Here is a 57,671-nt window from a genome sequence, read left to right as displayed (position 1 = left end):
AAAAGCGGGTATGACCATGCACTGTGTCGGTGATAATACTACCGCCATGGGCTTTGACAATCTGCGCGACTAAAGATAGCCCGAGACCTGAACCTTTTTTCTCTTGTTGTAGCCGTACAAATGGACTGAAAATATCGGTGCGTTTGTCTTCAGGAATGCCTGTACCTTGGTCGATAACCGCAATACACACCTGATGAAATTCTGGCAGGTGCACAATGTCAGATTTTTTACGGGAAAAAATAGAGGATTTATTTTTTGGTTTGTTAGCCAGTTTGTTCGAAGTTGCTTCGCTATCTGCTGTGTCCGTTGCTGTGTTTGTTGCTAGAGGTATAGTGGTCGCGGATATCGTAGTATCAAAGGTGATGTCATTGCCGTTTTTAAGGGCACTGGTGGTATCTTTTATAGGGGCGGGCAACGCTATTTTATCTTTTTGAGCATCGATATGTTTTTGAGTATCGGTATCTTTTGTACTCTCTTGGATGGTTGGTAGAGCATCAATTGCCAGCTGATTACCCGCATCATCAATGGCGTACATCTGTACGGTCACAGGTGGGACGCCATGAAGATGGGCATTGTCGAGCAAATTACGCACCAGGTGGGTGAGAAGTTTGGCTTGTCCTTGGATGATAATATGACCACCCGTAAAGCTAGCTTGGGGGTAGTGCTGAATCTCGTTTTTAATTAACTCATATAAATCGACGTCTTCTACTTTTTCTATCGCATGACCGGCATCCATACGACTGACGAGCAAAATACTTTCCACCAAATCATTAAGACCCGTTAAATCACGGTTGATGGCATCAGCACGTTTTTGTACCTTATCTTGTATTGTTTTGTCAAACTGACTTGCCAGCATCGTCATCATTTCAACTTGTAGACGAATACGGGTAATTGGTGTGCGAATCTCATGCGAGGCATGGGCTAACAGCAGTTTATTGGCATTCATCAAGGTTTCGATACGTTCAGCGGTTTGGTTAAAACCGCGTGCCAAAATGGTAATTTCATCGTTGCCCACAGGCGTGACACGGGCAGAGAAATCGCCATCACCCAGTTGGGTGATTTGCCGACTTAGCTGATTGATACGCCATGTCATGGTGCGCGCAATCATCCATAACATGCCCGACATAATGAGCAGTAATAGCAAGGTGCCTGTCAGTAAATTAATCGCGGGCGAAATCGCACGGCGGTTACTAAGTTTTGATTGGTATAACAGCACATAACCTGATTGGCTATTGACTTGAATTTCGGTCGGGTGTTTTGGATCATCTCTAGGAAACAAGGATAAAAAAAATGGCGGGTTTGGCGGTAAGGTGGCAGGCAGCCCACGCATGATCATAATCGCTTCGCCACTTTTGCCATCGTATAGACCAAATTTGGCGTTGAGTGAATCGCTATAGATATTAAAACTACGGCGTACGAGGGCAAGTAGATAACGGGTTTCGAGATTTTTTTGTTGGTTCTGTGCCGTGCGCAGCTCAACTAGTAGCGGGTCTAGCTGCTGGGTGACTTGGCTGGCAATGACTTGGTGGCGGGTGTTGGCAGAAGTATCGTGTACCAAGTGGCTTAAAACTACCATTGCCCCAGCAAAAATGACCAATGCCAGCATAACGCTGGCAAATAACTTGCTAAATACACTATTAAATTTTATGCCGCTCAATCGCACACAGAATCCAAAAATCGTGGGTCATCACAGGCTATTATAATAGCTTTGCTAGCATAAATAACCAAGGATAATGACCTTTTGCGTGTTAAATTTGTCAAGCAATCTTACACTCTTACACTTGGTCAGTGGCAAACTGATAGCCGACACCACGCACTGTGATGATGCGTTTTGGCTGGCGAGGATTGTCTTCAATCAGCGCGCGCAGACGTGAAATATGCACATCAATGGCACGGTCGATGTTATCACTACTGTCATCGTTTGGCATCGCATGCCACAGCTGTTCACGGCTCAGTACTTTACCTGAGTGGGTAGCAAAGTAATGTAATAACTGAAACTGATGAGTAGTCAAACGCACCGGCTCATCATCAATCGTCACTTCATGGCTGTCTGGATAAACCTTTAAGCGACCAAATACTAAGTTATCTTCTTTTTGCTGGTGAAGCGGCAGGTCGTGACGGCGCATCACCGCACGGATACGCGCCAATAGTTCACGCGGTTCAAATGGTTTTGAGACATAATCATCCGCGCCCATCTCAAGACCCAACACACGGTCAGTGGTGTCACCCTTAGCAGTGAGCATGATAATCGCCGTTTGCGCCAGACGGCTATCTTTGTGCTGACGAATACGTTGACACACTTGCATGCCATCCATATCCGGCAACATCAAATCTAAAATCACCAAATCAATGGATTTTGCAGGGTTAAATAGCGTCTCTAGACCTTCTGTTGCGGTTGGCGCATGCTGAACCTCATAGTAGTTCATGCCCAAATATTCGCTAATCAACTCGGCTAAATCTGGATCATCCTCAATCAATAGTACGGTTTTAGTACCACTATTATTTTCTTCCATCACCAACTCCAAAAATTCTCTAAAATAAATCAGTTGTTATTATTGCTTTTGCTCATCAAAGCCAGGCTTCTATCATCAATCAAGAGATTATTATCATAAGCAAGAGATTATTATCATAAAGCAATAGACTGCCAATATGATAGTGTCTTACACAGATTTATAAAACTTCTTAGCTGCCAATCATACAGCTATCAATCACACAGCCCAATTAATGCATAGCCCAATTTAAAATTGTACTGGGCTACTCATTCTTAAGTTTCTTTACACTGTATAAAATTGTAATGAATTATTGCTTAAAGTGAGTCGTGGCGCTCTATTGCAAGGGTTTTTGCTTTCTTTTTAGCAAATAACCGAAAAAACCGCTGTTTGCCATCATCTAAATAGGTATAAATCACCGGCACCACAATCAAGGTCAATAAGGTTGAAGTAATCACCCCGCCAATAATAGCGTGTGCCATCGGTGCTTGCTGCTCCGACCCTTCACCGATGCCCAGTGCCAGCGGTATCATCCCCATCACCATGGCAGCGGTAGTCATCAAAATGGGGCGCAGGCGCGTTTGACCCGCGAGCATAATAGCTTCATTACGACTCAAACCGTTTGACAAAGATTCTTTAATAAAATCAATGAGCAAAATCGCATTTTTACACACCAATCCCATCAGCATGATAATACCGATGATAGAAAACATATTAAGACTAGAGCCGAATAAAAATAACGCAAAGAACACCCCAATTAGCGATAACGGCAGCGATGCCATAATCGCCACAGGGTATAAAAAGCTATTAAACTGTGACCCTAACAACATATAAATAAACACAATTGCCAGTCCAAGTGCGGTTGTTGCGTAGCCAATGGATTCGGCCATGTCCTTGTTAGAGCCTTGTACCGCAAAGCTGTAACCAGGTGGCAGTTTCATTTCGTTTTGGATTTTTGTGATATCCGCGCCGATATCACCTGCCGGTCTGCCGTCCGTGTTGGCTTGGACTACCACCTCACGAAATAGCGAACGCCGGTTGATTTGCGGTGCACCCAAGGTTTCACTAAAATTCGCCACTTGCGATAGCGGCACTAGTATTGGCTGACCATTTTGATCGGTACGGTTTGATGACAAGTACATGGATTGTAGTTGCGAGATGGTCTGGCGGTTGTCGTCATTTAAGCGCACGTTGACATCGATATTGTTGCCGTTGTCATCTTTAAAGGTGCTCACATTGTCACCGGCTAGCAGCGGTCGTAATGCTTGTCCGATTTGCCCAATCGAAAGACCGGCATCATTTGCTGCTTCTCGGTTAATGGTGACATTGACCATTGATTTTGGCTGTTTAAGTGTGCTTTCCAAATCTACCAAGCCATTGACGTTTGAGAGTTTTTGCATAAATTCATTGGATAAGCGTTGCAGCTCATTTAAATCATTGCCTTTGATGGATATCATAATCGGTTTAAGACCACCGCTGACTGCCATGGCAGCGGCTGCCACTGAGGTGACTTTAATACCGCCTACCTGCTGCAATTGCTCACGCATGGCACGGTTTAAGGCATCTAGTCCGCGCGTGCGCTCATCTTTAGGTACTAATGATACATTCACTTGTACCCGATTGTTACCGCTATAGGACATCGCATTAACCGTGGCATAAGTATTGGTAACCTCAGGAAAACTTTGTAATACCGCGTTGACTTGTGCTGCTTTTTGCTGGGTATAGTCAATATTGGCATTGACAGGCGTTTCAAATTTGACTTTGATTTCATTCATATCCGCTTGCGGGACAAACTCTTTGCCCACCAACCCCACGGCAAAAAACGCCGCAACCAGTGAGCCAATTGCAATAAGCACAGTTATCAAACGATGGCGTAAACTCCACGCAAGAATATGGCTGTATAGATTGGTCAACCGATCTAATAAGCGCTGAAACCCATCTAATAGCCAAGCAATCGGTCGCTTGCGAAATGAAACTCGTTCATTGACGCGGTCATGTTGGTGCACGGCATCTGGGTCTGGCCAAATCGAAGACAACATCGGGTCAAGTGTGAAGCTAACAAATAACGACAGCAACACAGCGGTAGAAACAGTCACACCAAACTGATAAAAAAAGCGTCCGATAATTCCGCCCATAAAAGCTACGGGTAAAAATACCGCCACAATCACCAGCGTCGTCGCTAGCACGGCAAGCCCGATTTCTTGGGTGCCATCAAGCGCCGCTTGGCGGTGATGTTTGCCCATACCCACATGGCGCACAATATTTTCCCGCACCACAATCGCATCATCAATCAGCAGTCCGATACATAATGCCAGCGCCAGTAGGGTCATCATGTTGATGGAAAAACCAAACGTCCAAATCGCCGCTAAAGTACCGAGCAGCGAAATGGGTAGCGTCAATCCTGTGATAATGGTCGAACGCCACGACCCTAAGAACAACCAAACAATAAACACCGCCAATATCGCTCCTTCAATCAAGGTGCGCACCACATTATTTAACGAGCCGCGAATACTTTTTGAGCTATCAGCCACCACCGTCATGGTGACACCTGGGGGTAGGGTCGATTGGATTTCTGCCAGACGCTGCTGGGTTTTATCAACCACATCAATCACATTGGCATCCGACATTTTGATAATATCCATTGCCACCGCAGGTTGACCATTTTGTAGCGACGCTGACTCAGCCTCGGCTTGCCCATCAATGACTTCGGCAACTTGCGATAAGTACACAGGCACGATAGCACCCGTACTTGAGCGATTTTGGGCGACAATGATTTGGTTAAACTCATTGGGTGTTTTGACCAACCCGTTGACTTGAATCACCATTTCTTGGTTTTGATTGTTGATGGTACCGACAGGTAATTCGACGTTCTCTGAGCGTAGTGCATTGCTAATTTGATTGACTGAGACTTTATAGGCATTCATTTGGGTGGGATTGAGCAGCACACGGATTTGACGCTGCCGACCCCCCAAGATATCAACACGACCCACCCCTGTGACTGTTTGTAGCTGTTTTTTGACCGTGTTGTCTAAGTAAGTGGATAACTCCCGAAGCGACATTTTGTCAGAGCGAAACGTGACGGACACCACAGGCGCATCGGCAGGATTGTACTGCGCAACGATAGGCGTGGTGACTTCATCCCGAAAGGTGGGGGTCACCAGTGCCAATTTATCACGCACGTTTTGCGCGGCAACATCAGACGGGATATTTAAATCAAACTGCACGATGACTTGTGACAGGCCTTGTTGGGTGACGGAGGTCACTTCTTTGACACCGGCGATGGTATTGACTTGGTCTTCAATTTTTTTGGTAATGTCGGTCTCGATGACTTCAGGCGAAGCACCACTATAAACGGTATTGACCACCACAAAAGGAAATTCAATATTAGGAAATTCCTCAACTTTCATGCGAAAAGTTGCTAATAGTCCAATGACCATCAGCGCGAGCATGATCATGGCGGCAAACACAGGATTGTTGATACTGACGCGGGTGAGCCACATAGCAAATTCCTAATACTAAAATTTTTAACAGTGAAATTTTTAACAATATAGAATGATTGAATGAAACACTATCAGTAAGCTATTTGAGCACGACTTTTTTACCCACATCATTGGCATTGAGATTTGCCACAATCACCGTGGTGTTAGGCTCGATGCCAGCAATTAAATACTGACTGGTATCGTCAAGGTGTTTGAGTACCTTAATAGGCTGTTTGGTAATCACATTGTCTTTACTGACCACCAAAATCGTGCCAGCTTCTAAGGTTGGGCTTGTGGCGGATGGGTCGCTAGGTTTATTGGCTGCGCCTTTTGCTTTAGATTCTAGAGCTTTAGATTCGAGCGCTTTTGACTCAAGCATTACCGCTGACATAGGCACCAATACCCCAACTTGTGCAACCCCATAATTAAGCTTGCCTGTGGCATACATGCCCGGTCGAAGTCCACGATTACGCTGAGAAGGCTTAACCGCGATATAAATGGTCAGCTGGCGAGTGGCGGCATCGACTTGGGGTGAAATGCGGCTAATTTGTCCAATGTACTGATTGGTTTGATTACTAATAGTAAAAGGCACTTGTTGACTGAGTTGTAGCTGTGTTTGTGCTTCGCTAGGGACATTGGCGGCAAACTCAAGTTTATTGGGGTCAATGATTTCCATCAAGGCTTGGTTTTGCGTGACTACCTGTCCGACATTGACGCTGCGGCTGCTGACAATCCCCGTGGTAGGCGCATAAATCGTGGTATCACCAAACATTTTTTGTGCACTACTTAATTGGGCTTGTTTGGCTTTGATGGATTCACGCTGGGCAATGCTGTCTGCCACACTACGCTCATACTCTATTTGTGAGACAAAGCCTTGCTCGAGCAAAATTTTGTTGCGCTCAGCAAGTTTATTGGCGACGATGGCCTGTGCTTGGGCGGCAGCAACATCGGCTTGCGCTTGAGCAAGTTGGTTTTTACTATCACTGATATCAAGTCGCACCAGTGGCTCACCTTTTGCCACCGTTTTACCCACATCAGCGAGCACTTGCTGCACTTGCGCATTCACCGTTGATTGCACCACTGTGTGGTCTGAAGGCTGCAGTGTCCCTGTCACGGTGACACTCGGTTCAAATCGGTCTGCTTTGGCGGTGATGACATCGGCCGCTAATAGCTGAATCTCGTTATTGGCGATTTGCGTGGTGGCTGACGCGGTGGTGATTTGGGTCTTTTGGGTTGACAACGGGCTTTTGCTATCGTTTTGCTGTTTTTGGCAACCGCTCAAACTCATAACAGCGCTAGCCATAGCTAGGCTTAATGGTAAAACTTTGGTGATAAACTTCGGTGTTATCATGAAAGAGATGTCCTCAGCGCAAACAATCAACTTAAAAAAATATAAAACGATGTAGAAATAGCCAGTGCAATAAACTTTTCTAAGCTTATCTCAAGATGTGTCACTATCTCATGGAATCCGTGTATATTAACATGGGTGTATGGGCAATCTACAAAGCAGTCAATAGATCAAACCTGAATCATCATAGGATGTTAAAAATGAACGGTAAGTGCATCGATTTAAGCATACTTTGCAGCAAAAAAGTATGGTAGTATTTTAAAAATATCACCATACAGTTGGTTTGTAACTATACTGTGTGAAATATTTGTTATATCTTATAAAAATTATTTACAATAGCTTTGTTTAATTGTCAAAAATTGTACCAGTTGCTTTTGAGGGTTGAGGCATCACTTGATAATTGCCCCAACATCAATGAATTAAAGTTTTGAGCAATCGCTATAGAACAATGGGTAGCAAAATCATAGCGAAACAACCATTAGGAAAATATTATGGATGCAAATTTTGAAGGCCTAAAAGTCATGATTATTGACGATTCAAAAACCATTCGTCGTACCGCAGAGACGTTACTTGCCAAAGCAGGCTGTGAGGTGACTACTGCCGTTGATGGCTTTGATGCGTTGGCAAAAATTGCGGATACCAACCCAGATTTGATTTTTGTCGATATCATGATGCCACGCCTCGACGGTTATCAGACTTGTTCACTAATCAAAAACAACGCAGATTTTGCTGCCACGCCCGTGATTATGCTGTCATCAAAAGATGGCTTGTTTGATAAAGCGCGGGGTCGTATCGTCGGCTCAGATGAGTACTTGACCAAACCATTTAGTAAAGAAGAGCTATTTGATACCATTGAACGTCATCGTCCTGCGTCTTAATGCGCTGGGTTGAAGCTAAACAACATGCCATTGCTTGCAACTGTTGTTAACCCCTAAAATCTGCAATCACTCGATATGACTGAAATATAAGCCCAGATTGCAACCTAGCTAGACGTAGATTTGGGATGCGTGTTTAGTTTAACCGTTGTGCTGTTGGGTTTTTATTCCCACCGACATACAAAACAGTAAAATATTAATGCAATCAATAATTAGGTAAAAGGGTAAGTGTATGGCCAAAATCTTAGTAGTTGATGATTCACCATCAGAAATGGCAAAATTTCGAGATATTTTGACTCGTCATCAGCACGAAGTCATTGAAGCGCATACAGGCGAGGATGGAATTCAAAAAGCCAATGAGTTTTTCCCCGATGTGATTTTGATGGATGTGGTCATGCCAGAGATGAACGGCTTCCAAGCAACCCGCAAACTTACCCGTGACCCAAAAACCAGTCATATCCCTGTCATCATCATCAGTACTAAAAATCAAGAAGCTGACCGCGTCTGGGGCAAGCGCCAAGGCGCACGGGATTATCTCAGCAAGCCGATTACAGAAGAAGCCTTAATCACTGTAATCTGCGCCGTGATGGAGTAGGTTTCGTGTCCTCAAACGGCTTTATCGAGCTTTTACGACTCGCTAACCGCGGTATCAAACGACAAAAAGGTACCCACTTTGACCAAAGAAATCAGTGGCTAGGGGTCGCGTTTTCGCTCGGTGGTCACCACTTGGTAGCCCCACTCGGTGATGTGGCTGAGGTACTATCTTTGCCTGCCTATACCTCGGTGCCTTTGTCAAAACCTTGGCTGCTAGGGATTGCCAATGTTCGGGGACGGTTATTACCGATTACCAATTTGTCAAACTTCTTAGGTTTACATCCATCAGGTTTAAATTACCAATCAGGCAATCAAAAGATTTTGGTGATTGATCAACCCAAGCTATTTAGTGGCTTACAAGTTGATGAGGTATTGGGTATCCAAACCTTTAGTCGTGGGCAATATCAGCCTATCGAGATGCCGAACGATTCGCCGCTCGCGCAGTATACGCATGGTCGTTTTAGACAAAACGAGCAGATTTGGTATGTGTTTATGCCAAGCTTATTGGCGCAAGACACGCGTTATTTAGAAGCAGCGTTATAACCTAATTTTCTAACTCATTAAAACAATTGAGGGTTTACCATATCATGGATACTAAAACTTCGACCCTAAGTACCAATACCAACTCCCCTGTCGCGATCGGGCCTGGCAAGAGTAATTATCGTTTGAATAGAGGGGGCTCAACCAACTGGATTATTTGGGCAAGTATTTGTGGTGGTGTTGCTAGTTTGGCATTTATTTATCGACTCTACCAATTGATGATTTTGGTACGTCAACAGAATAGTGTTGCCCATAATTTTTTGACGATTTGGTTGCCCTCTATTTTGATTGTATTAGGCGTAATTGGGGCGATTTACTTTTTGACCCGCCAGATTAGTGCCAAAACCCATCGCGAAATGGTAGAAGGTGAACGTGAAACGCTGCGTCAGCGTCATGAGATGGAGGTTGAATCTGAACGTGCCCGCAGAATCCAAGAAGAAAACGAACGTAACCAAATGGCGATTTTGCGTTTGCTTGATGAGTTAGGTGACTTAGCGGAAGGTGACTTGACCGTGAACGCAACGGTATCAGAAGACTTTACAGGTGCGATTGCAGACTCGGTCAACTTTGCAATTGACCAATTGCGTCAACTGGTTTCTGCGATTAACGTCACCGCAGAGCGAGTCGCTCGCGCCTCTGACCAAACCCAGGCAAAGGCAGTTGAACTAGCCCAAGCCTCTGAAAGCCAAGCGCAAGAGATTGCGGGAGCCTCTGCAGCGATTAATGAGATGGCGGTGTCTATTGACCAAGTATCTTCAAATGCCGCCGAATCTGCTGCGGTTGCGGACCGTTCGGTTGCGATTGCGTATAACGGGGCAGAAGTGGTACAACGTACCATCGATGGTATGAATACCATTCGTGACCAGATTCAAGAAACCTCAAAACGTATTAAGCGCCTCGGTGAATCATCGCAAGAGATTGGCGATATCGTTGGACTGATTAATGACATTGCTGACCAAACCAACATCCTGGCGTTGAATGCGGCGATTCAGGCATCGATGGCGGGTGAAGCAGGTCGTGGTTTTGCGGTTGTTGCTGACGAGGTACAGCGCCTAGCAGAACGTTCAGCCACAGCGACCAAACAGATTGAAACACTGGTTAAAACCATTCAGGCAGATACGAACGAAGCCGTGATGTCGATGGAATCAACCACGGCAGAAGTTGTACGCGGTGCGAAACTTGCAAAAGATGCGGGTGAGGCGCTTGAAGAAGTACAAACTGTATCGAACAACTTGGCATCATTGATTCAGAATATCTCAAATGCGGCGCGTCTGCAGGCGGCCTCAGCGGGTCATATTTCAAATACCATGAACATCATTCAAGATATTACCTCGCAAACCACATCAGGTACCATGGCGGCCGCTCGTTCAATCGGTCAGCTTAATGAAATGGCGGCAGCGCTGCAAGAATCAGTATCGGGCTTTAAATTGCCAGATGATGCTTTAGCACATGCTTAATGGGTAATGATTGATGGCTAATTAGGCTTAGTACTCAACAGTTAGAAAAGTAAGGGGTGGTTTTAACCACCTTTCTTTTTATGCGTGTTAGCTCTTATGTGTGTTAGATCAGGCGTTGTACGCTGTGGTTTTGATCACCAGCTTAAAGACGTTGGCAGGGATAAATTTTCGCTAATACCAACAATAAAATCGCAATTGAAGTTTTTTAGCAAAAATTTGGTAGATGCGCAGCAATCGATTCCTTTAGAGGCAGGTCAATGCCAACTGGTTGCCCGCAACAATGTGTTAATTGATGATTTTCGGCAATTTGAGTAGCGCGATATCGTGCGTTATTTGATTGCAAAACGGTTGTCCTAGATTGGCTCAAAGCGTTGGCAAATATCGCAGCGCGAATGGGTGAACATTATAACTTATAAAAGGTATCAACCTGAGTTGACGCCAGACAGCGGGTAAGTTATTTTAAGTGATATAAAAAATTAATAAACGACTGCGTTACAGTTACCTTAAAATTGATAAAAATCGTCATCGTTTTTGACAGTCGTTGTCCTAGGAATATGGTATGAGTAAACAACGTAATTTGATCGCCTTAGACTGGTTGATGCCTGTTTTAAAAGACGTATTTGGTGAGCTTAACCAGTTGCTACAACGACATGACGCGCAGCCAGCGTGGCAGTTAATCGGTCAACATTTGCACCAAATCACCGGTGCGCTCGCGCTTGCCAACCAGCCCGCCTTATCAAAACTGGCGAAAACGCTTGATAAAACCACTATCGCCATTCAGCAAGAGACTTTATCCCCGCAGTATTTTAATCAAATCAGCCATGCGGTGAGGTTGTTGCAATTTGACATTGAACAAGTACAAGCTAAACAGCAGATTCATACCGATTGGGTCAATGACCGAATCGCTTATTTTGAGCAGCTGCTTGGCATAGCATCAACTTATGAGCCCATCCAACCTGCTGCAGACAATACTTTATTATTTTTAAGCCAATTAGCCACGCCAGACATCAAACACCCATGGGACAGTGCCCAAGCCGATGAGTTACTCAAAGTTTGGCGTTATACCAGTTTGCAACTACTACAAAACGCGACCAACGACAGCAAACATTTAGATGCGCTGAGCAAAGTTGCTGGCTATTTGTCCCAGGCTTCCATCAATCCTGCCTGGCGTCAATTTTGGCAGTTGGTAGCGGTTTGGTGCAATAACTTAACCATCAATGAGCAGCCTGCGCCAACCGCTTATGCTTCGCTATTAAATAGTCTGTCATTGCTGCTGACGCATGATTTGACTCTCACCCCTGATATTACCGTGTCGCGTCTGGCAGTTGATGTGTTGTTAGCGCTCAATGCGTTAACCCATAAATCGCATGACGCTAAAGTCCTGCTATCAAGCTTGGATATCAATAGTAGTGACACGCTTGATAATTTATTTAGTCAAGTATTAGAAAAACTTGAAAAAATTATTTATCAAGTGCATGAGCCCCTCACCATTTTGCCGCTGCTTGAATCGGTCAAAAACAGTTTGGCAAATCGCGGTTGGGTGTTTTATGAAAACCAAATGGCGCAAATTATCGATGACGTGCGCTTGATGACGCAAGATACCTTTATGGCGTCATCACTCAGTTGGCAGGTAGAACGCCAGCTGCAAGATGTTCATAGCCAGTTGTTGTCAACGGTTGAAATCCTTGATAGCCAAATTGGCTTAAAGCATTTTGCCTATGCCAGCAATCCGCAAAATGAAGCGGTGCGCCAAACGCGCGTGCATATTGAACATATCAAACAGTCGTTTAATCAATATATCCAAACCCGTGATTTAAATAAATTAACTGTCAATGACGAATTGATTGCCACTATTCAAGTTTTTGGGGCATTAGGATTAACACGTCCCAAAGAATTGGTCGAGCAAATTCGCTTATTATTTAGCCGTATGCATAAAAATTCGGTACAGGTATTAAGCGCGGAAGCCAGTGATGCCATCGCCGACATGCTTGCCCGCTTTGAGCTATTTTTGGATTATTTATCCAACCAGTCTGTCAACGAAGAATTTTTGGATCAAACCCAAACTCAGCTTAACCGTGCCAATTTATTGCTTAATGGCTTAATCGAAATGCCATTAACCGCCGCCGAAGTGATAGCGCCAACCAAGCACTTTGGCAGTGATACGGTGATTTACGATGATGGAGGCGAATATATTGCCAGTGATATGAAAGCACCAACACAAGTGCTAGCTACGGCTTCAGAAGCGCCTATCAAGCAAACGGCTGTCACGCAAACGACTGGCGTGCAAGAATCGCAAGCGCTAGCGGCTGCGAGGCAAGCCCTCAAAGCTGATGATTACAGTATGGATGAAGATATCCGAGATATTTTCATTGAAGAGGCGCAAGAAGTCCTTGCTGAGTTGGGTGAGCAAATTCTGGTATGGGAAGTGGACACTCGTGAATTAGTCGCGCTCAAAGATATCCGCCGAGCTTTTCATACCTTAAAAGGCTCAGGTCGTATGGTGGGCGCTCATCAAATTGGTGAGATGTGCTGGGCAGTAGAAAACATGCTCAACCGTGTGCTAGATGGTACTTTAGCGGTTAGTGATGCGTTAGTGGGCTTTATCAAAGATACCCATCGCAAACTGCCGATATTGGTTGAAGATTTTCTGCAGCAGCGGGCGCCAAGTATCGACCCTGCGGTTACCGTGTTGCAAGCGACGAATCTATTACAGCAGCAGCCGATTAACACAGGTCTGCCAGAAACCAATGGCTTAGGTAGCTTTGTACCAGTCAGTGCTAGTGTGGCTAAAGACAGTGACAATGGGGCTCAAGGCAGTGAGGTTGCGAGTGACACTGCGCCATCAACCACAGCCTTACCTGAGGTAGTGGCTCGCGAATATGAGCAGCTAACGACGGTCACAGATGCGGTCAGCGATGCCGATATTCAAGAAATTTATATCGAAGAAGCCAATGAAGTGATTGAGACGATTGCCCCGCTTAACGCAGCTTGGCAAGCCAAGCCCGATGATTTTGATACCTTAAAAGAAATCCGCCGAGGCTTTCATACCTTAAAAGGCTCAGGTCGCATGGTTGGCGCCAATCAGCTAGGGGAGCTTGCTTGGTCGATTGAAAACATGCTCAATCGCGTGCTTGATCATACCATAGCGGTTGATGAGGGGGTTTCACACCTAGTTGCTGATGTCATTGACGCATTTGCTGGGCTCATCACGATTTTTGCCCAAAATCGTACAGACTATCCAGCGGTGATTAAACTGTGGCAAGCTGTCGCTAATAGCTATGCCAAAAAACATGGCGACAGCTTTAGCTACCCTCAAGTCTTGTCCGCCTTTATGGGGCAGGGGGCCGCCTCGCCGAGTGCGTCACACACAGATGCGGCACTCTCGTCTGGTCACGCCACCGCACAAACGCAAGCGCTACAGGATGTCAGTGGCATTAGTGACATCAGTAGTGAAATGGATGTCGCTGATGACGTATTTATTGAAGAAGCAGACGAGTTATTGGTCAATATTGATAACTTTATCACCCAGCATTTGGGTGAGCCTGCAACGCATGTGCCTGATGCCATATTACGCGCATTCCATACCCTGCGTGGTGGGGCAGCCCTGATTGAACTTAACAATGTCTATCACTTAAGCGCAGCGGTAGAAGAAGCACTGGGCGACTTATTACATAATGAAATGCCGCTGACGGCTCGCCAGTTATTGACCCTGCAAGAGGCCACAGATCTACTGCAAACCTACATTGATTACCATAAAATCCATCATGATGTGACGGTTATAGAAGATAACACTGACATTGTTGCCGACTTGGTTGAGCGGCTAACAGATGCCAATGCCGAATCTTATGAAAGCACAAAACTGACTGTCAAAGACCTGATAGCGCTTGAGATTGATGATTTACTCGATGCCGATCAGCAAGCACAGGCTAGGTTTGCTGGTGAGAGTGAACAAGTTATTGCCTATGCCCAGCAGCTTGAACAACAAGCGTCAAGGCTTGCGCAAGCGACTGAAGGTTTGAGCTATTTTATCATTCCAAGCACCTTACAGTTTGCCTATAAAAAACTCGCTGATTATCCGCAATTTGCCAAAAATGAAGCCATTTATAATGCCTTAATGGGCGTACACAATCAGCTCATCAATATGTTTGACGCCATTGCAGCAGGACTGCGCGTCAATATCAATGAAGAGGCGATTGAGACCTTAAGAAAATTATTGGCAAAAAATCAGTACCAAGCTGAGATGGATGCTATCGAGTACCAGCCAGTTGCTACCGACGATGAACTGTTGCAGATTTTCTTGGATGAAGTGCAAACCATTCAGCCCGACGTGCAAAATTACTACGACCAATGGCTCAATAACCTTAGCAATTTAGCGGTCACCAAAGAACTAGCTAATTATATGCACATGTTAAAAGGGGGTGCAGAGCTACTCGGGGTAACGAGTATTGCCGAGATGGCGCTACGTGGTGAGCAAGTGTATGATGCCATTGATAAAGGTATTTTAGCGAGTGATGCCGATACCGCTTCATTGGTGCAAAAGCTGCATGAAACCATTGCCTCGCAGCTCAAGCAAGTTCGACAATTTAGTCGCTCTTTTGAAGCCACAGATTTTGCCCAGCAAATTGATGAGGTTATCGCTGGTACAGTGCAAAGTCGAGACTTGGTATTTGCAGTGCCGATGATTGTTGAAGCCAATCCTGAAGAGTTGATGGAGCAAAAACAACTTGCCCAAGAGGATGATAGCGCGATTGCAAAAAATGACCCACTCTACATCGAAGAAATTATTAATAACTTTGAAGGGCGTCGTTTAGAGACTTGGAAAGGTCAAGAGCCTGACGAAGATATCTTAAAAATTTATCTTGAAGAAGCCAAAGAACTGATCGATAGCAGCAGCCAGCATCTACAAGAATTCCGTAGTAATAACAGTGATCTTGCAGCCTTACAAGCCTTGCAACGTGAATTGCACACCATCAAAGGTGGCGCAAGAATGGTCGGAGCTGAAGGGATTGCCACGTTGGCTCACGAAATGGAAACCATCTACGAAGAGCTAGGTAGCCGCCGCAAACCTGCGACGCGTATGATTGGCAACCTATTGGCGGTGTGTCATGACTGGTTAGCAAATGCGATTTATGTATTAGAGAATAAATTTAACCCACAAACGCCGGTGGCGTTGGTTGCTGCGCTGCAACAATTCTCGCGAAAACCTGATAGCTTAAAAGAAATCCCCAATGCTAACCTAGCCAGCCAAATTGAGCAAATTGATATCTATCGCAGTAGTCTCGGGCAAGACACGTTAGAAGTCAAACAGCGCGACCTAAGCGTCATGCCGCTGATGACAGGTAACTTTGAATCTGAGCAAGATCAATCGAGCCTTCATGCTGAGACGCTTAGAATTTCTGCAAGTGCTATGGAGCGCATGATTAACCTATCAGGTGAGTCCGCGATTAACCGCTCGCGAATCGAGATGGGTATATCAAGTCTATCAAACAATATCGAAGAGATGGGCGCAACCGTACAGCGTCTAGCAGATCAGCTGCGCCGTATGGAAACCGAGCTTGAGATTCAAATTTTGTCACAAATTGGTGATGAACATGCGTTAGAAAGTGACTTTGACCCGCTAGAGATGGACCAATATTCAGCGCTCAACCAACTGTCAAAATCGCTCTCGGAATCGGCATCGGACTTGTTAGACATCAAAACGACCATGCTCGATAAAACCCGTGAAACCGAAAACTTGCTACTGCAATTATCACGTACCCAGACTGATTTGCAAGAAGGGTTGATGGACTCACGTACTGTGCCATTCTCGCGTATCACGCCTCGTCTGCAACGGGTCGTCCGCCAAACAGCCACCGAGCTGGGCAAATCTGTTGAACTACGAATCCTAAACGATGAAGGTGAAATTGACCGTAATATCCTTGAGCGTATTACCTCGCCGCTTGAGCATATGCTACGTAACGCCGTTGACCATGGTATCGAAAAATCGCAAGAACGTATTGAAAGTGGTAAATCAAGAACAGGCTTAATCACGCTTGAAGTGCTGCGTGAAGGCGGTGAAATCGTAATCAACTTAACCGATGATGGACGCGGTATTAATGTCAATGCCGTACGCGAAAAAGCGATTGAGCAAGGCTTGATTTCTGCCAAAGATACCAGTCTAAAGACACTGGATATCATGCAATATATCTTTAACGCGGGTCTATCCACCGCCAAATCCGTATCACAAATCTCGGGTCGTGGTGTCGGTATGGACGTGGTACAAAGCGAAGTCAAGCAGCTGGGTGGTGTAGTAACCGTCGACTCTGAGCCTGGCAGAGGCTCACGCTTTACCATGCGTCTACCATTGACAGTTGCGGTGTCTGATGCCTTGATGGTGAGGGCAGGGGATAAATACTTTGCTGTACCATTGGTGCAAATTGAACGTGTGATGCGGGTCAATATCGATGCGATTGCTAACTTTTATACCACGAATGCCGATACTATCAATATCGATGGACAAGCCTATCGTTTGCGCTATCTTAATCAGATTTTGTACGGCAGTGACCCGGTGGATGCACTAGCGCACCAGTCAAGCAGTGTGCCAGTGATTATTATTCGTACTGACTTAGGTCAGCGCATGGCGCTACAAGTGGATATGATTGCAGGCTCTCGTATTGAAGTGGTCGTCAAACCGCTCGGTCGTCAGCTCTCCCATATCGATGGAATTTCTTCTGCCACCATCATGGGTGATGGCTCGGTCATGCTCATTCTTGACTTGGTGGCATTGATGCGTAATGTCAGCAACATTACCAAAGTCGAGCTGCAAAAAGCCAATAAAGCGGCCAAACGAGCGCACAAACCGCTGGTATTGATTGTGGATGACTCAGTAACCGTGCGCAAAGTCACCTCGCGCTTACTAGAACGTCACGGCTATGAGGCCCAAGTGGCAACAGATGGTATTGATGCGCTAGAAAAACTGCAAGAAATGCTACCTGAAGTCATTGTATTGGATATTGAGATGCCACGTATGGACGGCTTTGAAGTGGCCAACCATATTCGCCATAATTCACGGCTCCAGCATATCCCTATTGTCATGATTACATCGCGTACCGGTGAAAAACACCGTGAACGCGCGTTTGATATCGGGGTGAATGAATACATGGGTAAACCATTCCAAGAACAAATGCTGTTAGACACGTTAGCGCGCTTTACCCAACAAGCAAAAACTGACTAAGCCGACTGGCCAGGTAAAGGATACAATCATTCATGCTGTCAAAGTACCCACCGCTGCGATTTTTTATCGTTGCTGAGGAAAATCAGCAACGGCTCGCCTTTAGCGATACCATTCGTTCTTGGGGATTTGAAATCGTGGCATGCTTGGCAGCATCACAGCTGTTCGAAAAACATTTTCAGCAAAAAGTTGATGTGTGGCTAATCGATACCCCAGACGATTACGCAGTCATTCAAAATGTTGAAAAACAACAGAATGTCAATTTGACTAAGGTTGTGCTGCTGGGCTTTGTCACTGCGCCTTATATCAATGAAAGTCTGCTATATGCCAAATGGCAACGCCAACTCAAGCGAAAAATTGCCAACATGCTAGAACGTAGCGATTTGTTAGAGCCCTATGATGCTGCCAAGAGCGAAATCAAACCCTGGAAATATGTGGTGTTGCTCGCAGCCTCGATGGGCGGACCACTGGCGATTAAGGAATTTTTAGATAATTTGCCCGAAGATTTACCAGTGGCGCTGTTACTAGCGCAGCACTTTAACCAAAATACGCTAAACACCTTGCCAAGAATTTTAAATCGTCACAATGAGTGGCGCTGTGACATAGTGACCAATACCCAGCAATTATTGACAGGACGTTGTTTGATTTTACCGATTGAACACAGCGTGGTGTGTGATTCCAATGGACGGGTGATTTTGCAGCGTAAACCTTGGCAAGGCAGTTACAAACCGCCAATCAGTGACGTCATGCGTAACTGCAGTGAAGCGTTTGGCAATAATTTAATCACTATTGTGTTCTCTGGTATGGGCAATGATGGCAGTGATGTGGCAGCGACGGTCAAAAAAAATGGCAGCATTATTTGGGCGCAATCCCCTGACAGTAGCACCTGCGCGAGCCAGCCACAAAGCATGATTGAAAGCAACCAAGTCACTTTTGTTGGCACCCCTAAGCAGTTAGCTCAGCAGCTAATCGCCTTGTGTGGCTAATACGGCAGGCTAGCAGCGACCCCTAAACTTCTTATTAATCAGTAAATGAGCAGGCTATGGCAAACGATTTAAACCGTTATTTTAAGCAAGATGAGGATGTAGGCGTCCTAAGTATCACCACAGGTCAATTAACCATTGCTCGAATTCCTTCTAGCAGTTCGCCTGACTGGATTGTGCCGCAAGCTTTGATTTTGAGCATTGATAACTATGATGAGCGCATCTGGAATTATATTTGGCGCGGTCAAGAAGTGCCGGTGTATCACTTGTTGCCAAAAGATGATAAGCCCACCCACTTAGTGGTGTTAGAAAGCGTCACCGATATCCATCGGATTGCCTTGCAGATTCATGGCGAAGTGACTTTTCATTCTGTGCGTATTGCTGATCTCAAAGACGCTGATGACGCGACTTACCAAGCTGAATTAGCGACTCACTACCCTGACTTATTAGCCGCCTTAAACGCGCCAGATGATGAGGTCGTCGAGCGCTCACGCGCACCGAATTTGGCAGACTATAGCTTACAGCAGGACTATATTTTTCAGCCAGTCATGTTGGCAGGTGAGCTATGTGTGGTGCCAGATTTGGACAAGCTCTCGCATTTCTTGGTGGATTTAGATAGTTAGACGCAGTCCGCCTTTGTGCTATTTTGCCAACAGTCTGTTACTTTTATTTTGCCCAAACATTGCTAGAATAACCCAAAACAAATCATGATAAGGTAAAATTCATTATGGCATTATTTCCTGCAAATGAAGCGCCACAGCCGATTGCCCCACACGGTATCAACAAATGGTCGCTATCGTCACGTATTTTCCATTGGATTAGCGTGGTATTGTTGATTGCGACTTGGGCAATGATTGAGCTGAATGAAGATGCAACTGACTTTACCTATTTTGATTTGCATAAAGCGTTTGGACTCAGTGTGTTATTTTGGACAGTAGGTCGGATTATCAATCGTTTTGTCACCAAAGCACCTGCCGATGTGCCGATGCCAAAATGGCAAAATAAACTATCGCATTTAACGCATTTGGCACTGTACTTGATTTTACTTGCCATGCCTTTGGCGGGCTGGTTTTCTGTTATGTTTGATGGGGAAGGGGTGAGTATGTTTGGGCTGTTTGATATCCCAGCCTTTGTCAGTGAAAACAGTGATTTGTCAGGCACGTTAGAAAAAATTCATAAAAATCTGTTGTGGACGTTGCTGCTGGTGTTCACGGCCTTGCACATCATCGGCGCGCTGTATCACCAATTTATCCAAAAAGACCATTTAATTCGCCGTATGCGCTAAGTCAGCCCATAGTATAAAAAAGCCCATGTCATCATGGGCTTTTTAGTCACAATTTTTTAAATGCAGCCTAGATTAAGCGCAACATGAATTATTGGCGTGTACTATCAGGCAAGCTGATATTCATCTCCAGCACTTCCATGTTTGCTTCATTGTGATGTTGAATATTGACGTCATCAATGTTGACACCTGATACGTAGGTATTGACCACTGCCAAAATCTCACGTTTCATTTTTTCAATACGCTCTGGGGTTAACCGATTGTGCAAGCGGTTTTCGCTGGCAACGATGACCTTTAGGCGCTCTGCGGCAGTATTGGCACTGTTTGACTTTTGCTCACCGCCAAATAAATTACTCCAAAATCCCATAGCCTAACCTCCAAACCAGCGTTGTAGGAAACTTTTCTTCTTCACCTCGATATGGCGATAGGGACGTTCTTCCCCCAAGAAACGAGCGACCATGTCATCATAAGTTTGACCGGCTTTTGAATTTTGATCTAGCACCACAGGCACACCTTGGTTTGATGCCTCAAGTACGCTATTGCTTTCAGGAATCACGCCAAGTAGTGGCACTTTTAGGATGTCATTAGAGATGCTGTTGATATCCATCATCTCGCCGCGCTCAGCACGCTCAGCGTTGTAGCGGTTGATGACCAAGTGCTCACGTACCACGCCTGTACCTTCTTCAACTTTTTTAGTACGGCTTTGCAAAATACCGATGATACGGTCTGAGTCACGCACCGACGAGATTTCTGGGTTGGTCACGATGATGGCTTCATCGGCATGGTACATAGCTAGCTGGGCACCGCGCTCGATACCAGCGGGCGAGTCACACACGATGTAGTCAAATTGTTTGGCTAACTCATTAATGACTTCGGCGACTCCTTCATCTGTCAAGGCGTCTTTGTCGCGGGTTTGGCTGGCAGGTAAGATAAACAAATTATTGAGCTGTTTGTCTTTTACCAAAGCTTGTGACAGGCGCGCGTTCCCTGAGATAACATCAACAAAGTCATACACGATACGGTTTTCGCAGCCCATAATGAGGTCAAGATTTCTAAGACCCACGTCAAAGTCAATCACTACAGTTTTAAAGCCGCGAAGGGCTAGACCTGTAGCGAAAGAGGCGCTAGTGGTGGTTTTGCCTACCCCGCCTTTTCCTGAAGTTACAACAACGATTTTTGCCACTTTGGCATACTCCTATTCATAGCACGGTGTCAGTGAGGCTGTATTGGTTAATCATCAAGCCATACACACATTCACGCTAAACTGGTTTGAAAAATATGGATATAAATTAACGTAAATCGTTAAAAGTTAAGGCTTAAATTTTAGTTAGCCCAAATTTGGTTAATTGGACTAGTTTAGCATAAAAAACTTTTCGAAGTTAATCGAGAGATTGGCGATTTTTGCATAGATTATGGTATAAGTGGTTGTTTAGGTGATTGTTATTCCATCAATTCAAAGACCAAGCCTTGACCATCAAGGTAGCTGACTTGTACCGCTTTATCCAAATACTCAATGGGAATATTTTCTTTTAGGCAATAAGTGCCCGCAACTGACACCAGTGACGGGTTAAAACGTAAACAGAATATTTTAGCGTTGGTGTCGCCCGTCGCCCCTGCGACCAATCGCCCTTCGGCTTTTCCATACACGTGTAAGCTATAATCGGTAATCGCTTCCGCGCCGGCATTGATGCCTTTGGTCAAAATCACGTCACCGCCTACATGATTGATACTTTGACCGGAGCGCAGCATTTGAGTATGCACCAAATCGCCTTCAGGCTGCGATTGGTGATGCGGTGAGGCGACAAATTTTTCAGGTGCAGCTGCGGTCTCATTGATTGTGGTCTCATTGCTTGCGGTATTATTGGCTGCGATATCATTAGCGGTTTGATTTTGTCGCTCAGTCACTTGACTGTCGGATGCGGGTGATTGGGTAGGGGGCTGCGCCACGTGTTGAGAGGATGGGTTACTTTTTGTGCTGTCTGATTTTCGCTCTCTACCCGTCGCCACATTTTTTGGTGCTTTGCCGTCAATGCGCTGCCCATCTGCTGGAAAAATGGCAATGCGAAGCTCATTGGCTTGGGCGTCATTGGCGCCTGTGACCAACCCAATCGGCTGTAACCCTAGTGCCCATAAGCCGCCCCAAAGCTGCGCTAAATTTAACGGGTGATGACAGCTGACAATCACCGGTAAGTTGGACTGGCGTTGACGACCTAGCTTTTGTGCAATCTTTGTCAAAATTACTTTGATGTCATTGCCTTCAATATTTAGGCGGGTAAAGTTGAGGAGTCTGCCCGTAAGTTTCACGCTAGTGGCTACAGGGTCGGTGGGTAATGGGTTGGCTGGCTGCTGACTTTGCGGTGAACCCTGCTCGGATAGGTTAGGTAGACTTTGTAATTTTTGTGATGAACTATCTTGGGTCAAGTCAAGGGCAGCGGGCTGTGTCATGAAAAACCTTTTTATAATAACTTTTTATACATCAAAATCGATTCATACCGCATATTAGCAAGTATTATTTAAAACAACAACCATTCACTGCGCTATTTATTGTTTGGCAACCAAAGCTGTAGTAGGGCGATAAAAAAGGGTTGAATAGCGGCTATCGGCCAGCAAAATTGGTGGATTCAATCAGCGTATTTGGTGCTTCCATTGTTGAATGCGAACTTGGTTGGCAAGTGACGTCAAACTATCATCAATAATATCGCTAATTAATTTTTCTAGCGCAGGGCTAGTGACGTCAATTTGCACCAAGCTTTTGGCGATTTCTTCATACATCAGCGTGAGCGTTTGCGGCTTGGTAAGGTTGGTGGTCAAGCTTAATGTCAGATTTTCCCCAATGTGTTGCCCGATGCTGTGCATTTGGTTTTCTATCAGACTACCGGCAATCGGTATCAATCGTAATATGCGGTGCAGCTCGGGCGTATCGGTTAGCGCTTGCTGAATGGCGATGCCCACTTGTTCTGCCAATGGTTTGGCAAAGATGGCAGGGTGGGCGGGCGTGGATTGTAATAACGGTGTGGCTTCTTGCTGCAGCACTTCGACAATGACCTTTTGTATGTCATCCCGATGCTTGTCGATGATGTTTTTGACCAAATGCCCATCGGTGTTGCTTATTTCGGTGCGGATATTGTCAATCGCGGTTAAAATCACCCGATCAGAAATCTCTTCCATAATCATTTGGTAATAAAATTTGATTGTCGCAAGCCAACTGGCGGGCAAAACTTTGTAGCCCAGTTCATGCAGACGATAACCAATCACGCCAACGCGCAGCAGTCGTAATGCGCGCAGCTGCGGTGCACAGCCCAACACCTCATACCAATGCACGAATGGAAAGAAAAACCAGCGGTAATAGCGTTTTTGGGCGATGGCAATCAACCAGCGAACCAAAAGCTCGGCTATCAAAAAGATGGTAAATAGACCCCCAGCTACTTTGATTGGCTCGTGCCATCCTTGCTGATAAGTGATGATACTGTCAAAAAACCCTAGCCAATTTGCTATTTTTGCCATAAAGCTACTTAGCATCAAAGCGTCAAACCCCATGAGCAGCAAGTCCAACACGATGGCAACCATCATGATGGTATCGTAGGCTAACTGCCAACGACTGGGTTTGGCAGGGTGGGCAGCGAGCGGTTGGCTAATATTCGAGCTTGGCATTGGGTTGGGCTTTGGGTCTAAATTAGCAGTTGGCATAAAAAAGTGCTCAAAATGGGGTCAATACCGCAAAAAATGTGAGTGAGAACAAGGCAGGTAAGTCATGCCTTGCATGACTCTCCTTAGATTTTAATTAGCAATATAACTGGTGAGATTGCTAGGGATGACGGGTAAAATCATCGAGCATGGCTTGGATACGTTGGTCCTTTTGCTGCCACAAGCCATCAAGCCAACGGTACATATCTATTTTGGTTTGCTCATCCTGCTGGTATTTGCCATCCATGAGGCGCTGTAGCAAATCATCTGGCAATGCAATTTTTTGAATATCCACCCCGATGCGTTTGATATTACCTTTCCATAAATCCTGATAGGTAGGAACACCGTCAGGATACACAATCGTCATGTCGAGCACCGCGTCTAGATCATCACCCAACGCACCCAATGCAAGTGCAATGCCGCCCGCTTTGGGTTTTAGCAAATGTTGATACGGTGATTGTTGCAAGTCATGTTTTTTTTGGGTAAACCGCGTGCCTTCGATAAAGTTAAGTAAGGTAAAAGGCTTGTCGAGTAAGTTTTGACAAGCGCGTTTGGCTTCGATGATATCGCGGTCTTCTAGCGCTGGATTTTTAGCAATCGCTGTTTTCGAGTAGCGTTTCATCATCGGAAAGTCTAAAAAATAAAAGGCTTGCCCCACAATTGGGATATACAGTAGCTCGTATTTGGCAAAAAATCGCGTTAATGGCAGTCGGTTTTCACTGATATATTGAATGACAGTGGTGTCGACCCAAGATTGGTGATTGCTCAGCAAAATATATTTGCCATTAACCGATAAGTCATCAGGCAGATTGACGCGAAAATCAATATCGGGCAGGATATTTTCAATTAAGCGATTGTTGGTGTTGATCCAGTGATTGGCTATTTTTAACACGCATTTATCGGCCAATGGATGACCCGTTAATGTTTTTACTGCGCCCATCACCCAAAGTGGTAGACTAAACAGCACTGAATTGCCGGTAATGGTGCCTGCCGCCACCGCTAAGCTGGCGTTTTGCGCCAAAGGTAATGATGTTTTACGCAGTTTATTGAACGTGTTTTTGAGCAATGATGGTTTATCGTTATTTGTCATATCTGGCTCTGACTCCCACAAAGCTTCCTTGAAAAAGCTTATTTGAATGAGACATAAGAAAAAATACTTGGCTTCATTAATTTGGCTTCGTTAATTGTAAAAATAAGTGTTAGTTTAGCAAACGTCAAAAATGTTCACTAATAAATTTTTATACACTGGCAAGCACAAATCTTGCAGGTTTATTGGTGCTGTGCTATACACCCCAGTAAAGTTAATTGTCAAAAAATTTTTTTAAAAATTAACAAGTTATTGAATAAGCTATGGATAATAGATTGACTATGCAGCATAGTTTTCAACAAAATCACAAAGCATTTAATATATAAGAATAAATAATATAAATAATGAATACTTGAAAATATTTTGTAACAAATTATGCCATCCTACAACATCCTTAAGACAAATCATTACATATAACGAAAAAGTTTATTGCATAATGAGCTCAATCACAAAGCAACTGAGTGTTGTCAGGTTTATCTGGCAAATGAGATAAAAACAACAAGTTGGTGCGTGACAATTATAACTAAGTAATTATAACTAGAGGAATTCAAAGGAGATTACTCATGCGTACTAAATTATTAGCAGCTACTTTAGCATCAGGTGTTATCTTAACAGGTTGTGCAACAACGCCAACTGGTACGACAACAACAGGCATTACCGACAATAAAGCGCTTATGGGGGGTCTATTAGGGGCAGCCGCAGGCGCGGGTATTTCAAAAGCAACGGGCGGTGAAAAAACCGGTCGTGATGCGGCAATCGGTGGTGTACTAGGTGCAGGCGTGGGTTACTACATGCAGCAACAAGAAGCAAAACTTCGTGCAGAAACCGCAGGTTCTGGCGTGACGGTAACGCGTGACCCAGTGACTAATAACATTAACTTGTCTATCCCAGAAGCGATAACTTTCCGCGTTGGTGATTCTACTATTCTACCTAACTTCTATAATACGTTAGACAAAGTAGCTACCACACTACGTGACTATAACCAAACTAACATTCAAGTAAATGGTTACGCCTCAGTGGAAGGTGATGCAAATAGAAACCAAGAGTTATCACAACGCCGTGCATCAGCAGTCGCTAATTACTTAGTCAATCGTGGCATCTCTAGTAACCGTATCAGCGCTATTGGTCGCGGTGCGACAACACAATTTGGCTCAAGCTATGAACCAAACCGCCGTGTAGAGATGATTATCCTTGCACCGCAATCGGTTAACTAACCAGTCAGTTAACTAATCAAGTCAAGCTAGCTGATATTTTCATCCGCGAATTGATAAAAAAAGCACCTTTTATAAGGTGCTTTTTGTTTAAGGTGCTTTTTTGGTTCAAAAAATAACAAACGGACTATATCGGTGTTATAAAATACTCACCACAATATTATTGCCATTGTCTAAGGCGTCATTATAAAACGCCAATAACTCATCATACGAAGCCAGCAATTCTTTATCCAAGTTTTCCTTTTTGTCTTGCCAAATATTGGGTGGAAAAATAGCTTGCTCACGTAGTGACTTCATCGATACTTTTTCTAAGCGTTTTTTAAAGTTAATTTGTTCTAGTACATCAACGATTTCGACAATATGTGCCCACGGGATAAAAGCAATGAAATCGGCATCTTCATTGTCGCTAAAGGTTTCTACACCCACCACAAACTCGCTGACAGGCTCATCGGGTACAGGTTGGGTGGCGCTGTGTTTGGTTAACACAAAATGGATGATGTCCCACAGTTTGCCCAAATCTACCAATTGTGCTTGAGGCTGCTCACTCATACTTTCAAGTAACGCCGTTCGCGCTGTATCAGTGGCATTTTGCAGTTGCTCGAGCAGGGCGTTATCGACCATCAAATATTGTGCGATCATACAATTTCCTAGTTATAAAGTAGCGAGATATTGGCGTAGTGGGATATGACAGCTCTATCATTTTATGTTAAGACGAGGACCACAAGCGAAGATAGTATAACTCATACAGCAAGCGATTTTGACGATGTATTGACTTGAATTAAACCCACTCATTTAGCATACTGATTGGGCTGATTTATTTAACCGATTAGACCTACTGACATATTGATTAAGGACGCTAAAATTGCGGTATTAAAGAAAAATGATAACACACAATGAATGGTACCGATGATCCGACTTTGCTGGGTATTGAAGGCGACATCCGCTGTTTGACCAGATGTGCCAATGATGTAGGAAAAATATAAAAAATCCCAGTAGGCGGGGTCGTCATCGTTAGGAAAATCTAGCATTTCTGTGTTTTTTTCTTCTTTAAGCAAGAAATACTCGTGGGTGTAATGAATAGCAAACATGGTATGAATAAACAGCCAGGCCGTCAAAATCGTCATGGCGGTGAGCGCGATATGAAACAGCATCAAAGCGCCTTTGGCGTCCTTGCTCGCGCCCAACTCTACGACAATCGCTAGCATACTGACAATGGCTGTGACAAAAACCAAAATCAGCATTAACATCGTGCCTTCGTCTTCAGCATGGGCTTTATCCAAAATTGCATTTTGATCGGCTTTATACATCATCCGAAAAATAGCCAGTAAATAAACCCAAAGTCCGATATTCCAAGCCAGCAAAAATTGCGTCACAAACTTCAATTTATCATAGGCTACCGCCAACGTCCAATCTTTGGGCAATAGGCCAACCAGCGTCGATAACCCAAAATACACCACCACCATGGTGGCAAACCCTAACAGTAGACGAGGGCGGCTTTGAAAAAAACGATAGATGTAACCGATCATGGCTGTTTTCTCATAGCGGTTTCCTTACGGTTGTCTGCTCACGGCTGTTCACTCAGGGCTGTCTGTGTCGGCTTGTTGGGTGCTTTGCGTGGGTTGATGTAGGCGGTAACACGCGAGGTTTTTTGCGCGATTGTGGCGTTATCGTTGCCGCGGATAAAGGTTGGACACCCAGTCGCTTTAAATCGGCAGGTGATAAATGTATTTGTGTGGATGCGCCAACCTCTAAATTTCCCAAACTAAAGCCACTTGATGCCATGCGAATCAGCCGTAAACAGGGCAGTCCCACATGGGCCGCCATGCGACGTACTTGACGATTTTTACCTTCAAAAATAGTAATGGCGAGCCACGTGGTGACTTTGCGTTTGGCAATCTTGTCCGGCGCTTGCCAAATATGCTCGGCAATTTGTGTTTCGCTTAGCCGTACAACTTCGGCAGGTAAGGTGATACCGTCTTTGAGTGGCACCCCTGTTTGTAGTTGTTGTAACTGGGCATCGCTTGCATCGCCTTCCACCTGTATCCAGTAGGTTTTGCCTTGTTGTTTGCCTGCATTGGCTTTGGGTGGATGGGTCAAGGCTTTATTGACTTGTCCATCAGCGGTTAGCAGTAGCAATCCTTCGGAAGTGGCATCTAATCGCCCCGCCACGCGTAGGCTTTTGTCGCTAAAATAATCGCTGAGCGTCGCAAAGTTGTTATTATCATCGCTGCGAAATTGGCTGAGTACGCCATAAGGTTTGTTAAATAAAATCAGTGTCGGCATGGTAGAGGATGACAAGTGAGTGAAAAAAGCTTAAAGCGCATCTAGCAGATAAGTGACTCAGTGTAAACGCTAATTTTGGCTATTGCAATTTGGTTATTGCAACAAAGTCACCGTTATAAACCATACCGCGCAACGCCATACATATTTTGCAAAATTGTGCCAAATTGTGCCAGATTGCGTAAAAGGATAAGCCCGTATTTTTGGCTAAAAACAAGGTATAATAATCGGTTCATAAAACTACAATAATACTGACATATGTCCTATCACTACCAATTTACCACTGAGTTTGACTGGCGCTCACAGACAAAGTGGCAGACGCCTGATACGCCCTTTATGCACTTTGATTTTTGGCAAGCGCTGATAGATGCAAAGCTGATTGGCTGGCGCAGCGATTGGTGGGTGCAGTATGTGCAGATTGTCGATGACAGTGCTCAACTGATTGCCGTGATGCCCGTGTTTATCAAAAAGCATCACCAAGGCGAATATGTGTTCGATTTTAGCTGGGCAGAAGCCTTTGAGCGCTATGGTAGAAATTATTATCCAAGATTGGTGACAAGCGTGCCCTTTACCCCCGTCACCGGCGAGCGAATTTGGGTGGCACAAGGTAAGTCATTAACCGCGCCACTGTATCAGACCTTACTACAAGCGATGGATGAATTGGCAAGCCGCTATCAAGCATCCACTTGGCACGGGCTTTTTGTCTCCCCAAAAGATGTTCAAGCGTTGCAAAATGCGCCCAATCTTTGCGAGCGGCTAAGCTGTCAGTTTTTATGGCAAAATCGCAATCTACAGGATAAAAAATGCGCCAATTTTGATGAGTTTTTGGCAACATTAACTGCCAAGAAACGCAAGTCAATTAAGGTGGAACGCCAAAAGGTGCTCAAACAAAATTTAAGTTGTCAGGTTAAAATCGGTGACGATATCACCGAGGCGGATTGGGCAGTTTTTTATCAATGCTATGCCATGACCTATCTGGTGAGAGGACGGCAGCCGTATTTGAATTTAGCATTTTTTAAGCAGCTTGGGCAGACTATGGCAGACAAGCTGATGCTCGCTCAAGCGCATAACGCGCATGGCGATATCGTGGCTTGTAGTTTGTTTTTTTTCGATGACGATGCCGCTATCAGCACGTTATATGGTCGCTATTGGGGCTGCCTAGAAGACTATGATTGTTTACATTTTGAGCTGTGTTATTACCAAGGCATTGAGTTTGCTATCAAGCATGGCCTTCGCTACTTTGACCCTGGTACCCAAGGGGAGCACAAGTTGATTCGCGGCTTTTATCCGGTGTTGACTCATTCGCTACACCGTGTCTACGACAAGGTGTTTGCCCCTGCCATTGCCCAGTTTTGCCAAGACGAAAAGCACGCTATATTGGCGTACCAAGCCGATGCGATGACCGCACTACCTTTTAATGACACCTATAAAAGCCAATTTTTTGGTGATGTTGCCGCGCAAGGCACAATACCCGATAATGAGTTTTTGAAAAAATAATGATAAATGTTGGTCTAAACCTAAACTTAAACCTGGCTAGCACGCATTTGAGTGCGGCACACAAACAGCAGATACCACCCAAACTCATCCCTTGGCTGATGTCAACAGGGTCGCTTACCGCCAAATTTGAAGCCTTATCTCAGCATAGACTCATCGTACAGCCGACGTTTGAAGGGCGGCAAACCTTGTCCCTGAGCGAAAAGCGCCAATTGCAGTTACCGCTTGGGGTGAGCCAATCGGCATGGGTGCGCGAAGCCTTATTATTTGGCAAGCCTAATCAAGAGGCGTGGGTGATGGCGCGGTCAGTATTTCCGTTTACTAGCCTCATTGGTAATGCGCGAAAACTGGCGAATCTGGGCACAACACCGATTGGCTATATACTGTTTCGTCGGCATGGCGCCACGATGACCAACCGCTGGATTGATGTGACAGCGCAAGGCTGGCGACGCACCACCCTTTACCAATGGCAGGGCAGAAATTTTTTGATTAGTGAAACCTTTTTACCTGCGTTTGAAAATAGCCTTATGGGTGAAGAAGAAAACGGCATGATTCATGTCAGCACTGACAAACGAGAAGGATAAGTACAAAAACCACTGTGCCTTGCACTAATTTTACCCGGCCAAAAAACATAACCAAATAAACATCGCTAAAAAACATCGCTAAAAAATATAGCAAAATAAACACAGCCAACCAAAAATCGACAGTCGCAGCGGCTGTCTTTTTTACGGTGACTTTTTAATATCGTGTTAATCGCAGTATCGAGTGATTTTTTGAGCCGCTTTGGTTAGCCCAACGCTTGATAAATAACCTCAAAAATCGCAGGCGAATGATGAGACAAATTCAGCCAAACCTGTGGATTATGCTAACCCAAACAATCAAACCATGCTAAACTAAGCCATATTTTCGGTTTTATCCGCCCATTTTTTGACTCACTTAAAAGGAAATTGCCATGTTTAAAAATGTCACTATTCACCAGTTTGACGCTGAACTTGCCCAAGCGATGGACAATGAAGCCAAACGTCAAGAAGACCATATTGAACTGATTGCTTCAGAAAACTACTGTTCGCCAGCGGTGATGGAAGCGCAAGGTAGCCAATTGACCAATAAATACGCCGAAGGCTATCCAGGCAAACGTTATTACGGTGGCTGTGAATATGTTGACGTGGTTGAGCAATTGGCGATTGACCGTGCCAAAGAATTGTTTGGCGCAGACTATGCCAACGTGCAGCCACATGCCGGTAGCCAAGCCAACAGCGCGGTATTTTTAGCCTTATTAAAAGCAGGTGACACGGTACTTGGCATGAGCCTTGCTGATGGCGGTCACTTGACGCATGGTGCGCATGTGAACTTTTCTGGTATCAACTATAAAGCCGTACAATATGGCTTAAACAAAGAAACGGGCATCATCGACTATGATGAAGTCGAACGCCTAGCCAAAGAGCACCAACCCAAAATGATTATCGCGGGTTTTTCTGCTTATAGCCAAGTGGTTGATTGGCAAAAATTCCGTGACATCGCAGACAGCGTTGGCGCATACTTGATGGTCGATATGGCACACGTAGCCGGCCTGGTTGCCGCAGGTGTTTATCCAAGCCCTGTGCAAATCGCTGACGTTACTACCACCACTACCCACAAAACCCTACGCGGTCCACGTTCAGGCTTAATCCTGGCAAAAGCCAACCCAGAGATTGAGAAAAAACTCAACTCTGCTGTGTTCCCTGGCAACCAAGGTGGTCCATTAATGCACGCGATTGCGGGTAAAGCTGTGTGTTTTAAAGAAGCGTTAAGTGATGATTTCAAAACTTACCAACAACAAGTGGTTAAAAACGCTAAAGCCATGGCGGACGTCATCATGTCACGTGGTTATGACATCGTCTCGGGTGGCACGGAAAACCACTTAATGCTGATTAGCTTAATCAAACAAGAAATCACCGGTAAAGAAGCGGATAAATGGTTGGGCGATGCCCACATCACTGTCAACAAAAACGCGGTACCAAATGACCCTAAATCACCGTTTGTGACGTCAGGGGTGCGTATTGGTACGCCCGCAGTCACTACCCGTGGATTTGGTGAAGCGGAAGTAAGAGAATTGGCTGGCTGGATTTGTGATGTGCTCGATAGCCGCGGTGATGAAAAAGTTATCGGCGAAGTGCGTGAAAAAGTCCAAGCAATTTGCGCCAAACACCCAGTGTACGAGCAAACAGCTTAATCATCGGCTACTAAAAATCGCTCAAAAAACCGCCTAAGTAGTGACTCTAGGCGGTTTTTTTATGGCTAACATTCATTGATTGAAACGGCTCAAATGCCACGCTTTGCCCCTCATATATTATGCACTAGATTTTAAGCTAGGCAAATCGCGATTTACCAATACCAAAGCGTGATAAGAATTTTTTGACTTTATTACCAAAACTACGCGTTTCAACTTCAGTGACCGCATCAACGACATGTCGCGCTTGTAATTTTGGTTGATTGACTAAGGTTTCGTGATAATCATAAGCGCGCTGAATACTGATTTCGAGTAACAACAAATTACTGGGACGCGGCAGGTAGCGATACACTTGCCCTTTATTGATCAAGTCAATTAAGGTGTGGCTGTCGTTGAGTGAGGTGAGTACCAATACCGCTAAATCAGGGAAGCTTTGTTTTAACGCATAGATCACGGGTGAAATGTTCTCGCCACCCAAGGACACATCGGTGATTGCCACGCCAAAACGGTCATTTTCAAGTAACTCAATCGCTTTTTCTAATGAATTTGCCCAGTGCGTTTCAAACTGGGTGAATTTTTGCTGCATCTGTAAATATACCATCTCACTGTCATCGATCACCAACACTTTGCGTTTGGCGATGGTTGGCTGAGTGGCCTGTAGATTTTCTTTGAATACATCTTTGGTTTGCAGCGCGATTTGGGTGGCTTGGTTGACGATATTTTTAAGCTCATCCGTCTGCCAAGGTTTGGTGATGTAGCGAAAAATCTCTCCTTCGTTGATGGAGTCAATTACCGCAGTTAAGTCTGCATAGCCGGTCAATAAGATGCGGATAGTATGGGGTGATACGTCTTTGACCTCTTTTAATACTTCGACACCCAGTTTTTTTGGCATGCGTTGGTCGCTAATCACCACTTGGACCTCATTATTTTGCACATAGCTTAGTAGCTCATCGGGCTCGGTAGTGGTAAACACCTCATGGGTGGCGCGAAAATGCATTTTTAGGCTGCGTAGAATGCGGTCTTCATCATCGATAAAGGCGATTTTGGGTTTGGTTACGGTCGTTATCATGGTCATGTCACTTAGGTATGTTGACTAAAATCAAGGTTGACTACAATTAAGGTTGACTACAATCAAGCGTGGCTTGTATATGGCTGAGCAGCGTGCCTGTCAGCCATCGGTTATCGGTTATCTAACATTAGCATTAGCATTAGCTTTCTTCTGCGATTAAAAGCTTGGGTGATTGTTGGCTGCTAATCGCTGTTTTGGGCAATCTAATGGTAAATGTCGTGCCTTCGCCAAGTTGTGATTGCACATGAATATCGCCGTTATGCTGCTGCATGATTTGGGTCGAAATAGCAAGACCCAATCCCGTACCTTCGCCTGCCGCTTTGGTGGTAAAGAACGGTTCAAAAATCTTGGCTTGGGTCTCAGCGCTCATCCCAGTACCGTTGTCCGCCACACTGATATACACGTTAGCGGCATCTTCTGTGCTAGTAATGTGTAATGTAGGGTGCTGAGTTTGCCCCATCGCTTGTGCCGCGTTATTAAATAGGTTTAGCAGCACTTGGTTAATCTGGGATGGGTTACAACTAACCGGTTCGATAGCATTTAACTCAGTTATCACCTCTAAATGCTTGATATTGTTACGGGCAATGACTAGGGAGTTTTTGATACAGTCGTTGATATCGACGGCTTTGATTTTGGCTTGGTCGATGCGAGAAAAATCACGTAAATTGACGACCAATTCTGAGATTTGGCTAACCCCAAATTTGGCATCATCCACCAATCCATGCAAATCATCACTCACCGCATCGGCGACCAATTCATCACTGCAAGCAATGGTTTGTTCAATCGTTTGATTGATGGTTGCTGTATCAGTCGGCGACGCTTGCATCAGTTGTTTGAGCTGCTGGGTATGGTCAATCAATTCGTCATAACGTACGATATTTTCATCAATCAACTCTAAGTTACTACCCACATAGCCCAATGGCGTGTTCACTTCATGGGCAACACCCGCGACCATTTGACCGATGGTTGCCATTTTCTCTGATTGTACCAACTGCACTTGAGAGGCTTTTAAATCTTTTAATGCTTGGTGCAAGTTTTCGGTACGCTCTGCCACTTGCTGCTCTAAGCGTTCATTGACTTTTGCTAATGCGCCTTCGTTCTCGACCACCCGATCAACCAGCTGGTTCATCGAGTCAGTAATCACGCCAATTTCTTGAATGTTTGCCGGTGGCAATTTGTGCTCACTGAGTGACAGATATTTTTTTTGTGCAATCAATTGACCGATTTCACGGACGTTACGAGCGACTTGGTGCAGCGGTACCGCCAAAATACGGTGGAAAATATAACCACTTAATAGCAGTACCGGTAAGAAACCCAATAGCATATACCATTGCAACTGTTTACCTAGCTGATTGGCAAATAACATCAGTTCTTGATTGGGTTTGACGATGACCATTTTCCAATTGGTCATCGGCATGGCAAAAATAAACGCTGTGGAAGGGGTTTTGAGCAATAAATCGTTGTCTAAGCTGACTTGTTCGACAAAATGAGTAGCGTTGAGATTTTCATTTTGCCCGCTTTGGGTCATTAGCATGGCTGAAATGATGCGTGCTTCTGAGGGAGAAATTTTTTGTAGGTTGGTACTACTCACTAGCGTATTGGTCGTAAAATCAAATTTACCACCGTCTATTTTTTGCGCTTGTTTGATGATGTTGTCATTGATGTTGTCTAAGCTTTTGGCAATGGGGGCAAAATCAGGGTTTTTCTTGGCAAAACTATTGACATCAATCATCTCGCCTTGCGGGTTAGTAGCGGTCACTTGTTTGACTTGGGCTTCATTGGGGAAGGTCAAAAAGTTGTTGTTCATATCGACCAAAAACACATAACCGCCTGTTTTGCGCTGCCATTCTTTGACCATCGACTGCATACGGCCGAGCAGCACATCAAAACTCACCACCCCTTCAAAGCCATTGTTTTGGGCATTAAAAATCGCCTTGGCACAGGTCATGACGGGCTGTTTGGTGGTCGGGTGAATATAAGCACGGCTCCACACACAGTGGTCATGATTGGCATATACGGCGGGCACATACCACCAATCACGGTAATAGGGCATGGCAAGCTGTGGTTGGGTTTTTTGGTCGGCTACCCGATTTGCGGTAAGTTTGGCTGGTGCTTGATAGCCAGGATTGATGGCTTGATATTGGCTGGCAGACTGCATGACACCCTGCATATCGCGTTGCCAAACAAACGCGGCTTCATCGACGTTAGGTTTGTACATCAAAGGATCATACCACACACCACCGCCGACAATGCCTTTATCCATATTTGCCATTAAATTACCAACACTGGTGTTGATGATATCGGCATTCTTGGGCAAACTGCCGGTCATACGGCTCGCTGTCACTGCCATGCCATCAATTTGACTCACACGCGACAAAATACCATTCACCGCCTCATTGCCAGTTTCAATGATAGTCTGAGAGGTCAGTTTGGCGACTTCAGGCTTGGCTTGTTGGTCAATAATCCAATACACCATCGCCAAAAACACCAAAAAAACCAGCAATAATACGCATAGCAAACGTGTGGTAAGGTTGGAAAAATTCATCATTGTCACTTATCTGTTGGCAAATTGATTGGCTAATTAAATGACCTATTGCACCGCTTAGCCCCAAGTAAAAAAGCTTACAAACTCTAACAGCCGCCGTTAACGCAAAATAAAAACGATGGTTTATCTCAATTTCCCAAATTGCGTCATCCTATTGAGAAAATCGATAAACCATCGTCCGTCGGTGACGGTAGTGTAGTTAGGTTATATGACAAAATGATGAATTATACCGATGAAAGGTAATGGGGCAATCCATAGCAAATTTTAAATCGCATTTTGCTAAATTATTAAACTTAAGTTGTATAAAAAGTCGGATGAAATGCAGAAAATGTTACGAATTCATTGTGTGATAGGATGGTGTGATAGCGTGATGTAATAGGATGGACATGAAAAAAGCCCTGAATGCTGTTGAGCGCTTTTCCATGGCTAATAGTTAATGGTGAATGGTTACCGTGTAAACTAACGCTACATTAATGAGATGCTTTATCGTGCTCTGTCAAACGATTAGCTGCTTTATTCATAGCCACTTATGGTATGGATTAATTCGTGCAATCCTTTATTAGATAGCACAATAAATGGCTCACTGGGCTTAATACGGCTGTCCATTTGAAACAACTAATCATTCATATTTGTATCCAAATATTTACTAGCGTAACAGTTTTAAAAATACCCATCGCTTTTCGCGATAGTATCGGCCAAATAAAGCTAAAGCGTTCTTGCCCAGGTGTGCCATATAGCCAATATTAATGCCGCCCTCTAGCGCCAATTCACCGACTGACTAGATTTGGCAAGTGGGTTAGGGGCATTGGGGTATCACTGATGGTAACAGCTAAAAATTGCGTAGACTGGGCAACACCAGATGATGGATTGCCAATTTGAGCAGGCGCATTAAAGACTAAGCGCTAGTGTTAATGTATTGTCTGTCGCTGATTGATAAGCGTCAACGGCATCAGCGGTGAGCTTAGCGGCAGTAGATGCCTTATTGCTAATAGGTACGCCAGATAAAAACGGCAATTGTGAAAACAACCACTCGCTCAATGGCGCTAAATCTTTGATGGGTAACACCAATAAATCTTGCAATAAATAGCCGTTTTCCGTCTCACTACGAGCGGTATAAATAGTGGCGGTATTGGGTTTGCTACTAATTAAATTTTGAACGCTTTCTGCATGACGCAAATCATGATTGACCATAAATAAATCAATTTGCTGATTGTTCGCTGATACCCATTCAAGGTCTGCTTCGAGTCTAAGCAAGAGGCGTAGATAGCCTTTTAGCATCACTTGGTCGCCAGGCTTGATACCAACCAAAGCAATCCGCATCACTTTTTTTAGACGATCTGAGGCAGACGTGACATTCATCCAGTAAACTCTCCAACAGCTAGCGAATTGATCTTTTACACAACTAAAACGCCATCAAGCATCCTTGCAATAAATTATCGTAAACCTGGGCTAGGGATACGTTAACTGGCTATGATGATTACAATTTTTGATGATGTAGCAAATACATGTCGTCTAAAACTAGCGGACTATCTAGCGGGCTATAAAGTTGAGATTTTAGCAACATTCTTATTATTAAGGTAGGTTACATATCTATTATTTATGCCTTTCATACCAATTCTGACAGCGCACAAAAATAACATAAAACAAAAAAACGCTTTTATCCTTGGAATGGTCTTATTGGTAGTCAAACAATCGGTTTAACGACAATTGTTAGCAGGTGCGGTGACTTTCACAGTGACTTGTACATTTGCCAGTGCAAATAGCGATTGCACTTGCTTTTGGGCATTATCATTGGCAGTTTGTAGAATGCCCGAGCGGCAAGCGGATGTCAGCACTTGGTTTTTGCCAGCCACTTGCGCTTGGTTAAATATTTGCGGGTCGGCTTGCACCATGCCAAATACCCCTGTTTGAATATCATACACTTCAATGTTATCTAAGTAACTATCCAAAATCTGCGCAGCGGGCAAGGTGATGCTGACATGGCTACCATCTGGAGTCACTTGTACATCAGTGGGTTCTAATTGATTTAAGTCAATGCCCGCGGTCACCCGTCCATGAGCGACAAACAGCCCCTTTTGCTCATCTTGCCACAGGGCGTACCAATTGCCTTCTTTTTGGCTGGTGATAACGGTATCGACATTATATGCCACGGTTTGTAGTCGATTGAGGCTTTGAATCTTAGTGACCACCCCTTCACGGGTTAATACCTCAACTTTTTTAGGCGTATTTTTTTGTTGCCACTGCAAAAATAGCCAACCCGCCACCGCAATCACCGCCAGTAAAAATAAACTCACCCAAAAAGAAACCGGCTTTTTGTTACCCGATGGGGGCGGTTCTGGCAAGTTTGTAGTCGGTTTTGCCTCAGGTGATGGCGTGGAAGATGAAGTGGGGAGTTGGGTCATTTATCCATTCCTAATCGTTTATTTAATAGTGGATGCTATTTTGTATGGTTATGACTTGCCATAATTTCAATGTAGCTAGTTTAAATAGCCAATGGCTATGACCAAATTGTCATAATTATTGTCCTAATTTATAAAAATGCTAAGTCCAAAAATGCTAATCGCAATAATGCTAAATCCAAAAATACGGCATCGACTTGGCAAAAATTAAAAAAACTATTGCACCACCCAGTGGCATAAAATAAGATAATCGGTTTACCAAATAGTCTATCCATTCTCGTTTTTCTTATTTCAAGCCGTACAAACAAGGTGTGCCATGCGAGCCAGTCAATTTACTTTTGCAACGTTAAAAGAAACCCCAAGTGATGCCGATATCATCTCCAGCCAATTAATGCTCCGTGCAGGGATGATTCGTAAATCTGCGTCGGGTCTCTACACGTGGCTACCGATGGGTCTAAAAACCTTACAAAAAGTTAAAAAAATCATCCGTGAAGAGATGGATGCCATCAACTGCCAAGAGCTGCTAATGCCTGTGGTGCAATCGGCCGAGCTTTGGCAAGAATCAGGTCGCTGGGAAGCCTATGGTCCTGAACTGCTGTGGTTTAAAGACCGTCACCAACGTGATTTTGTGTTAGGTCCAACGCATGAAGAAGTGATTACCGATATCGCGCGTAACTTGTTAAAAAGCTATAAACAGCTCCCTGTGAGCTACTACCAAGTACAAACCAAATTTCGTGATGAAATTCGCCCACGCTTTGGGGTGATGCGTTCACGTGAATTTATCATGAAAGATGCTTATTCGTTTCATATCGACCAACCGTCATTACAGCGCACCTATGATGATATGTACCGCGCTTATCATAATATCTTTACCCGTCTTGGGTTAGACTTTCGTGCGGTGCAAGCCGATACTGGCTCGATTGGTGGATTTGCGTCGCATGAGTTTCAAGTCCTAGCTGGCAGTGGTGAAGACGATATTGTATTTTCAGACAGCTCAGCTTATGCTGCCAATATTGAGCTTGCTGAAGCGGTGGCGGTCGGTGAACGTGCTGCCCCAACGCAGGACAAAGCCGATGTCAGCACGCCCAATATGCCAACCTGTGAGCAAGTGGCTGAGCATTTAGGCTTGCCATTGTCACAGACGGTGAAAACTTTAATCGTCGAAGGTGAAGCTACCGAAGAAGGTAAAGCCACCTTAGTCGCGTTAGTGTTACGGGGCGATCATACCCTAAATGAAATCAAAGCGGAAAAATTGGCGCAAGTCAAAGCCCCACTCACCATGGCGAGCGAAGAGGCGATGCAAGCAGCGGGTCTGCACAAAGGGTATATCGGGGTGTTTGATTTGAACATGCCAGTGATTGTAGACCGTGCTGCTGCGCTGCTATCAGATTTTGTTAGCGGCGCTAACAAGCCAGATTTTCATACCACAGGCGTCAACTGGGAGCGTGATGCGTCCATCACCGAAATTGCCGATATCCGCAACGTGGTAGCAGGCGACCCAAGCCCAGATGGAGAAGGTACTTTACAAATCCGCCGCGGTATCGAAGTCGGTCATATCTTCCAATTGGGTGACAAATACACCAAAGCATTCAACTGTGCGGTGATGGGCGAGCAGGGCAAACCTGTCATTACTATGATGGGCTGTTATGGTATCGGCGTGACCCGTATCGTCGCCGCCGCCATTGAACAAAACCACGATGACAATGGTATCATTTGGAAAACCAGTAGCACAGGTGAGAGCCTTGCGCCATTCACTGTGGCGATTGTACCGATGATTAAAGGCAAAATGAAAGATGCTCTAGACCCAGCGAAAGGGGACAAAGCAATGCAACTTGCCGAAGCGCTTTACACTGAGCTAAAAGCCCAAGGTGTTGATGTGCTACTTGATGACCGAGACGAGCGTGCGGGGGTAAAATTCGCCGATTTAGAGCTCGTTGGCATTCCCCATCGAATTGTTATCTCAGAGAAAAATATCAGTGAAACAGGCGAGGTGAAATACGAATATGTCAATCGCCAAGACGGTGAAAAACAATTACTCACTGCCGAGGAATTAACCCAACTGTTTAAAGACAATCAATTGATTGGCTAATACAATAAGTTACCGCTACAAACGGTGAGGTTTGATAGATGATTTGAGTCGAATATTTACACGTTTTGTATGGTATGGAAAAACTGACAGTGCTAAGATGGGCTGTCAGTTTTTTCTGTTTATCGCTTCATTAAATAGAGTAAGGAAAGTCATGCAATACAAACAACTTACCGCCAGTGTATTTGCCCTGTTGATGGGTGGGGCGATACTGGGACAAAGTTACCAAACCGCCATTGCAGCATCGACGAGCGTCGGACAGATTAATAACGAGCAGCGGCAGGTGACACGGCAAGTCGCAGCGTTGTTGGATCGTAGCCATTATCTAGATAAAAAAATGGACGCGGCAACGGGCAGGCAAATTTTAAGCGACTATTTTGATGCGCTTGACCCCAATCATAGCGTGTTTTTGCAGTCCGATATTGATGAATTTACCCAAAAATATGGCAATAGTTTTGCCGATTATCTCAAACGCGGTGATTTAAAACCAGGTTTTGAAATCTATCAGCGCTTTATTGAGCGCTCAAAAGCGTATTATAGCTTTGCCGACAGCTTGTTAAAATCGCCTGTGAACTTACAGAGCAATGAAACGGTCATTATGAACCGTGAAAAATTGCCACGTTTTAAAACCGTTGCCGAGCAACGCGATTTTTGGCGCAAACAGCTGACCTACCAGCTCATTGGCATGACCATCAATCAAGATGAAGACAAAAACAAAGACAAGTTTTTGCAAGAAAATGCTGATAAATACAACGCCAGTGATTTAGTCAAAAACGAAACGCGCTCACCAAGCCAAGTGCTAGACCAGCGTTTAAAGCGCCAATATGCGCAGCTACAGCGTATCGATAGCGACCAAATCGTTGAAACCCTGTTAAATGCAGCGATGGCAGCCTATGACCCGCACAGTAATTATTTTGCCCCCGTGCAAGCCAATGAGATGCAAATCCAATCGACCCTTGAATTGGTCGGTATCGGCGTCTCGATTCAGCCTGATCGCAAGAATCCTGACTACACCCGTATTATCAGCTTAGTTGATGGCGGGCCTGCCGCTCGTTCGGGGCAAATCAAACCCAATGACTTAATCATCGGCGTATCGACTGAAGATAAAGGCATGGTCGATACCGTCGGTTATTCGACACGGGAAGTGGTGAACCTCATTCGCGGTAAAAAAGGTTCACCCGTCACCGTGCGCGTCAAAGCGCCTAATACCCCAGACAGTAGCGCGCGTAATGTCACCCTCATACGTGACGTGATTAAGCAAGAAGAATCGGGCGTCAATCATCGGGTAATTAGTGTCAAAGATAAAAACGGGCAAGCCAAAAAAATCGGTGTGCTAGAAATCCCAAGCTTTTATCTCAACTATAAAGCCCGCCGTGCGGGAGAAGACTATCGTAGCGTCAGCATTGATACGGAAAAGGCGTTAAAAGCCTTGAACCAGCAAAATATCGATGGCTTAGTGGTAGACCTGCGTGATGACCCCGGTGGCTCACTCGATGAAGTTGCCAAAATGATTGGCCTGTTCATCAAGTCAGGTCCGCTGGTACAGATTCGTGATAACCGCGGCAATATCCAAGTGTATGAAGACGAAGACAAAGGTAAGCAGCTGTATACAGGCCCGATGACCGTACTCATTAACCAAGGCTCGGCATCAGCCAGCGAGATTTTTGCCGCAGCGATTCAAGATTATGGTCGCGGTCTGATTGTCGGCAGCACGAGCACAGGTAAAGGCTCAGCACAAATTCAGCTTGATAACCTTGCTTTAGGGTCAGCGACGTTAACCCAGCGCAAGTTCTACCGTATCACGGGCGGCAGTACCCAAAATAAAGGCGTGGTGCCCGATGTGCCCTTAGTCAATATCTATGAAGGCATGGAGTTTGGTGAACGTAGCATGAAAAACGCATTGGCATGGGATACCATTCGTGCCGCGCCGTACCAACCTGCGGGCAACTATTCCCGTGAGACCTTGCAATCGCTCAATGCCTTGTCACAGCAGCGTCAAGCAGCCAATGCCCAGTTTGCTTATCTAAGCCAACTCAACAGAATCCGTAATGAGGAAGATGATAAGAAACCTGTCAAATTAGACATCAATGACCGCCGTGCTTTCCGCAAAAACATTGAGGCGAAAACGTTGGCGGCAGAAAATGCGAGACGCCAAGCCAATGGGGAAAGCCCCTATAGCACGTGGACAGCGTACCAAGCTGCACAAGATGCAGAGTTAGAAGTCCGTAGCCGTCTAAAACAAGCCGAACGTCCAAAGCTGCCTGAAAGTGAAGCGTTTGTGATTGAAGCGGCTAATGTCATGCTTGATGCACAGACAGTCAACAACCAACGCCCCTAATGGCAAAATGCGTGTAAGCAAAAGCTTACATGCATTGACGTTTGTACGACTGTTACCGAATGGTAAATTTTGTAATAATACATTCAACGGCACAGGGATGGTTCTCAAGGATTGAGATAGGGACAGAATTGCCAATAAGGGAATGGTTTATCGTAGTATTAAGGAATGATGCTTGATAAACACGTGGAGTGAGACTTAGGATGAGTCAAGAAATTCACTACCAGTTAGTAAGGACCTTAAGGATGAGGTCAGTGATGCTAGGATAGCAGGTAAAAAAGCCATATCAGATGATATGGCTTTTTTACTTTGGAGGCGGGGTTAATCTATTCTAGAAACGATAGTCATGACGGGTTGACCAGTCGTCGATTTCTTTTTCTACCACATCTTCGGCGCGGCCATAACGCTCTTGGATTTTACCTGATAGCTTTTGGCGATTACCTTCCAATTGGGTGATTTCATCATCAGTTAAGTCACCCCAAGTTTCTTTTACAGCGCCTTTAACTTGTTCCCATTGGCCTTTAATTGTATTCTCGTTCATGAGTATTATCCTTTTCTGTAATTAGTTTAGTGCTAGATAAATGACTAAAAATATATACCCAGTCATACGTCTTTATTATTGCTTGGATTGTTTGTTGGGTATAAAACTATTATGCCTAAATCTAGCGCACAGTGTGTGGTAAAAACTGTAGTAAAGCATCAAAAAACGTAACTAAATCAATGATTTTGTAAATAATATCAAGCGTTTCTTACATCCCGTAAAATTATTTCATAGGATAAAATTTTGCACAAAAAAAGAAGGCTATAAATATAGCCTTCCATTTAATCTGTCTAAGCTTGCTGAGCTTTAAGGGTGACTTAGTGGTGATGACCGCCTGCACCGTGTACATGACCGTGTTGCAACTCTTCATCTGATGCATCACGAATGCTTGCTACTTCTACATCGAAATGAAGTTTTTTGCCCGCTAAAGGATGGTTAGCATCAACAATCACTTTGTCCTCTTGTACATCTTTCACAGTGACTAACATCACATGACCGTCTTCAGTTTGCGATTGGAACTGCATACCTGGTTGGATATCTTCGACACCTTGGAAGTTTTCGCGTGGGACTTCTTGTACTGCCGCATCATCAAATTCGCCATAGGCGTCTGCAGGTTCAATGCTTGCAGTAAATTTGTCACCCACTGATTTGCCCGCTAATTGTGATTCAAGACCAGGGATAATGTTTTGATGGCCATGTAAATACGCTAAAGGTTGACCTTCTGGTGATTGGTCAATGACGTTACCTTCGTCGTCTTTTAAGGTGTAATGAAAATGTACAACGTTGTTATTATTGATAGTAGACATCGCTAAAATTCCTTATGAATCAATGAATGGATTGGCAAATCGCTTTTTTGGCACAATAAATTAAAAATTGCTAGAAATTAAAAATTGCTAGGATTTTTCACTATCATTACCGTGAAAATCTTTCAACTTTTGGTTAAACCTCAAGATACGCCAAAAAGTGTTAATGTAAATTGTAACATCAATCATTAAAAATTTGGCAGTTATAGACTTTAAAACACATTTTTAATCATTCAACCATACAACACTGTAACAATAAAGCCGTGTTCTGTTATTAATGGCGATAAGATTTAAAAATTCAATTTATCGGGCAAATTATTTGTTAAAGAGTCCTGTAGCCAGTAGGTGATTTTATCAGCCGTTGCCGTAAAACCACCGCCTTTAGGCGGTGGATATAAGGCAACTTGTACACTATAACGCTTGCATAAATTTTGCTAAAATAATTTGCATGAAAACACTCAAGCTACGCATACGAGATAAACACACAGCAAAGCTTAACCGCCTAAGTGGTTCGGTCAATTTCGTATGGAACTACGTCAATGACTTGAGTTACAAGCATCTGCAAAAAACTGGGAAATTCTTTTGTGCCTATGATCTAAACGAATACACCAAAGGTAGCGGTGAACTGCTAGGCTTGCATAGTCAAACTATTCAAGCCATTAACGAAACCCACGCCAAATCGCGTCGCCAATTCAAAAAAGCCAAACTAAACTGGCGAACCAATAACCCAAGCTCTAAGCGTAAAAGCTTAGGTTGGCTACCGTTTAAACAATCTGCCATCAAACACATCGCCACACACCAAATTGGTAAAAAAGGCTTAAAATCCACCTTACAGCTTAGTTTAGCCAAAGGACAAAAACTAGTCATTGACCTATGGGACAGCTACAACCTTAGCCTATATCAAATCAACACTTGCGAGCTAGTCCAAGACAGCCGTAACCGTTGGTATGCCTGTATCACCGTCAAAGACTATCCCAAGACACAATGCGGAACGGGTAGCGTAGGCATTGACTTAGGGCTTAAAGACAGTGCCACTACCTCAAGCGGTGACAAACTCACCATCAAGCAAACGCTCAAATATGCCAAAGCATTAGCTACCGCTCAACGTGCCAAAAACAAACAGCGTGTCAAGGCAATCCATGCCAAAATTAAAAATACACGCCAAGACCTCATACACAAATTCACCACAGGGCTAGTTAAGAATAACGCCCTAATCGTGGTTGGTGATGTAAAAACCACCCAATTTAACAATAAAAAAGGCAAACTAGCCAAGTCGGTTTACGATGCAGGTTGGTTTGAATTGAAACGACAACTGACCTATAAGTGCGAGAACGCAGGTTGTCGTTTTGAAATCGTATCAGAGCGATACACTACCCAAACTTGCTCGTGCTGTGGCGATATGTCCAGTAGCTTGAGCGGTAGAGCAGGTTTGCGAATAAGAGAATGGACTTGTGCAAAGTGTGGCACATGGCATGATAGAGATATTAATGCCAGTCGGAACATTCTTGCGGTCGGGCTTGACCGTCTTGCAGAAGGAATCCCCTCACTTTAGGGAGGGGAGGAAGTCAAATAACCCAGCCCCTATCTGCCAAAATGCGTTTGATTTGGGCATAAATCACTGGCGCGCTGATCAGTCCCGCTAACCCAAACGTTGCTTCAAGCACCAAAATAAATAACAACAATTCCCAAGCAGACGCTCGGATTTTGTGACCAATGATTTGCGCATTTAAAAAGTATTCAAGTTTATGAATGCTCACCAACCACACAAGCGATAAAATGCTGATGCCAAGCCCGTGAGTGAGGCTGAGCAAAACGATAACAATGTTTGAGACCAAATTACCAACGACAGGGAATAGCCCTGCGCAAAAGGTGATAAGCACAACGGTCCAAGCCATCGGTAGCGGATGACCGAGTAGCGGTAATATGCCTAGCAAAAACACCGAGGTTAAGATGGTATTGATACTAGAGATTTTGACTTGTGCAAAAAACACATCATTAAACCCCATGATAAGTTCATCAAATTTTTGGCGCAAATGCTGGGTAAATGGGGTTTTATGCGCTGCACTATTCACAGGTACTTGCAATGCCACAATACAACCAATCACGACACCCGCTAGCACATAACCAAGCCCGCGTAACGTATGAATACCCACTAGCTGTAGTTGTGGCGCATGACTTTTGATAGTACTCATGAGCATAGCTTGAAATGAACTGACCGAAATGGGTAGATGCTGAGAGATACTTGCGGGTAGTAGGGTATGAAGCTGGTCAAATATGTCCAATATCTGTCGGATAAGCTTATTAAAGACATCAACACTGGCTTTATCAGCAATCCAATCGCCAAATACATACACAGTAAGTGAAATCAAAGTCGCCAAAATGGCAATAGCAAACCATTCTGCGACTTTACCCATACGCTGCTGACGCGAGGCGCTATGCACATAGGCAATGACATGCCGATGAATCCAACCAGCAATGCCGCGAATCAGTGCATAAGTAATTAAGGTGGCAAAAAGCACTAAAGTCAGGTGGAGCAATAGCACAGGCAGCCAGACAACAATCACACTGCTAATCGCTAACAAAAAACTTTTCATATCTGACCACTGTAACCGATCGTTGGTCAAAAAAGAATCGCTCAAATGAGCACTGGTCGAAACTTTGTTTTTATTTTCAAGTGCGGGTTCAGGATTGTTGCCAAGTGGTTCAGCGGTCATAAATAACATCTTAATAAGGTAAAAAAAGATGAGATAAAACTAACACAATTTTACTGATTAAAGTATTAGATTTATGACAAAATTTTGTCAAAATCGCGCGCGTGATGCGCAATAATCACCCATGAAAATCGCAATCAAACGTAAAATCGGCTACAATATGCCATATTTTTTATTCTTTCTTTTATCAGTTATCAAGCCTCGCTACTTTTAAGTCAAATAAGTCAAACACTATGTCACTACATTCTGAAATCGCTAAACGCCGCACTTTTGCTATTATCTCGCACCCCGATGCCGGTAAAACCACCATGACCGAAAAATTACTGCTGTGGGGGCAAGCAATTCAGCGCGCAGGTGAAGTCAAATCACGCAAAACCGACAAACACGCAACATCTGACTGGATGAGCATGGAGCAAGAGCGTGGTATCTCGATTACCACCTCTGTGATGCAGTTTCCCTATGCCGACAACATGGTCAATCTGCTAGATACCCCAGGTCACGCCGACTTTTCAGAAGATACCTATCGTACCTTAACTGCTGTGGACAGCGCACTGATGGTGATTGATGGGGCAAAAGGGGTTGAAGAGCGAACCATCAAGCTGATGGAAGTATGTCGGATGCGTGACACGCCGATTATCTCATTTGTTAACAAGCTTGACCGCGAAATCCGTGATCCGTTATCACTGCTTGATGAAATTGAAAACGTCCTAAAAATCCAATGTGTGCCGATGACGTGGCCAATTGGTACAGGTCAGCACTTTGTTGGGGTGTACAACATCAGCGAAGATAAAACTTACTTTTATCAAAAAGGTCATGGTACTGAGATTGTCGAGATTGAGAGCCGTGATGGCTATGACTATCCAGATGTCCGCGAGAGAATCGGTGAAATTGCCTTCCGTGAATTTGAAGAAAGCCTAGAGCTTGCAAAAATGGCACATGAAGATTGGGATGTCGATGAATTTTTGACCGGTAAACAAACGCCTGTGCTATTTGGTACGGCGTTGGGTAACTTTGGCATTAACATGGTGCTTGATGTACTCACCCAATACGCCCCAGCGCCTAAAGACCATGACACCGTCGAACGCACCGTCAAAGCCGATGAAGAAAAATTCTCCGGCTTTGTCTTTAAAATCCAAGCCAACATGGATCCAAAACACCGTGACCGTATTGCCTTTATGCGGGTGTGTTCAGGCAAGTACGAAAAAGGCATGAAAATGAAGCATGTGCGCTTGGGCAAAGAAGTACGCATTTCAGATGCCTTGACCTTTTTGGCAGGTGACCGCGAAGCGCTGGAAGAAGCGTATTCGGGCGATATCATCGGCTTACATAATCACGGCACCATCCAAATTGGCGATAGCTTTACCGAAGGCGAAACCTTAAACTTCACCGGCATTCCCCACTTTGCGCCAGAATTGTTTCGCCGTGTGGTACTCAAAGACCCACTAAAATCCAAACAACTGCAAAAAGGTCTACAGCAGCTATCAGAAGAAGGCGCCACCCAAGTATTTATGCCGCAAATCAACAATGATTTGATTTTGGGCGCGGTAGGGGTGCTACAGTTTGAAGTGGTCGCGCATCGCCTGCTTGAAGAATATAAAGTGCAATGTACCTTTGAGCCTGTGTCGATTGCGACGGTGCGCTGGGTACATTGTGATGATAAAGTGGCGTTTGAGAAGTTTAAGAAAAAAGCCCATGACCAGTTATCGGTCGATGGCGGTGGCTATTTGACCTATCTTGCCCCAAGCCGGGTTAATCTTAAATTGATGGAAGAACGTTATCCAGAAATTACCTTTAGCGCCACCCGTGAGCATTGATAACGTGATGAGCATTGATACATTGATACATTGATACATTCATCACCATAACCGCAGAAAAGCTGACAAACCCTGTCAGCTTATTTTCAACCGTAAAAGGATTTTACCCAATTTACCAAACGATAACCCAATGAGGGCAAATAATAAATATTGGTAACCTAATTACTTTAGTAAAAAGCTTAAAGTTTGGTTAAAATGTATTTATTAGCAGTTATTACTACTTTTAATACCAGTAATTTAAATTTTCTAACAACCAAAACAAGACGTGAGGATACTATGCAATTTCCTAATGGTGTAAACAAATCAAACTTAATTAAACTTGGCGTACTTGGTGCCGCTTATTATATGTTAAAAGGTCGTAACAAAACCCAGCCAACCATTGAAAATAAGGCTGGAAGCAAAGCGAATAACCCTGTACCTGCTGATAATGACAATCGCGCTGCAGATTCAACTGCCACTAAGCCTACCGTATTTACCATGGGTAAAGAGCTGGCTGCTAAAGTATTGGGTAAAAAATTCTAATAATTATCCCCTACTTATTAAGTCACGTTATTATTTAACGGCATTTGAAAACAGCCCATTAGTCCGCCATTAAACCGGTATCGACTGATGGGTTTTTTTATGGCATTACTGCTAAGAACTAAGGTTTAAAAACTAAGGTTTAAAAACTAAGGCAAGATATGAGCATATCGAGGGTGATTAAACTAACGGTTGCGGCGACAGCTTTATTGTTGCTACCTAGACGCAGTGGTCCACGGGCCGATAAAGTTACCAAGTCGCCTAAAAGTCTATCCGCTAAAAATACAGTTGAGCAGCCTATCAATAAAAATGCTGAGCAGGATAACCATAACTAAAGCAATGGCTAAAATTTTTATGTTATGGGCAAATAACAAATAAAGGTTAAATAGATGACGTTCATGGGGTGCACCGCAATTGACGGTGCCTTACAGCGAGTTAAACGGCATTGTCAAACCACAGTAGTTGAAATGATATGACTATGATAAATGATAACGCTCTCCCGTTTGATTCGCCATTAATTGATACGCATACCCATTTTGATGTGGATAGCTTCGATCATGACCGCGAAATCCAATCACAATTGGCATGGCATAATGGCGTTCATCATCTGGTTTTGATAGGTTTTTTAGCAAAGTATTTTGCACAAATGGTGGCGTGCCAACAGCAAATGCAAGGCTATGGACAGCAAGGCAAAGCCACACCTTTGGCGCATTTAGCCTTTGGTTTGCATCCTTTTTATATCACGGAGCATAAAGACAGCGATTTGCAGCAGCTAGAGCAGTATATTGAGCAATATTCACCCATTGCGATTGGGGAAATTGGGCTTGATACCTTTACTGCGCCGATGAAAACTGCGGAGAATTACGCTAGGCAGCAAGATTTTTTTGGTCAGCAGCTTGAATTGGCAAAACACTATCAACTGCCAGCGCTGCTACATATTCGCCGCGCACATGGCGATGTGATTAAGATGTTAAAAGCACAAAAATTCACCCAAGGGGGGATTGCCCATAGTTTTAGTGGCGGCATCCAAGAAGCCAAAGCGCTGGTCAATCTGGGCTTTAAAATCGGTATCACCGGGCAAGTGACCAATCCAAATGCCAAAAAACTGCGCCATACCCTTACAGAGCTTGTCAAAACCGTCGGGCTTGAGGCTATTGTGATTGAGACGGACTGCCCAGACTTTACGCCGCTGCCCTGTCATGAGACGCACGGTAGGCGCAATGTACCTGCCAATCTGCCTTACGTGCTGACAGCGTTATCAGACTTATTAAAAAAAGATCAATCACGGCTCGCCAAGCAACTGTGGCAAAATAGCTGCGCTGCGTTGCAAGTGAGCTGGGAGTATCCCATCCCAAACAAATTTAACATAAACCCTGACCAAGATTAAGATAAACCATGACACTGACAGCCGAAATGACGCCTGATATGACATTAACTGACGCGCAATACCAACGCCGTTTTGCCGGCACCCAAAAACTGTACGGTGCCGCGCAATTTAGTAAGTTTGAGAATTTGCATGCGTATGTGGTGGGCGTGGGCGGAGTGGGCTCGTGGGCAGCTGAGGGGCTGGCTCGTACAGGTGTGGGCGAGATGACATTAATTGACATGGATGTGCTAGTAGCTTCCAATGTTAATCGACAATTACCTGCTACCGATAGCAATTTTGGTAAAAGCAAAATTGAAGCCATGGCAGAACGTATCAAAGAAATCAATCCGCATATTAAATTGCATTTGATTGACGATTTTTTGAGCAAAGATAACGTACAATTATTAATACCTAATCGTGCTTTGCAATCACAGCTTAAACAATCAGGTAAACAGCTTGTGGTATTAGACTGTGTCGATGATATGAATGCCAAGCTTGCGCTTGCGCTACATTGCCGATTCAATAAATTAAAATTAATTATGGCAGGCGGCGCAGGTGGCAAGACGGATCCGACCCAAATTCAGGTGGCAGATCTTAAGGATACTTACCAAGATCCGCTACTGGCTAAAGTCAGACAGCGACTTCGCCAAGATTATGGTATCAATCGTGCGATGAAAGAAAAATTTGGTATTCGTTGTGTATTTTCATCACAGCCGCCGATTGTTGATAAGTCCTGTCAAGCAGGTGGTCTGCATTGTGGCGGCTATGGGTCAGCCGTTGCCGTGACCTCAGTGGTGGGCATGATGTTGGTGGCTGAAGCGTTAAAATAACCTCAGCGTTTAATTTTTATCACGTAGTAGGACGGTGTTAATGAGATGATATCATATCCTATAGCAAGCAATGAAAAACAGCGCCTAGCGGTATTGGATGAGTACCATATCATCCAAACAAATAAAGAAGCCGAATTTGAGCGTATTAGCGCATTGGCTAAGGCATTTTTTGGGACTAAGATTGTCGCTATTACTTTTTTGGATGCTGATATCCAGTTTTTTAAGTCAAGAATTGGTCTAAAAGAACATTCAACCAGCCGTGATGTTGCTTTTTGCAATTACACCATTACACAAAATGACACCTTTGTCACCCTTGATACTCACCAAGATACCCGATTTAAAAACAATCCTTTGGTTACCGGTTATCCTTATATTCGGTTTTATGCTGGCGCACCCATCGTGGTTCACGACAGTCAAGGTAGGGAATTTGCTTTGGGTGCGCTGTGTGTGATTGACGACCAGCCGCATCAAGATTTTGATGCCAATCAACAACGTGTGCTAGCAGATTTGGCGGCGCTGGTGAGTGATACCTTAAAATTACGGCAGCAGCGTTACCAAGCTGAGCGCGCCGATGAGGTAAAGACCGCATTTTTGGCCAATATGAGCCATGAAATTCGCACGCCGATGAATGGTATCATGGGCATGCTTGAATTGCTTGAGCAGACACCGCTTGATACGCAGCAGCAACACTATATCAAATCGATTAAAACATCCAATGAGCATCTGCTGACCATCGTCAACGATATTTTGGATTTATCCAAAGTAGAATCAGGTAAGATACGTTTTGAGAGTATCCCGGTTGATTTAGCACAGCTATGCCAAGACGTGTATCAATGCTTTTTAGCCGCTGCGCAAGACAACAGCGTGGCACTAACCTTCGATTACCCTGACAACTTGCCCAAATATGTCAACACCGATCCTGTGCGGGTGCGACAGATTTTAATGAATCTAGTCAATAACGCCATCAAATTTACCCCAAAACAGGGTAAAGTGACCATTCAAGCAATGAAAGGCTGTGATAAGCATCAAATTAAATTCAATGTGATTGATACGGGCGTTGGCATCAAACCTGAGTCGTTGGAGGTGATTTTTGATGCGTATAATCAAGCTGATAAGTTTACCCATCGTTTATATGGCGGTACAGGGCTGGGGCTATCTGTGTGCAAAGCGTTGGCAGAAGGGATGGGCGGCACGATTAAGGTAACCAGTGAAAAAAATAAAGGCTCGACCTTTACCCTATCTCTACCAATGATAGCAACTGATGAAATCAGCTATCAGCAGTGGCACCAAAGTCATGATGAAACCCCAATACAACCGCTAGAACGTCTGCCTGCCCATGTTCTGCTAGCAGAAGACAATGAGCTAAATGCCATGGTCGCGGTCAAAAGCCTAAAAAAATATGGCTATGAAGTCACCCGAGCCAAAGATGGGTTAGAGGCCGTCAATTTTTATAAAGCTGACCCTAGCAAATATCACATCATTTTGATGGATCATCAAATGCCCATCATGGATGGGGTGGAAGCCACCAAGATGCTCAAACAATCGTTCAATCAGTTGCCGCCTATCATTGCCGTGACGGCACACGCCATGCATGGGGACAAAGAAGTATATCTTAACGCGGGTATGCAAGATTACTGTACCAAGCCCTATAAGCCTGAAGCGCTCGATGTGATGATTCAGCGCTGGCTGCATCATGTCGCCAACAAGGGTTAAGGGATATCAATCACAAAAAGTGATAAGTACGCGGGCATTATCAGGGACAAGATTAGCGAGTTCTTTGATTTGACCTTCGCCAAATACCATACGCACAGGGTTGTAATATTGGAAATTATTCATGCCGATTCTTAAGAATTTGTTATTGTTAATACATTGCCACTTGTAAAAATGCAGCATGGCACTTATTAAGTAAACGTTATGCTCAAACACCGAGCTATCATAGAATAAAATAGTGAAAGCAATTGCAATAATTTGTCTAAAAAACTCGCAAATGCTTTTTAAAAACAGATGCTTTTTAAAAACAGATGCTTTTTAAAAACAAATGTTTTTTAAAACAAATGCTTGCTAAAACCTAGGGCGTGTCCCTAATTCGGAACAAAGTATTTTTAATGGCCTAAAAATGCCTAAATCTGGCAAAACCGCGTTAAATTGTTTGACAATATTCCAATATTATCTGCACAATTTGCCTTGTTTTGCTGGCGATTTAGTCTATTTTTAGCCTCATTATCCAAATAGGGACACGCCCTAGTCTTTGCGCAAGTTTCTAATAGCAGATTAACCTGTGAAAATTACGCTGTGACGACGTTTGCTAGCAACGTATATAAGTCTAAAACCCTTATAAACAAGGATGCTGCAACAATTTTTTTATCAAGTTTGTTATGACTTGAAGCTAGCAGCGTCCAATCACTCAACGAAAGATGAATTAACCATCACGAGGAATGTATGTCTTACTCCGCTCTTTTGTCACCGATTAACGTGGGCGCGATGCGCTTGCCAAACCGCGTCTTTATGGCGCCATTGACCCGTCTGCGTAGTGCTGATTTGCCAGATGGCAAAAAAGGGATTGGTGGCTTGCCAACGCCACTCATGGCAACTTATTATACCCAGCGCGCTAGCAGTGGTTTGATTATCACGGAAGCCACGGATATCTCAGCCGATGCCAAAGGCTACGCAGGTGCGCCAGGTATTTTTAGTGCTGCGCAAATTGCAGGCTGGAAAATGATTGCTGATAGCGTACATCAAGCAGGCGGTCATATCGCTATGCAGCTATGGCACACAGGGCTGGTATCGCATTATAGCTTGCGCCCACAAGGTCAGCCACCTGTATCAGCATCAGCCGTGGATTTGGGTGATGCGGTACGCACCTCGTTAAAAGATGAGGAAGGCAAAGTATACCGTGTGACTGCCACGCCAGCGCGTGAGATGACCATCGCAGAAATCAAACAAACCGTCGATGATTTTGCCAATGCCGCGCGTAATGCGATTGAAGCGGGTATGGATTTTATTGAAATCCACGGCGCACACGGCTATTTGATTCATCAATTCTTGTATGAGAGCGTCAACCAACGCAGCGATGAATACGGTGGTAGCTTAGAGAACCGTATGCGCTTTTTGACAGAAATTTTAACCGCAGTCACTAACGCCATTGGCAGTGATAAAGTGGGTATCCGTATCTCGCCACTGGGTCAATTCAATGGCGTGGATGCCGGTAGCGAAGACGATGCGTTAGCAATCATCAAACTGATTGATAGCTTTAACCTAGCCTATTTACATATTTCTGAGCCAGACTGGGCAGGTGGAAAACCCTTTACAGCAGAATTCCGTCGCCAAATTCGTGATACTTATCACGGCGTGCTTATCGGTGCTGGTGGCTATACGGCAGAAAAAGCAGACGCGCTAATTCGTGATGGCTTAATTGATGCGGTCGCTTTTGGTCGCAGTTATATCGCAAATCCAGATTTGGTTGAGCGTTTTCAGCAAAATGCGCCGCTTAATCAACCAAACCCAGCCACTTTTTATGGTGGCGATCAAGAGGGCTATACGGATTATCCTGCGTTAGCCCAATAATTGTACTAGCAAAAATAATCGTATTAGCGAATATGAAAACCCCGATTGTGTGACGACATGAGCGGGGTTTTTTATTGGGCTAATAACACAAACAAATGTTTTTTACTAAACTTATCTATCATGAAAGGTCTGCATTATGTGACCGTACGCAGCCCGTATGGCGACCAACAAGTTGAGTTTTGCGCGTATTGATTGTGTGATTAGCCAAAACTTGAAAATACCACCATTAACACCGGTGAGATGATATTGACCAAAAATCCAAAGCTCATGGCAAGCGGAACTACTTCATTTCCCCCTGAGCTTTGGATGACCGGCAAAGTAAAATCCATGGTGGTTACCCCGCCTAAACCCACCGCCGTGGTGGGGTATTTGCCAATCAGCATAGGGATAAACAGTAGCGCCGTGAACTCACGTAACAAATCATTGAGCAATGCCACACTTCCCCAAACTGCGCCATACGCATCAGTCATGATAATTCCCGACAACGAATACCAGCCATAGCCAGAGGATAGCGCTAAGCCTTGGGTGAAGGTCACATCAGGCATTATCAGTGCATACACTAAACCACCGACTGCCACACTGAGACAAAAAATCACACAGGCTTGTACGCCGCGTTTGTTAACCAATACCTGCCGCAACGTCATCCCCGAATGCGACAACTGAAAACCTACCAATAAAATCAGCAAAATCAACAAGCCCTTGATGATGCCATCAATCGGCAAATCCGTTATTGGCAGCAATTTGCCCAGTACAAAACCCAATACCACACAGCCCAACTGAACGAGACTTCCGGTGATGCTAAAACCTGCTTGGCTATGCTCATGGGGGAGGGCACGTTGCCAAGGATGCAGCCTATCAAACATCAGCAAACTGATAAAACCTGCACCTAGGGTACAAATCGCCAATACTGCCACATTGGTGCCAATAAACCCAATCTGCGCGCCTAAGTTAGCAATCTGCGACAACGAAAGACCAATAAAGGTTAAAATCACAAACACCAAGTTGGTCAGTAGCTTGTCTACCAGCGGCATGAATCTTTGCGGTAATGGCAGCAAAAACCCGACCACCAATGGGGTAAGAATCAGAACAAGGGTGATAAAGTTTTCTAACATACCGTGACGCTTCCAAACAGGGTTTAAACACAGGCTAATCGCAATATTTTGCAGTTAGCACTTGGTTTAAAAATTAAAAGTGGCTATTGTACCCATAAATGCATCAAGTTGGCGAATATTTGCCATAATGCGTGGTTTAAGCATGCAATCAATTGTTTGGTAACACATTTGTAGTATGATTGAACAAATAGTTGTGTAAGATAGTCACATCCAATCATCTTATGCGTTAGATGACTCTATTAGCCGTTAATTTTTTCAATTTGTAGGATTGTTATGAGACATTTTTATTTCGATATTGTCTTTACCATGATTGCATTGGCAATTGCAGCGTGGTGGGGTTTTTCACATGGTGGTGTTGGCACTATGATGTCGGCGCTGTTTGTCACGCTGATTTTGGCAGTGATGGAGATTTCGCTGTCGTTTGATAATGCGGTGGTCAATGCCTCGGTACTCAAAACCTGGGATAAGTTTTGGAAAATGATTTTCTTGACTGTGGGTATCCTCATCGCGGTATTTGGTATGCGTCTGGTATTCCCGATTGTCATCGTCGCGGTGACTGCCGATATGGGCATGATGGATGTCATCAACATGGCGCTTAACAACCCCAAGGAATACTCTGCCAAACTGATGGAGCATCATGCAGAGATTGCCGCATTTGGTGGGATGTTCTTGTTGCTCGTCTTTTTAAACTTCATCTTTGATGAAAAAGAAGTGATGTGGTTTGAATGGCTAGAGCGTAAATTGGCACGATTTGGCAAAGTCGATGCCATGAGCGTGTTTGTCGCCTTGGTACTATTAATGACCGCCTTATATTGGGTGGAAGACGCCAAAAAATCAGTGGTGTTAACCGCAGGGGTATTTGGTATTTTGATTTATCTAGCCACCAATGTGTTATCAAGCCTTTTAGAAGGGGCGGACGATGATGATGAATCAACCCCCGATGTGATTGAAGGCAAAGAAGTAGCGGGTGCGATTGCCAAAGGCGGTATTGCAGGCTTTTTATACCTTGAAGTACTCGATGCGTCGTTTAGTTTTGATGGGGTGATTGGCGCGTTTGCCATTACCAATGACGTGATTATCATCATGCTTGGGCTTGCCATTGGTGCGATGTTTGTGCGATCCATGACCATTTTCTTGGTAGAAAAAGGCACGCTCGATGAGTTTGTTTATCTAGAGCATGGTGCGCATTATGCGATTGGCGCGTTGGCGGTTATCATGCTATTGGCAACCGTGCATATCGAAGTGCCAGAAATCGTGACGGGTTTGATTGGGATTGCCTTTATCGTATGGGCAGTGATTAACTCTATCAGTTACCGTAAGCGCGAAGCAGCCTTGGCCAAACACTAAAAGACACTAAAGTTAAGATAATAAAGTTTATGCTTAACAGTAGCGGTATTTAGGATGCTGGCTTGCGCTTAATATCCCTTAAGCTTTTGACACATAAATATAACAGCTTAATGTAGTCGAATGGTGGACAAATTCTATCACCAAAGGTATAGTTAAAACGTGGGTTTCGGCTCACGTTTTGTTTTTTTAGGCGATTTTTTACGGTGTCTGAGGCTTTTAGTCTGGGCGCGCTTTTGGTCTAGGTGCTTGTAATCTGAGAATCAAAGGCGCAGCGCATGACAACAGACATCGATTTTCTTATTTGACTGCAAAAATTTATTACAAAGGATAAAACAATGGCAATTAGCTTAACCAAAGGTGGTAATGTTAATTTATCAAAGGAAGCACCGAATTTAACCAACATAGCCG

At 44.4% G+C, this 57,671-nt stretch carries 44 protein-coding genes and 1 pseudogene (2 of these 45 cut by a window edge); 25 read left to right on the top strand and 20 right to left on the bottom strand.

The window, feature by feature from the left end:
• The 4 genes from ACAM37_RS08850 to ACAM37_RS08835 form a co-directional block, all read right to left on the bottom strand.
• Nucleotides 1-1,606 carry the 5' portion of a sensor histidine kinase gene (locus ACAM37_RS08850; RefSeq protein ID WP_369626032.1) on the bottom strand. 29 nt of this gene lie to the left of the window's left edge, so 1,606 of the gene's 1,635 nt are visible here — the first part of the coding sequence; the start codon lies at nt 1,604-1,606; its stop codon lies beyond the left edge, outside the window.
• A 169-nt stretch (nt 1,607-1,775) separates the two neighbouring features.
• Entirely contained in the window at nt 1,776-2,513 is a 738-nt protein-coding gene (locus tag ACAM37_RS08845) for a response regulator transcription factor (RefSeq protein ID WP_062332572.1), read from the bottom strand.
• A gap of 293 nt (nt 2,514-2,806) precedes the next feature.
• On the bottom strand, nt 2,807-5,989 hold the full coding sequence (locus ACAM37_RS08840; protein WP_369626031.1) for an efflux RND transporter permease subunit: 3,183 nt from the start codon (nt 5,987-5,989) through the stop codon (nt 2,807-2,809).
• Between the two features lie 79 nt (nt 5,990-6,068).
• The gene (locus ACAM37_RS08835) at nt 6,069-7,319 is read right to left on the bottom strand and encodes an efflux RND transporter periplasmic adaptor subunit (protein ID WP_369626030.1); all 1,251 of its coding nucleotides are present in this window, start codon (nt 7,317-7,319) and stop codon (nt 6,069-6,071) included.
• Between the two features lie 488 nt (nt 7,320-7,807).
• Here ACAM37_RS08835 and pilG point away from each other — a divergent pair, with 488 nt between their 5' ends.
• The 9 genes and pseudogenes from pilG to ACAM37_RS08790 all read left to right on the top strand — a co-directional run bounded on the left by pilG (nt 7,808) and on the right by ACAM37_RS08790 (nt 20,260).
• Nucleotides 7,808-8,194: a twitching motility response regulator PilG gene (gene pilG / locus ACAM37_RS08830; protein WP_050324978.1), complete on the top strand. Its 387-nt coding sequence runs from the start codon at nt 7,808-7,810 to the stop codon at nt 8,192-8,194.
• Nucleotides 8,195-8,423: 229 nt separating this feature from the next.
• The gene (locus ACAM37_RS08825) at nt 8,424-8,786 is read left to right on the top strand and encodes a response regulator (RefSeq protein WP_050324979.1); all 363 of its coding nucleotides are present in this window, start codon (nt 8,424-8,426) and stop codon (nt 8,784-8,786) included.
• A 5-nt stretch (nt 8,787-8,791) separates the two neighbouring features.
• Complete coding sequence (locus ACAM37_RS08820) at nt 8,792-9,328, top strand: chemotaxis protein CheW (protein ID WP_065254123.1); 537 nt, start codon at nt 8,792-8,794, stop codon at nt 9,326-9,328.
• Between the two features lie 419 nt (nt 9,329-9,747).
• Nucleotides 9,748-10,782: pseudogene (locus tag ACAM37_RS08815) on the top strand (methyl-accepting chemotaxis protein); the annotation flags it as partial.
• 96 nt (nt 10,783-10,878) lie between these two features.
• Nucleotides 10,879-11,097, top strand: a complete 219-nt coding sequence (locus tag ACAM37_RS08810; RefSeq protein ID WP_369626029.1) for a hypothetical protein — start codon at nt 10,879-10,881, stop codon at nt 11,095-11,097.
• A gap of 244 nt (nt 11,098-11,341) precedes the next feature.
• Nucleotides 11,342-17,995: an Hpt domain-containing protein gene (locus tag ACAM37_RS08805; RefSeq protein WP_369626028.1), complete on the top strand. Its 6,654-nt coding sequence runs from the start codon at nt 11,342-11,344 to the stop codon at nt 17,993-17,995.
• Nucleotides 17,996-18,027: 32 nt separating this feature from the next.
• Complete coding sequence (locus ACAM37_RS08800) at nt 18,028-18,978, top strand: chemotaxis protein CheB (protein WP_082168274.1); 951 nt, start codon at nt 18,028-18,030, stop codon at nt 18,976-18,978.
• Nucleotides 18,979-19,034: 56 nt separating this feature from the next.
• A complete protein-coding gene (locus tag ACAM37_RS08795; RefSeq protein WP_065254125.1) occupies nt 19,035-19,598 on the top strand; it encodes a hypothetical protein in 564 nt (187 codons plus the stop codon).
• Between the two features lie 104 nt (nt 19,599-19,702).
• A complete protein-coding gene (locus ACAM37_RS08790; RefSeq protein WP_062332532.1) occupies nt 19,703-20,260 on the top strand; it encodes a cytochrome b in 558 nt (185 codons plus the stop codon).
• 88 nt (nt 20,261-20,348) lie between these two features.
• Here the strand turns inward: ACAM37_RS08790 and minE are convergent, their stop codons facing one another.
• From minE to ACAM37_RS08765, 5 genes are all read right to left on the bottom strand, one after another.
• Nucleotides 20,349-20,624, bottom strand: coding sequence for a cell division topological specificity factor MinE (gene minE / locus ACAM37_RS08785; protein WP_007115412.1), 276 nt, complete (start codon nt 20,622-20,624; stop codon nt 20,349-20,351).
• A 3-nt stretch (nt 20,625-20,627) separates the two neighbouring features.
• The gene (minD, locus tag ACAM37_RS08780; RefSeq protein WP_036592750.1) at nt 20,628-21,440 is read right to left on the bottom strand and encodes a septum site-determining protein MinD; all 813 of its coding nucleotides are present in this window, start codon (nt 21,438-21,440) and stop codon (nt 20,628-20,630) included.
• A 257-nt stretch (nt 21,441-21,697) separates the two neighbouring features.
• Nucleotides 21,698-22,702: a septum site-determining protein MinC gene (minC, locus tag ACAM37_RS08775; protein ID WP_138018703.1), complete on the bottom strand. Its 1,005-nt coding sequence runs from the start codon at nt 22,700-22,702 to the stop codon at nt 21,698-21,700.
• Nucleotides 22,703-22,882: 180 nt separating this feature from the next.
• Nucleotides 22,883-23,944 carry a hypothetical protein gene (locus ACAM37_RS08770; protein WP_138018704.1) on the bottom strand — a complete coding sequence of 354 codons (1,062 nt, stop codon included), beginning with the start codon at nt 23,942-23,944 and terminating at the stop codon, nt 22,883-22,885.
• A gap of 118 nt (nt 23,945-24,062) precedes the next feature.
• The gene (locus ACAM37_RS08765; protein WP_369626027.1) at nt 24,063-25,031 is read right to left on the bottom strand and encodes an acyltransferase; all 969 of its coding nucleotides are present in this window, start codon (nt 25,029-25,031) and stop codon (nt 24,063-24,065) included.
• Nucleotides 25,032-25,591: 560 nt separating this feature from the next.
• On the opposite strand from ACAM37_RS08765, the gene ACAM37_RS08760 reads away from it, so the two are divergent.
• On the top strand, nt 25,592-26,242 hold the full coding sequence (locus ACAM37_RS08760) for an OmpA family protein (RefSeq protein ID WP_095356764.1): 651 nt from the start codon (nt 25,592-25,594) through the stop codon (nt 26,240-26,242).
• 135 nt (nt 26,243-26,377) lie between these two features.
• Here ACAM37_RS08760 and ACAM37_RS08755 read toward each other — a convergent pair whose 3' ends face one another.
• The 3 genes from ACAM37_RS08755 to ACAM37_RS08745 all read right to left on the bottom strand — a co-directional run bounded on the left by ACAM37_RS08755 (nt 26,378) and on the right by ACAM37_RS08745 (nt 28,522).
• Nucleotides 26,378-26,878 carry a YfbM family protein gene (locus tag ACAM37_RS08755; protein WP_309592898.1) on the bottom strand — a complete coding sequence of 167 codons (501 nt, stop codon included), beginning with the start codon at nt 26,876-26,878 and terminating at the stop codon, nt 26,378-26,380.
• 179 nt (nt 26,879-27,057) lie between these two features.
• Nucleotides 27,058-27,765 (bottom strand): DUF1345 domain-containing protein, encoded by a 708-nt coding sequence (locus ACAM37_RS08750; RefSeq protein ID WP_369626026.1) that lies wholly within the window; start codon nt 27,763-27,765, stop codon nt 27,058-27,060.
• Nucleotides 27,766-27,817: 52 nt separating this feature from the next.
• On the bottom strand, nt 27,818-28,522 hold the full coding sequence (locus ACAM37_RS08745) for a pseudouridine synthase (protein WP_369626025.1): 705 nt from the start codon (nt 28,520-28,522) through the stop codon (nt 27,818-27,820).
• Between the two features lie 255 nt (nt 28,523-28,777).
• Here ACAM37_RS08745 and ACAM37_RS08740 point away from each other — a divergent pair, with 255 nt between their 5' ends.
• The 3 genes from ACAM37_RS08740 (at nt 28,778) to glyA (ending at nt 32,225) form a co-directional block, all read left to right on the top strand.
• Nucleotides 28,778-30,016, top strand: coding sequence for a GNAT family N-acetyltransferase (locus tag ACAM37_RS08740; protein WP_369626024.1), 1,239 nt, complete (start codon nt 28,778-28,780; stop codon nt 30,014-30,016).
• Entirely contained in the window at nt 30,016-30,597 is a 582-nt protein-coding gene (locus ACAM37_RS08735) for a chorismate--pyruvate lyase family protein (protein ID WP_369626023.1), read from the top strand. Before ACAM37_RS08740 ends, ACAM37_RS08735 begins: the two co-directional genes overlap by 1 nt.
• A gap of 368 nt (nt 30,598-30,965) precedes the next feature.
• Entirely contained in the window at nt 30,966-32,225 is a 1,260-nt protein-coding gene (gene glyA / locus ACAM37_RS08730) for a serine hydroxymethyltransferase (protein ID WP_312383751.1), read from the top strand.
• A gap of 136 nt (nt 32,226-32,361) precedes the next feature.
• Here glyA and ACAM37_RS08725 read toward each other — a convergent pair whose 3' ends face one another.
• From ACAM37_RS08725 to ACAM37_RS08710, 4 genes are all read right to left on the bottom strand, one after another.
• Complete coding sequence (locus tag ACAM37_RS08725; RefSeq protein ID WP_369626022.1) at nt 32,362-33,291, bottom strand: response regulator; 930 nt, start codon at nt 33,289-33,291, stop codon at nt 32,362-32,364.
• A gap of 139 nt (nt 33,292-33,430) precedes the next feature.
• Nucleotides 33,431-35,839, bottom strand: a complete 2,409-nt coding sequence (locus tag ACAM37_RS08720; protein ID WP_369626021.1) for a sensor histidine kinase — start codon at nt 35,837-35,839, stop codon at nt 33,431-33,433.
• 885 nt (nt 35,840-36,724) lie between these two features.
• Complete coding sequence (locus ACAM37_RS08715; protein ID WP_369626020.1) at nt 36,725-37,195, bottom strand: hypothetical protein; 471 nt, start codon at nt 37,193-37,195, stop codon at nt 36,725-36,727.
• A 338-nt stretch (nt 37,196-37,533) separates the two neighbouring features.
• Nucleotides 37,534-38,238 carry a DUF4230 domain-containing protein gene (locus tag ACAM37_RS08710; RefSeq protein ID WP_369626019.1) on the bottom strand — a complete coding sequence of 235 codons (705 nt, stop codon included), beginning with the start codon at nt 38,236-38,238 and terminating at the stop codon, nt 37,534-37,536.
• Nucleotides 38,239-38,551: 313 nt separating this feature from the next.
• On the opposite strand from ACAM37_RS08710, the gene ACAM37_RS08705 reads away from it, so the two are divergent.
• Both ACAM37_RS08705 and ACAM37_RS08700 read left to right on the top strand, forming a co-directional pair.
• Nucleotides 38,552-40,324, top strand: a complete 1,773-nt coding sequence (locus ACAM37_RS08705; protein ID WP_369626018.1) for a proline--tRNA ligase — start codon at nt 38,552-38,554, stop codon at nt 40,322-40,324.
• Nucleotides 40,325-40,475: 151 nt separating this feature from the next.
• Nucleotides 40,476-42,659 carry a carboxy terminal-processing peptidase gene (locus ACAM37_RS08700; protein ID WP_369626017.1) on the top strand — a complete coding sequence of 728 codons (2,184 nt, stop codon included), beginning with the start codon at nt 40,476-40,478 and terminating at the stop codon, nt 42,657-42,659.
• 328 nt (nt 42,660-42,987) lie between these two features.
• On the opposite strand, the gene ACAM37_RS08695 is transcribed toward ACAM37_RS08700, so the two are convergent.
• The gene (locus tag ACAM37_RS08695) at nt 42,988-43,197 is read right to left on the bottom strand and encodes a CsbD family protein (RefSeq protein ID WP_007115433.1); all 210 of its coding nucleotides are present in this window, start codon (nt 43,195-43,197) and stop codon (nt 42,988-42,990) included.
• 317 nt (nt 43,198-43,514) lie between these two features.
• Nucleotides 43,515-44,003, bottom strand: coding sequence for an FKBP-type peptidyl-prolyl cis-trans isomerase (locus ACAM37_RS08690; RefSeq protein WP_007115434.1), 489 nt, complete (start codon nt 44,001-44,003; stop codon nt 43,515-43,517).
• Nucleotides 44,004-44,448: 445 nt separating this feature from the next.
• Between ACAM37_RS08690 and ACAM37_RS08685 the strand changes: the two genes are divergently transcribed.
• On the top strand, nt 44,449-45,552 hold the full coding sequence (locus ACAM37_RS08685; protein WP_312114646.1) for an RNA-guided endonuclease InsQ/TnpB family protein: 1,104 nt from the start codon (nt 44,449-44,451) through the stop codon (nt 45,550-45,552).
• 13 nt (nt 45,553-45,565) lie between these two features.
• Here the strand turns inward: ACAM37_RS08685 and ACAM37_RS08680 are convergent, their stop codons facing one another.
• A complete protein-coding gene (locus tag ACAM37_RS08680) occupies nt 45,566-46,714 on the bottom strand; it encodes an AI-2E family transporter (protein WP_172823606.1) in 1,149 nt (382 codons plus the stop codon).
• Nucleotides 46,715-46,944: 230 nt separating this feature from the next.
• Here ACAM37_RS08680 and ACAM37_RS08675 point away from each other — a divergent pair, with 230 nt between their 5' ends.
• From ACAM37_RS08675 to nemA, 7 genes are all read left to right on the top strand, one after another.
• Nucleotides 46,945-48,525 carry a peptide chain release factor 3 gene (locus ACAM37_RS08675; RefSeq protein ID WP_007115798.1) on the top strand — a complete coding sequence of 527 codons (1,581 nt, stop codon included), beginning with the start codon at nt 46,945-46,947 and terminating at the stop codon, nt 48,523-48,525.
• Nucleotides 48,526-48,720: 195 nt separating this feature from the next.
• Nucleotides 48,721-49,047, top strand: coding sequence for a hypothetical protein (locus ACAM37_RS08670; protein WP_099833436.1), 327 nt, complete (start codon nt 48,721-48,723; stop codon nt 49,045-49,047).
• 158 nt (nt 49,048-49,205) lie between these two features.
• A complete protein-coding gene (locus ACAM37_RS08665) occupies nt 49,206-49,379 on the top strand; it encodes a hypothetical protein (RefSeq protein ID WP_369626016.1) in 174 nt (57 codons plus the stop codon).
• A 143-nt stretch (nt 49,380-49,522) separates the two neighbouring features.
• Entirely contained in the window at nt 49,523-50,431 is a 909-nt protein-coding gene (locus ACAM37_RS08660) for a TatD family hydrolase (protein ID WP_369626015.1), read from the top strand.
• A gap of 8 nt (nt 50,432-50,439) precedes the next feature.
• Nucleotides 50,440-51,240: a tRNA threonylcarbamoyladenosine dehydratase gene (locus ACAM37_RS08655; protein ID WP_472826314.1), complete on the top strand. Its 801-nt coding sequence runs from the start codon at nt 50,440-50,442 to the stop codon at nt 51,238-51,240.
• Between the two features lie 45 nt (nt 51,241-51,285).
• The gene (locus tag ACAM37_RS08650; RefSeq protein ID WP_369626014.1) at nt 51,286-52,953 is read left to right on the top strand and encodes a GAF domain-containing hybrid sensor histidine kinase/response regulator; all 1,668 of its coding nucleotides are present in this window, start codon (nt 51,286-51,288) and stop codon (nt 52,951-52,953) included.
• A gap of 726 nt (nt 52,954-53,679) precedes the next feature.
• Nucleotides 53,680-54,804: an N-ethylmaleimide reductase gene (gene nemA / locus ACAM37_RS08645; protein ID WP_369626013.1), complete on the top strand. Its 1,125-nt coding sequence runs from the start codon at nt 53,680-53,682 to the stop codon at nt 54,802-54,804.
• Between the two features lie 200 nt (nt 54,805-55,004).
• On the opposite strand, the gene ACAM37_RS08640 is transcribed toward nemA, so the two are convergent.
• Nucleotides 55,005-55,916, bottom strand: a complete 912-nt coding sequence (locus tag ACAM37_RS08640; RefSeq protein ID WP_369626012.1) for a LysO family transporter — start codon at nt 55,914-55,916, stop codon at nt 55,005-55,007.
• A gap of 273 nt (nt 55,917-56,189) precedes the next feature.
• Between ACAM37_RS08640 and ACAM37_RS08635 the strand changes: the two genes are divergently transcribed.
• Complete coding sequence (locus tag ACAM37_RS08635) at nt 56,190-57,263, top strand: DUF475 domain-containing protein (protein ID WP_369626011.1); 1,074 nt, start codon at nt 56,190-56,192, stop codon at nt 57,261-57,263.
• A gap of 335 nt (nt 57,264-57,598) precedes the next feature.
• On the top strand, nt 57,599-57,671 hold the start of the coding sequence (locus ACAM37_RS08630) for a TerD family protein (protein ID WP_369626010.1). It continues 503 nt past the right edge of the window; only the first 73 of its 576 coding nucleotides appear in the window; its start codon is at nt 57,599-57,601; the stop codon falls past the right edge of the window.

Origin of the sequence: Moraxella sp. K23 (assembly GCF_041154765.1) — a bacterium.
Lineage (GTDB): Bacteria > Pseudomonadota > Gammaproteobacteria > Pseudomonadales > Moraxellaceae > Faucicola > Faucicola tetraodonis.
Note: the sequence above shows the minus strand (reverse complement) of the source record. Positions and strands in the feature narration are given on the sequence as shown.

Bases quoted from the DNA above. Each gene is read 5' to 3' on its own strand.
- ACAM37_RS08845 (WP_062332572.1), bottom strand. From the start codon at position 2,513: ATGGAAGAAAATAATAGTGGTACTAAAACCGTACTATTGATTGAGGAT.
- ACAM37_RS08840 (WP_369626031.1), bottom strand. From the start codon at position 5,989: ATGTGGCTCACCCGCGTCAGTATCAACAATCCTGTGTTTGCCGCCATG.
- ACAM37_RS08835 (WP_369626030.1), bottom strand. From the start codon at position 7,319: ATGATAACACCGAAGTTTATCACCAAAGTTTTACCATTAAGCCTAGCT.
- pilG (WP_050324978.1), top strand. From the start codon at position 7,808: ATGGATGCAAATTTTGAAGGCCTAAAAGTCATGATTATTGACGATTCA.
- ACAM37_RS08825 (WP_050324979.1), top strand. From the start codon at position 8,424: ATGGCCAAAATCTTAGTAGTTGATGATTCACCATCAGAAATGGCAAAA.
- ACAM37_RS08810 (WP_369626029.1), top strand. From the start codon at position 10,879: ATGTGTGTTAGATCAGGCGTTGTACGCTGTGGTTTTGATCACCAGCTT.
- ACAM37_RS08805 (WP_369626028.1), top strand. From the start codon at position 11,342: ATGAGTAAACAACGTAATTTGATCGCCTTAGACTGGTTGATGCCTGTT.
- ACAM37_RS08800 (WP_082168274.1), top strand. From the start codon at position 18,028: ATGCTGTCAAAGTACCCACCGCTGCGATTTTTTATCGTTGCTGAGGAA.
- ACAM37_RS08795 (WP_065254125.1), top strand. From the start codon at position 19,035: ATGGCAAACGATTTAAACCGTTATTTTAAGCAAGATGAGGATGTAGGC.
- ACAM37_RS08790 (WP_062332532.1), top strand. From the start codon at position 19,703: ATGGCATTATTTCCTGCAAATGAAGCGCCACAGCCGATTGCCCCACAC.
- minE (WP_007115412.1), bottom strand. From the start codon at position 20,624: ATGGGATTTTGGAGTAATTTATTTGGCGGTGAGCAAAAGTCAAACAGT.
- minC (WP_138018703.1), bottom strand. From the start codon at position 22,702: ATGACACAGCCCGCTGCCCTTGACTTGACCCAAGATAGTTCATCACAA.
- ACAM37_RS08770 (WP_138018704.1), bottom strand. From the start codon at position 23,944: ATGCCAACTGCTAATTTAGACCCAAAGCCCAACCCAATGCCAAGCTCG.
- ACAM37_RS08765 (WP_369626027.1), bottom strand. From the start codon at position 25,031: ATGACAAATAACGATAAACCATCATTGCTCAAAAACACGTTCAATAAA.
- ACAM37_RS08760 (WP_095356764.1), top strand. From the start codon at position 25,592: ATGCGTACTAAATTATTAGCAGCTACTTTAGCATCAGGTGTTATCTTA.
- ACAM37_RS08755 (WP_309592898.1), bottom strand. From the start codon at position 26,878: ATGATCGCACAATATTTGATGGTCGATAACGCCCTGCTCGAGCAACTG.
- ACAM37_RS08750 (WP_369626026.1), bottom strand. From the start codon at position 27,765: ATGATCGGTTACATCTATCGTTTTTTTCAAAGCCGCCCTCGTCTACTG.
- ACAM37_RS08745 (WP_369626025.1), bottom strand. From the start codon at position 28,522: ATGCCGACACTGATTTTATTTAACAAACCTTATGGCGTACTCAGCCAA.
- ACAM37_RS08740 (WP_369626024.1), top strand. From the start codon at position 28,778: ATGTCCTATCACTACCAATTTACCACTGAGTTTGACTGGCGCTCACAG.
- ACAM37_RS08735 (WP_369626023.1), top strand. From the start codon at position 30,016: ATGATAAATGTTGGTCTAAACCTAAACTTAAACCTGGCTAGCACGCAT.
- glyA (WP_312383751.1), top strand. From the start codon at position 30,966: ATGTTTAAAAATGTCACTATTCACCAGTTTGACGCTGAACTTGCCCAA.
- ACAM37_RS08725 (WP_369626022.1), bottom strand. From the start codon at position 33,291: ATGATAACGACCGTAACCAAACCCAAAATCGCCTTTATCGATGATGAA.
- ACAM37_RS08720 (WP_369626021.1), bottom strand. From the start codon at position 35,839: ATGATGAATTTTTCCAACCTTACCACACGTTTGCTATGCGTATTATTG.
- ACAM37_RS08715 (WP_369626020.1), bottom strand. From the start codon at position 37,195: ATGAATGTCACGTCTGCCTCAGATCGTCTAAAAAAAGTGATGCGGATT.
- ACAM37_RS08710 (WP_369626019.1), bottom strand. From the start codon at position 38,238: ATGACCCAACTCCCCACTTCATCTTCCACGCCATCACCTGAGGCAAAA.
- ACAM37_RS08705 (WP_369626018.1), top strand. From the start codon at position 38,552: ATGCGAGCCAGTCAATTTACTTTTGCAACGTTAAAAGAAACCCCAAGT.
- ACAM37_RS08700 (WP_369626017.1), top strand. From the start codon at position 40,476: ATGCAATACAAACAACTTACCGCCAGTGTATTTGCCCTGTTGATGGGT.
- ACAM37_RS08695 (WP_007115433.1), bottom strand. From the start codon at position 43,197: ATGAACGAGAATACAATTAAAGGCCAATGGGAACAAGTTAAAGGCGCT.
- ACAM37_RS08690 (WP_007115434.1), bottom strand. From the start codon at position 44,003: ATGTCTACTATCAATAATAACAACGTTGTACATTTTCATTACACCTTA.
- ACAM37_RS08685 (WP_312114646.1), top strand. From the start codon at position 44,449: ATGAAAACACTCAAGCTACGCATACGAGATAAACACACAGCAAAGCTT.
- ACAM37_RS08680 (WP_172823606.1), bottom strand. From the start codon at position 46,714: ATGACCGCTGAACCACTTGGCAACAATCCTGAACCCGCACTTGAAAAT.
- ACAM37_RS08675 (WP_007115798.1), top strand. From the start codon at position 46,945: ATGTCACTACATTCTGAAATCGCTAAACGCCGCACTTTTGCTATTATC.
- ACAM37_RS08670 (WP_099833436.1), top strand. From the start codon at position 48,721: ATGTATTTATTAGCAGTTATTACTACTTTTAATACCAGTAATTTAAAT.
- ACAM37_RS08665 (WP_369626016.1), top strand. From the start codon at position 49,206: ATGAGCATATCGAGGGTGATTAAACTAACGGTTGCGGCGACAGCTTTA.
- ACAM37_RS08660 (WP_369626015.1), top strand. From the start codon at position 49,523: ATGATAAATGATAACGCTCTCCCGTTTGATTCGCCATTAATTGATACG.
- ACAM37_RS08655 (WP_472826314.1), top strand. From the start codon at position 50,440: ATGACACTGACAGCCGAAATGACGCCTGATATGACATTAACTGACGCG.
- ACAM37_RS08650 (WP_369626014.1), top strand. From the start codon at position 51,286: ATGATATCATATCCTATAGCAAGCAATGAAAAACAGCGCCTAGCGGTA.
- nemA (WP_369626013.1), top strand. From the start codon at position 53,680: ATGTCTTACTCCGCTCTTTTGTCACCGATTAACGTGGGCGCGATGCGC.
- ACAM37_RS08640 (WP_369626012.1), bottom strand. From the start codon at position 55,916: ATGTTAGAAAACTTTATCACCCTTGTTCTGATTCTTACCCCATTGGTG.
- ACAM37_RS08635 (WP_369626011.1), top strand. From the start codon at position 56,190: ATGAGACATTTTTATTTCGATATTGTCTTTACCATGATTGCATTGGCA.